Raw genomic sequence first — 54,539 nt, forward strand, 5'->3', positions numbered from 1 at the left:
CGCCGATATCGACCACGAGAACGGCTACACGGAGCTGTCCGGCCACCTCATGGAGGTGGAAATGCGCATCGAGTACGAGGGCGTCACCGCCCGCACGCGCATGGAGATGGAGGACGGCTACCCCCTGATGTCGCTCGTGTCTGTCGAGTCGGAGTGACCGGAAATCGGCGTCTCGACCGCCGAGGAACTGTATTTCACTTTCACTTTCGGGCGATGGTTTAAGGGGGTCCCCGGCGAACCCGGAGGTATGAGTCAGTCGACGTTCGACGACGACGACCTGTTCGGGGAGGCGGCCGACGAGACGCGCGCGGCCGTCGAAGAGCACCTCCGCGCGGCGAAGGCGACGCTCCCGACGGCCGACGCCGTCTGGGACACCGACGCCGACAACGTGCTCGGCGCGCTCAACGGCCTTCGCTCGGCGCTCGACACCGGCGACGCCGTCGAGGAACTCCGACAGGCGAAAAAGCAGTACGTGCTCGGCGAGCGCGCCGGCGCGTTCGATGACGACGACGACCTCGCCGACGAGATCGAGGACCTGCAAGCGCTCGTCGAGACGCTGGAGGAGACCCACGAGCGGGTTGGCGAACTCACGAGCACAGTCCCGCAGCTCCGCGGCGACCTGGAGGACGCACACGAGGAGGGCGTCGACGCCGAGGCGGACGCCGACGACGGGGAAGAGGCCGAGGCGTAACTCGCTCGCGACCGCCCGTCGTTTCTCCGTTTCGTCGCTCCTCCGCCCCGTCGCTCCCCTGCTTCGTCGTCCGCTCGACCCACGAGCGAGGACCGGTCTCGCCTCTCGCCACCGCTCCGACCCATCGTCGTCGCTTCCCCTGGACTCACCGCCTCGCGGTCACCGCCTCGCAGTTATCGATCCCGAGTGACGACCGCGTCAGTCACTTCGACGAGCGCCTCGCTCGCGACCGCCAGCAGCTCCGCTCCGAGGTCGGCGTCGCCGGCGGTTGGGTCGCCGACGACCCCGTTGGGGCTGAACTCGTCGCTGTCGTGTGCGAGGTTGACTCCTCGGACCCACTCGCCCCAGCGCTCGCTCGCGCCCTCGCGTGCGGCCTCGACCCGGTCCTCGCGGACGAGTTCGGGCGCGAGGTGTCGCACCATCGCCGTCTCCAGCGGACCGGCGTGGCCCATTCGACTCGCGTGTTCGCCGACCGCCTCGAACCAGGTGAACGACACCGCGTAGGCGTCGGTGTCGCCGTCGCGAGAGACGCGCCGCGACAGCTCGGCCACCGCCTCGACGTTGCCCCCGTGGCCGTTGACGACGACGACCCGGTCGATCCCGTGGTGCGCGAGGCTCTCGACGGTCTCGCGGACGTACGCGCGGAAGGTGTCCGGCGACACCCATAGCGTCCCGTCGAACGCGCGGTGCTCCTCGGCGACGCCGACGTGGACCGGCGGCGCGACGAGGAGGTCGCCCGCGCGCTCGCGAGCGCCGCCGCCCGTCCCCGCCGCCTCGGTCCATCGCTCGGCGGCCGCGTCGGCGACCGCCTCCGCCGCGAGCGCGTCCGTGCCGAGCGGGGCGTGCGATCCGTGTTGTTCGGTGCTCCCGACCGGGAGCAGCGCGGCGTCGACGGCGGCGTCGCGTACCTCCGTCCACGTCGCGTCCGAGAGCTTCATGGTCCCAGTCGGTTCCCGGGCGACTTGTAGCCGGCTATGCGCTCGTGGTGTCGCCGGCGACGGGGCGTGACGCTTCGAGGTCCCGTCGGCAATACGGGCGGGTCGTGTCCGGGGCCTACTGGAGGATCCCGAGTTCCGTTGGGGTTATGACCGCCGCACCCCAACCCGAGTGCAATGGGACTCCTCGAGGACAAGTCGAACGCGCGGCTGTTCTATCGCTACTTCTCGCGCGTGTACGACACGATCAACCCCTACATCTGGGACGATCGAATGCGCAACCAGGCGCTGGAGTGGTTCGACGCCGACCGCGACGATCGCGTGCTCGACGTGGGTGCGGGCACCGGGTTCGCGACCGAGGGACTGCTCAACCACGTCGACGAGGTGTACGCGCTCGACCAGTCGCGGGGGCAGTTCGAGCAGGCGTTCGCGAAGTTCGGCAAACGCGGAAAGGTCCGCTTCCACATGGGCGACGCCGAACGGCTGCCGTTCAACGACGACGCCTTCGACAAGCTGTGGTCGTCGGGCTCCATCGAGTACTGGCCGAACCCGGTCGCGGCCCTCCGGGAGTTCCGTCGCGTCACGAAGCCCGGCGGCACCGTCCTCGTCGTCGGACCCGACTACCCGAAGACCCGAGTCTTCCAGCGGCTCGCGGACGCGATCATGTTGTTCTACGACGCGGAGGAGGCCGAGGAGATGTTCCGCGAGGCGGGCTTCGAGGACACCCGGCACTTCATCCAACAGCGCCACCGCGGGGCTCCGCGGGCGATCACCTCCGTCGCGACCGTCCCCGCCGACGGCGACGAGGAGGCGAGTCAGAACGAGACGACGACCGACGAGGCGGCCGTGACGGATACCGACGCCGCCGAGGCGTAGCGGACCCCCGTTCTCTGTAGGTTCTGCCCCGTCCGCAGCAGTCGTTCCAGCCACGAGCTCTCCGTTCATGCGGCGCTCGTCCGTAGCACAGCCATTCGGTGGTCGCCGACGAACAGGCTCGCCTCGACGACCGCGCCCGCTCGGACCCGGGGCCGGTTCGTGCCGGCGACCGCGAACGCCGCCGTCTCCCCGGCGGTCCACCTCGGATCGGCGGCGGGATTGAACGGGCCGGTCGGGGCGCTCCGGAAGCCCCGCCGCGAGAAGAACGGTACCGACGGCTGCCGATCGAGCGGTCGGCCGTCGACCGCGACGACGATCCGGATCTCTCGGGCGTCGAGGGCGTCGCCGCCGCGGTGTGTGAACGTCAGCGTGTCGCCGTCGACCGCGAGGTCGATCGACGCGACTGGGGGCGGATCAGTCGGTTCAGCGCTCAACGCCGTCGCTCCAACGACCGCCGAGAGCGCCACCGTGCAGGCGACCAGCAGGGCGACCGCGACGACCGGCGCGGCCCCGCGGTCGGTCGCATCATCGTTGGCGGACGAGGCATCGTCGACGGGCGAGGCGCTGTCGACGGGCGCGGCGCTGGCGACCGTCGAGTCGTTCCGGGGGTCGGCGGGTCGGAGGAGTCCAGCCACGGACCGTCTGGTCCCGGCATCGGTGATAAACCCACGCCGGTCGCCCCGGACCCCGTCGTCACTCCTCGTCGTCGGGCGTCGATCCGTCGGACGACGCCAGCGCGTCCGCGACGGTGTGGGGGGCCGTCGGCGTCACGCTGACCGTCGACACCTCGGTCGAGCCGACCTCGACGACGGTGACGACGAACTGCCCGTCCGGGCCGACCGTCCAGAGGACGCCGTCGTCGCCGGTCGTACCGACGTCGGTGCTCTCGCCGCCCTCGCGGCCGATCTTCACCACGGCGTTCACCGGTTCGCCGGTGGCGGGATCGGTCGCCTCGACTCGGAGGGGACCGCCGGGGAACGTCCGATTCACCGTGAGCGCGATGTCGAGGTTCCGGCTGACCGACTCGTCGGTGTCGACGCCCGCGAGGTCGATCCGCTGGTGCTCCATGAACACGCGCTCGGTGCCGCCGCCGACGAAGGCGGTGAGGCTCCCGTTCGCGTACCGGAGGTCGAACAGGAACGTCCCGCCCGACCCCTGGCCGGCGACGTTGCCGCCGGTGGCGGCGTAGATCTCGGGGTAGCTCCGCGCCGTGACGTTCTGCGCGACCTCCTCGTTGATCCCCTCGCCACGCTCCCGCAGGTCGCCCCGGAACGCTTCCCGGACGTACTCGCCGTCGGTGACCGTCGAGAGAACGATCCCGTCCTCGGTCGCGGCCACGTACACCCTGGTGGAGGCGTCGCGCTCGCCGGCGAGGGCGTCGCCGGTGCGCTCGCGGACCGGCCCGTCGAACGTCCGGAGGTCGTACAACAGCGGGAACACCCGGTTGTCGTCGATCGACACGTCGTCGGACTCGTCGGCCAGTTCACGCAGGACGGCGATCCGTTCCTCCAGGACGGCCGCGGACGCCCGGATACGCGAGAGTTCGATGAGTAACTCACGCGCCGTCAGCTCGCCCGATTCGTAGGCCGCGATGGCGTCGCGCTGTCGCGCGTGGAGGGTGACGACGTCCTTGTCGACCTCGTTCAGCCCGTCGAGGATGCGGATCTGCCGTTCGTCGCTCGTGTTCGCGCGCTCGATCCGGTTTCGCAGGGCGATCGTCTCGATCCGGGCCGCGGAGGCGTTCGTCGCCAGGTCGACGGACGTTCCGGCGTCGACGGTGACCACGTCGATGTCCGAGACGCTCCGCGCGGAGTCGTTGAGCGAGAGCACGCGCAGGTGCCCGCTCGCGTTCGTGTGGTTCGTCGCGGTCACCGACCCGGCGGCGGCCGACGTATCGGAGTCGGCGGGAGCCGAGACGGCGCGGTCGCCGTCGCCTGCGGAGGTGGCACCGCCGCCGACGACGGGAGCGGCACCGCCGCCGACCGCGGCACAGACCAGGAGGACTGCGAGGAGGACGGGGATGGCTCGCATTGGCGATAGTTCCGCGTCCTCCGATAAAAAACCGGCTCACACGCGCGAGCGAGCATCCAGCCGCGCACTCGTCCCGTCGGTTCGTGCTCGGGTCTTGCTTCCGACTCTGCGCTCCGATCGCGCCACAGAGCGGTCACGACCGTCCGAGCGAAATACGGGTGCGCGGCCGGGGTCGTCGCCGTCGCGGCTCGACGGATCGCCACCCGATGGAAAGGGTTTTGCCGGAACGCAAAGAGCCGATCACACAGCATGCGGCACCTCGCCCTCCTCGCCGCGCTGGTGCTTCTCGGCTCGGTCGTGGCCGGGTCGTCGCTGGCGGCGGCCGACGCCTCGCCGGCCGCCCCGTCGCCGACGGCGACCCCCGAGCGACCGGCGCTCGCGGGCGCGGGCGACCCGGCGGCGCTGGCGATCGCAGCGCCCGAGACGAACTTCACCGTCTCGCTCCGCGAGGACGGGAGCGCCCGCTGGACCGTCGAGACGCGCTTCGACCTCGCCGACGAGGACGAGCGGGCGGCGTTCCGCGAATACGCCGACGCCTACGAGGCTGGAACGGCCGAGGACGGACCATCGGTCACTCCCTTCCGCAACGCCGCCCGAGAGGCGTCGGCCGTGGTCGACCGCGAGATGGCGATCGAGCGGGCGAACCGAAGCGCCAGGATAACTAACAGCTCGGGCGTTCTAGTCCTGCAGTTCACGTGGACGGAGTTCCTCGCCGAGGAAGACGACGGTGCGCTCGCGCTCGGGGACGCGTTCCGGACCGCGAACAACGGCACCTGGTTCGGATCGCTGTCCGCCTCCCAGCGGCTCGTCATCGAACCCCCCGAGGGGTACGAGGTGAGCGACGTGTCCAACGGCTTCAGCTACTCCATCAGCGACCGCCGGATCGTCGCCGAGGGACCACAGACGTTCGAGGCGGGCGACATCGGGGTGACGTACGAGCCCGGGGCGACGACCGACGAGGGGATAGACACGTCCCTGCTCGCCGGCGTTATCGTCGCCCTACTGGTGGTCGTCGCGGTGCTGTCGTACCGCCGTAGCGACGGCGCGCTCGCGGACGTCGCCGACGCGTACGCCGCCGACGAGAGCCCGAACGACGCCGCTCGCGGCGCGGAGCCGAGGACGGGAGAGGCGGACGAGCGTGCCAGCGGGGCGGCGACGTCCTCCGATGCCGGCGCGGGAACGGAAGACGGGAGCGTTGATCCGAGGGACTCCGAAGAAGCGGCCGTCGGACCGACCGAGGAGGAACTCGAACTGCTCTCCGACGAGGAGCGCGTCGAACGACTGTTGGAGCGACACGGCGGCCGGATGCGCCAGGCGACCATCGTCAGCGAGACCGCCTGGTCGGATGCGAAGGTGTCGCAGTTGCTCTCGGCGATGGCCGACGAGGGGCGTGTCGAGAAGCTCAGGCTCGGCCGCGAGAACCTCATTTCGCTGGCAGACGATGACGGCGACGAGGACGGCGAGGACGACGCGAACGACGGAGCTGACGGGCGGGAACGACGGAGCTGACGACGCCCGGTCGTGACCGCTCGATCTCGTCGCCGGCGGAACGACGCCGGGCCCGTTGGCGTCGGTTCCGAAACTGTTTACCTCCGACCGCGGCAACTCCCGCGCGATGAAGATCCTCGTCACGGTCAAGGAGGTCGCGGAGCCGGCCGACGACTTCGAGATCGAAGGGACCGACGTGGGCGAGCAGTTCCTCGAGTACGACCTCAACGAGTGGGACGACTACGCCGTCGAGGCGGCGGTCCAGCTCTCGGAGGCGTACGACGACGTCGAGGTCGTCTCGGCCACCATCGGCCCCGAGCGCGCCGAGGAGACGATCCGAATGGCGCTTGCGAAGGGCGTCGATCGCTCGATCCGCGTGTGGGACGACGACGTGGCCGCCGCGGAACTCGACGTGGCCGCGAAGACGCGCCTGTTCGCGGCCGTCGTCGACGAGGAGGAGCCGGACCTCGTGCTCTCGGGCGTCCAGGCGGCCGACGACGGCTTCGGCGCGACGGGCGTCTCGCTGGCCGACGAGATCGGCTTCGACTGGGCGGCCGTCGTCAACGACCTGCAGACCGAAGACGACCTCGAGACCGCGCACGTCCACCGGGAACTGGAGGGCGGTATCGAGGAGCTAACCGACGTGGACCTCCCGGCGGTGCTGACGATCCAGACGGGGCTGAACGAGCCGCGATACGCCAGCCTCCGCGGGATCCGCCAGGCGCAGAGCAAGGAGATCGCCGAGTTCGGGCTCGACGACCTGGGACTCGACGCCGACGCGGTCGCCTCGCCCATCTCGCGCACGGCGATGTACGAGCCGGAGACGGAGTCGGACGCGACGTACTTCGACGGCTCGCCCGAGGAGCAGGCCGAGCGGTTGGCTGACGTGCTCCGCGACAAGGGGGTGGTGTCCGAATGAGCGACGTGCTCGCGGTCGCCGACCACAGGCGCGGCGAACTCCGGGACGTGAGCCTCGAGATCGTCCGTGCGGGGCGCGAGTTGGCTGACGACCTCGGCGGCGACCTCCACGTGGCGGTGATCGCCGGCGACGTGGACGCGTTCGCCGGTCGACTCTCGCTCGAGGGCGTCGACGCGATCCACACCGTCGACGCGGGCGAGGAGTTCAACCACGACCTGTACGCCGGCGCGACGACGGCGCTGTACGAGGAGCTCGCGCCGACGGCCGTCCTCATGCCGAACTCCGTCAACGGCCTCGACTACGCGCCGGCGGTCGCGAACCGCCTCGATCTCCCGCTGGTCAGCGACGCAGTCGGCCTCTCGTACGACGGTGGACTGGAGGCGACCCGCGAGATGTACGGCTCGAAGGTCGAGACGACCGTCGAACTGACCGAGGAGCCGTTCGCGGTCACGGTCCGCGGCGGCGAGTGGGCGGCCGTCGAGGCCGACGCCGACGTGCCCGTCGAGGCGTTCGTGTACGACTTCGACGAATCGGCGTCCGGCGCTCGAGTGCAGGGGTTCGAGGAGGTCGGTGCCGGCGACGTGGACATCGCCGAGGCGGAGTTCCTCGTCTCGATCGGCCGCGGTATCGAGGAGGAGGAGAACCTCGAACTGATCGAAGAACTCGTCGAGGCCACCGGCGCGACGCTGTCCTCCTCGCGACCGATCGTCGACAACGGGTGGCTGCCGAAGAACCGCCAGGTCGGCCAGTCCGGAAAGCAGGTGACGCCGGACGTCTACCTCGCGATCGGCATCTCGGGGGCCGTCCAGCACGTCGCCGGCATGAAGGGCGCGGAGACGATCATCGCGATCAACACCGACCCGAACGCGCCGATCTTCGACATCGCGGACTACGGCGTCGTCGGCGACCTGTTCGACGTCGTCCCGGCCCTGACCGAACAGTTCTCATAGGTCGGCTCCGGCTCCCGCCGGGCGACCGCTTTCGCCCCCGGCCCTCGCTCCCGCATTCGGTACCCTCTTTTCGGCCCGGCCCCGATACGCGGTAGATGGAGTACCTGGAGCGTCGGGTCGCGATGGCGAACGAGCGTCTCACCGAAGTGACGGGGGCGGTCGAACCCGCGACGCTGTCAGACGAGATCGAGCACGTCGCGCTCGCGGGCGGCAAGCGCGTTCGTCCGACCGTAACGCTCCTGTCGTGTGAGGCCGCCGGCGGCGACCCCGAGGAGGCGGTCGACTTCGCCGTCGGCGTCGAACTCGTCCACAACGCCTCCCTCGTCATCGACGACATCATCGACCGTTCGGACGTGCGCCGCGGTACCGCCAGCGCCTGGGCGGAGTTCGGCTACGGCCCCGCGATCATCTCCTCCGACGGGATGCTCGGCGAGGCGTTTCACCTCTTCTCGAGCGACGAACGGGCGATGCAGGTCGTCGCCGAGGCCATGGTCGAGTTGGGCGAAGGCGAGGCGACGGAACTGGTCGCGAAGCCGACGAACGAGGCGGAGTACATGACGCTCGCGCGGCGCAAGACGGGCGCGCTGTTTCGCGCGGCCGCCGAACTCGGCGCGGTCGCCGCCGGTGCCGACGGCTTCACCGTCGAGGCATTCGGCGACTACGCCGAGCGCGTCGGCGTCGCCTTCCAGATCCGCGACGACGTACTCGACGCGACCGCCGACGCCGACGACCTTGGGAAGCCGACCGGCGTCGACGAGGCGGTCGACCGCCCGTCGCTGCTGCAGGTGACGGACCTCACCCCAGAGGAGGCCGACCAACGCGCCCGCGACCAGGCTGACGCCGCGCTGGAGGCGCTGGAGACCGCGGGTATCGGGGAGTCCGACGCCCGCGGATACCTGCGGGACCTGGCGGAGTTCGTGGTCGTGCGGGAGCGGTAGGACGCAGTCCGTCCGCGGATCGTCGCTCCGTGGGGACGGTCAGCGTGGGTCGCGACCGACCGCCGGGCCGTCTCAGCGCCCCTTCGGGTCACGAGACCCGATGGGTCAAACCGTCGTTTGGTCTTCGAGACGATTTATTTCCGATCCGCCACGAGACCCCGACATGGACCGACGGGAGTTCCTCGCGGCCGCAGCGGGCGGAGGCCTCGTGTCGACTGCCGGTTGTTCCGGCGTTTCGGAGGACCCGGGGCCGTTCGACTTCGGAATCACAAACTGGCGGCGGCGGGAGTACACGGCCGAAGTACTGCTCCGGAAGAACGAGGACGTGGAACTGATCGACGGCCGGTTTGACATCGCCGCCAACGAGCCCGACCGCGAGGACCCGCCGGGGATCTACCTCCGGGACGTCACGCGCGTTCGAAACGGGGACGTCATCGACGCTCGAGTGGCTCTCGACGGCGAGCCCTATCGCGGACGCTACGAGGTAACGTGTAACCGAACGGCGGACTTCGAGAACGACTTCTTCCTCCGTATCCGCTCCGGCGACGCGGGCAGGATCGAGTTCTCTGGCAGCGAGTGCGGCGTGTAGGCCGGTCCGGTCGCGACGCCGGCCCGGTCGATCGTCGCTCGGCATTCGGCCACGACCGACGCTCCGTCACCGGGCGGACGCTCCACCACCGGACGACCGGTACGTGCCCAGCCGCAACCCACCGGCACGTTCTCGGAGACCCGCGTGGAACCGACGCCGTGTACGTCGTGGAGGCACCGGTATCCCTGCGCGGTCACACGTACCGTACCGTACCGCGAGCGAGCCAGCCGACGGCTGGCGAGCGAGCGGCCTTTTGATCATCATCAGAATCGCGGAGCGATTCTGATTAGCAGTCGGATTCTTCGAATCCGACCGCATGAACGGGTTTTGGCGGGGGTCGAGCGCGCCTTCGGCGCGCGAGGCCCCGGTGAAAAGCGGTTCGTTAGTAGAACTCTCTCACGAGGTCCATCGCGCCCTCCGGCGCGCCGGAGTCGTCGATGTCGGCCATGCTGGAGTCGAGCCCGTGGGTCTCCTCGTACGGCACCGATTCCTCGTCCTGGTAGAGCACGCCCATGTACTCCTTGTCGGCGTCGAGGACCTTCTCCTTGGCCGCCTCGCGGTCGTGCGGGTCGTAGTCCGTCTCCTGCAGGTCCACGAGGGAGTCGCGGAAGTAGTCGTACGTGTCCACGTCGTTGAAGGTGACGCACGGCGAGAACACGTTGACGAAGCCGAAGCCGTCGTGCTCGATGGCCTTCCGGACGATCTCCTGGTGACGCAGGGCGTCAGAGGAGAACGACTGGGCGATGAACGTCGCGCCCGAGGCGAGCGCGAGCGCGAGGGGGTTGACGGGCGGCTGCTGGGGCCCGTCCGGCGTCGTCGCCGTCTCGAAGTCCTCCCGGCTGGTCGGGGAGGCCTGCCCCTTCGTCAGCCCGTAGATCCGGTTGTCCATCACGACGTAGCTCATGTCGACGTTGCGGCGGACGGCGTGGACGAAGTGGCCCGCGCCGATGGAGTAGCCGTCGCCGTCGCCGCCGGCGACCATGACCTCGAGGTCGGGGTTGGCCATCTTGACGCCCGCACCGACCGGGAGCGCGCGGCCGTGGACGCCGTGGATCGCGTAGCTGTGCATGTACGTGCCGATCTTGCCCGAACAGCCGATGCCGGCGACGACGAAGGTGTTGTCGGGGTCGTTGCCCGTCTCCGCCAGCGCCTTCATCATGCCGTTCATCGTCCCGAAGTCGCCGCACCCGGGACACCACGTGGGCTGCTTGTCGGATTTGAAGTCGGTGAATTTGACCTGGGAACTCATGCTTGCACCTCCTGGCCCTCGCCGGCGGCCAGCGCCTCCGTGATCTCGTTGGCGAGTTCGTCCGCCTTGAACTGCACGCCGTTGTACTTGTTCACTCGCTTCACGCGCTGAAGCGTGTCGTGTTCGAGCACGTCCGCGAACTGTCCGGTCGCGTTACACTCGACCACGACGACCTCCTCGGCGGCCTCGAACTCCTCGGTGAGGTCCGGCCGCGGGAAGAGGTACGGCACCGAGAGGATCCGCACGTCGACGCCGTCCTCCTCGAGGAACTCCAGCGCCTCCACGAGCGTCCCCTCGTTCGACCCCCACGTGACGATCAGGTTGTCCGCGTCGGCGTCGCCGAACTCCCGCGGGGAGAAGTCCTCGCGCTCGCGGGCGGTCTCGACCTTCCGGTTCCGCTTGTCGACCTGCTCGATGCGCATCTCGGTGTCCTCCGTCCGGCGGCCCTGCTCGTCGTGTTCCAGGCCGGTGGACATGTGTGCGCCGCCCTCCGTGCCGGGGAACGCGCGGGGGCTGATGCCGTCGTCTGTGATCTCGTGGGGCTTGAAGCCGCCTGATTCCGTCTGATGCTCGCCGATGGTCTCCTCGTCGACGACCTTACCGCGGTCGATCTCGACGGCGTCCATGTCGAAGGCGTCAGGCTCGAACGTCTGCTCGGTGACCGCCATCGCGAGATCCGAGGCGAGGTACACCGGCGTCTGGTACTTCTCGGCGAGGTTGAACGCCTCGACGGTCTTCCAGAAGCACTCCTCGACCGAGGTGGGCGCGAGGACGAACCGCGGGATCTCGCCGTGCCCGCCGTACAGCATCATGTTGAGGTCGCCCTGCTCCTGCTTGGTCGGCATCCCCGTCGAGGGGCCCGAGCGCATCACGTCACAGATGACCAGCGGCGTCTCCGAGGTGGCGACGAGCCCGAACGTCTCGGTCATCAGGTCGATGCCGGGCCCCGAGGTCGCGGTCATCGAGCGCGCGCCGGCGCGGGCGGCACCGAGCGCGAGGTTGATCGCGGCGAGCTCGTCTTCCGCCTGGACGACGTGGCCGCCGAAGTTCTCGATCCGCCCCTTCAGGTACGTCATCACGTCCGTCGCGGGCGTGATCGGGTAGCCGGCGTAGTACTTGCAGCCGGCGGCGATGGCACCCATGCCGATCGCCTCGTCGCCGTTGAGCAGGACGTAGTCGTTGTCGGTGGTGTCGAGGTCGTAGTCGAGGTCGGCGTCGGCGTAGTGCTCCTGGACGTGCTCCTGACCCAGTCGGGCGGCCTGCTTGTTGTTCTCGACGAGGGCCGTCCCCTTGTCGCTGAACCGCTTCTTCAGCGAGGAATCGAGGTGCTCGATGTCGAAGTCGGCGGCCTCACAGGCCGCCCCCAGCGCGACGACGTTCGCCATGATCGCGCCGCCGGCGTCCTCCGCGAGGCTCTTGAGCGGCACGTCCAGCCCGATCATCCCCTCGGGGATCTCGACGTCCTGCATCGTCGTTCGCTCGCCGTCGTAGATGATGATCGAGCCCTCGTGGAGCTCGTCGAGGTTCTCCTCGATCGTTCGTGGCGTGAGCGCGACGAGGACGTCCAGTCGGTCGACGACCGACCGGACCTTCTCCGTGGAGGTTCGCACCTTGTAGGCGGTGTACCCGCCACGGATCCGGGAGGCGAAGTCCTTCGACGTGAAGACGTGTCGACCCGCCCGGGAGAGCGCCTGCGCGAAGATCTTCCCGGTGGAGTCGATGCCATCGCCGGCCTCCCCGCCGATGGCCCAGTTGAAGTCCGCTGGCATACTGGTCACACCTTCCCACGGTCGGTGGAAAAGCCTTCTGAATGGGGGGAGTACGGCTTTTTCGTCGCCCGTCGGACGCACGGGCGAGAAACAAACAAACGTCCGATCGATCGGCCCACTATCGGCAGTTCCACGGCCGAATGATCGCTTTTACCCGCCGCTGGCGGCGGGCACGCCGGTCGGCCGCCACCGCCACGAGATTGTACGACACGCGTGATATCCGACTTCGACGGGTGACGAGAGGATCGAAGCGGCGAGAAGCGCTCGACCCGACGCCGCGGACGGTCACGGGTCGCCGTCGGTCGCGCCGGAAACGACACCTTCGGGTACCTCGGCGGGCAAGCGTCGGGCATGGACGCCACAGTCGCTGTGCGGTCGGTCGCGGAGGTCGGGCCGGACACGGTCGCGGTGACGCTCGATTCGCCCCCGGAGTTCGACGCGAGGCCCGGCCAGTTCGTTCGGCTCACCGCCCTCGTCGGCGGCGAGGAGACGTCCCGCTTCTACACCGTCTCCTCGCCCGACACCGAGGGAACGTTCGAGACGACCGTCGGACTCGACGGCGGCGACTTCTCGGCGTACCTCGCGTCGCTGGAGTCGGGCGACGAGGTCGATATCTCCGGTCCCTTCGGCGACGACTACTACGAGGGGGAGGCGCGCGCGGTCGTGATCGCTGGCGGTCCCGGCGTGGGTCCCGCCGTCGCCATCGCGGAGTCGGCACTCGACGCCGGCAACGAAGCGGCGGTGGTCTATCGGGACGACGCGCCCGCGCACGTCGAGCGACTCGAGGACGCTCGCGACCGCGGCGCGAGCGTGGTCGTCGCCGACGGCGACATCGCCGACGCGGTCGCGGACGCCGTCACCGGCGCGGACGGGGAGCAGGCGTTCGTGTACGGGTTCGCCGACTTCGTCGACGAGGCGGTCGCGGCGCTGGAGGAGGCGGGGTACGCCGGCGACGCGAAGATCGAGAACTTCGGGTAGCTCGCGCGGGCGACGGTCCCGTCAGACGAGGCTGCCGCCGTCGAACTCGGCGCGCGCGTACTCGACGTCCATCAGATCGAGGATCGTCGGCGCGATGTCGAGCAGGTCGGAGTCGGCGATCGACGCGTCCGGGTCGTCGACGAACAGGGTCGCGTTCTCGAAGCTGTGCATCCCGTTGCGCGGCCCAGTCGAGAAGACGCCGTCGTCGTGGGCCTTGAACTTCGCCTTCAGGTCGAAGCCGTGGTTCGGGATGATCACAAGATCCGGGGCGATGTCGTCGTGCTCGCCGCGGAACGCCTCCTCCTTCTCGACGACGCGCTGGGCGACGGGCGTGCCGTCGGGCCCTTCGAGCGCCTCGATCTCGGCTTTCAGCTCGTCGCGAACGTCGTCGTACTCGTCCTCGGGCACGGACCCGCGGGGCTCGCGCCCCTCGAGGTTGAGGTACAGCCGACCGGGGATGAGCGAGTAGGCGCGTGCGCCGTCCGCGATGTCGCCCAGTTCCTCGTGGTCGTCGTCATCGAAGGACAGCCACCCCTCCTCCTGGAGCCACCGGTTGATGTCGACCTCGTAGTCCTGCACCGTGAAGCCGTGGTCGGAGGCGACGACGAGCGTCACGTCCTCCGGGAGCATCTCGCGGATCTCGCCGACGTAGTCGTCGACCGTCTCGTAGAACTCCATGAACTCCTCGTAGTACTCGCCGTCGCGAGCGTAGTCCTCGAACAGGAAGTGGTTCACCCGGTCGGTCGTCATGAAGACGCCGAAGAACAGGTCCCAGTCGTCCTGTTCGATGTAGTGGGTGAACGCCTCGAAGCGCTTGTCGAGCGTCTCGTGGGAGACCTCCAGGAACTCCGATTTGTCGTCCTTGTGGCCGAGTTTGGCGTTCGTGTCGATCCGGTAGTCGATCGACTCCAGGTAGTCACGGAGGTCGTCGGGGTAGGCCGCCTTGTCGACGCCCGGCGAGAGGAACCCCGAGACCATGCGCTGGACGTTGCGCTGGGGCGGGAACGTCACGGGGACGTTCAGCACGGTCGCGTCGAGGCCCTCGTTCGCGACGCGGTCCCACAGCCGAGTCGCCTGCACGTCCCGCCCCATCGGGACGTACGTGTCGTAGCTGCCGACCTCTCGGTCCTGGAAGCCGTACACCCGCGTCTCGCCGGGGTTGACCCCAGTGGTGAGGGCGGGCCAGCAGGCCGACGACTCCGGCGGTACGATGGAGTCGATGGCCCCGGCCGACCCCTCCTCGGCGAGCGCGGCGAAGTTCGGGAATCGGTCCGGATGCTCTGCCAACAGCGAGTGCGGCACCCCGTCGATGCCGATGAAGGCGACGCGAGGCGTGTCGTCCCCGCGAAGCCGATCGAACAGTCCCATGGCCCTCCTTCCTCGTGGGCAGGTAAAGTAATTCAGGTTCTGACCGGAGCCGACGCGGCTCCGAGATTTCGGCAGGAACTGCCGGGAGTCGTCGCTCCGGTCTCAATCCGCGTCGACCCGGCCTCGAGCGACGGCGTCGCCGACGCGCTCGACGAGTTCGTCCAGTCCCTCCAGCCCCGCGCGCTTGGCGACCGCGTCGTGGACGGACCCCGCGTCGCGGACCGCCTCGGCGGTACACGAGAAGACGACGACCGGAACCTCCGGCGCGACCGTCCGCACCGCTTCCGCCACGTCGACGGCGTCAGTCCCCGGCGGACGGTGGTCGGTGACGACACAGTCGACGCGCTCGTCGACGGCGGACGCCACGCCGTCCGGCGACCGAACGCGCCGAACGGATACCCCCGACCGGCCCCGCGTCAGGTACGTCTCCACGAGCGAGGCGATCCCCTCGTCGCGCTCGACGTGAATAACTCGAAGGTCGTCCCGACCGGTCCCCCCGTCAGCTCCCGATGTCTCTCCGCCCATGCCATGTGATACCATTACCGTACACTCCATGGCTCGACCCGGCGGGATAACTGGTTCCCATCGTTTATCGGCGATCATACACGGGAATAGACAGGTTCGTGTGGTACAACCGGCGAATCCTCGGTGCATCGCCGGCCGCGTCGCCCTCGGACCGCGGTCGCGGCGCGGTCCCGATGAGAATTTGAGTGGTCGGACCCAAGCAACGACCGTGAGCGAGGACCCGACGGAGGGCGCGAGCGACGGCGTGCCGGAGCGACCGCCGGCGCTCGGGCTGCTGGAGACGCTGTCGGTGCGACGCAACGCCGTCGTCGGGGTCGCGGTCGGCGGCGGTCTCGGCGTCGCTGTGTACGTGGTGCGGGCGCTGGAACTTCTCGGTCCGGTCGGCGGCACCCGCGAGTACCCCGTGATCGGTGCCGACGGCTACTTCCTGCTGCTGGCGTTCGTGCTCGCGTCGGCGACGGCGCTGCTCGTGGCGACGCTGTTGACGGTCGCCGCCGCCGTGCGGGCGATCCGCGCGGCCCCGGAGTGAGCGGACCGGCGAGACGGAACGGGACGGCACGGGACGCGGCGATCCTACGTCCGGCTATTCCCGGTCGGCGTCGGGGAACAGCCGGTAGGAGGTTCGTCCCACGGCCACGTCCTTCGGCTCGCCGTCGGGATCGACGCTGGAGACGAGGGTGTCGGTATATCCCATCGACCCGCCCGCGCGCAGCACCTCCGCCTCGACGCGCAGGTCGTCGGTGGCGGGGCGGAGGTACGTGACGTTGAGGTCTGTCGTCGCCAGCGACCCGGTCGTCGGGTCGTCGAACGTCGACCGCAGTGCGAATCCGGAGGCCGTGTCGACCAGCGTGGCGGCGATGCCGCCGTGAACCGAGCCGACCGGAGAGCCGGGGTTGACGAGCTTCTCGTCGTACGGGACGGACATGACGATCCGGCCGCGCTCCAGGTCCTCGACGGTCAGGTCGAGCCACGAGAGGAAGCCGTGGCTCTCGATGAACGCCTGCAGGAGGTCGACGTGGTCCGGAGAGATCGGGCCGGAATCGCGGTCAAGGTCGTCGCTCATGGCGAGGGACGCGCCTGCGGCGCACTTGACGATTCGGTTCCGACTTCGTCGTCCGGGTCGTCCGGGTCGTCCGGGTCGGTCGTGTCGGCTTCCGGTCGGATCGACTCCCGGTCAGGTTGCCGACCGATCGTCGTCGCGATCCGCGTCGCCGGCGTCGGTGTCGCGGTTGGCATCGGTGTCGCGGTCGGCGTCTGAGGTGGAATCGCCGCCACGAGCGCCGGGGGTTCCGGGTTCGGCGACGCCCGCGGCGGCGGCCTCGGCCGGACTCCGATTGCCGCCCTCACCGAAGCCGGCAGAGAGGATCCGGGTGAGCGCCTCCTCGACCTTCTCGTCGACCTCCTCGATGTCGTCGGGGTCGACCTCCATCACGAAGCCGGTGGTGATGTTCGGCGCGGTCGGCATGAACACGACCTCGCGGCCGTCGGCGGTCGTCTGTCCGGTCTTGAACGCCGTCATGCGCATCCCGTTCCACGGCTCCAGTTTCACCGGCGTCTGGAGGTCGTCGGTGCCGGTGAGGGCGGTCTCGACCGCCAGCTTCGAGGCGTTGTAGATGACGCGCAGCCCCGGGACGCGGTTGATCGCGTTGTCGATCACTCCCTCCGCGAGGCGGCCGGACGTCGTCCGCATCAGATAGCCCGCGGAGAACACCAACAGGACGAACACGACCAGCGCGACGAGCACCTCGGCGAAGCCGTACAGCGGCGCGGCGTACTCGTTGAGGGGTGCGAGTCTCGACCCCGGCGCGAACACGCCGCCCTCGGGCGGGGTGATCGTCGGAACGAACGGCAGCGTCGCCAGCAGGTTGTACAGCCAGTTCGCGACGAAGAGGATGACGAGGAGCGGGGTGACGACGACGAGGCCGCTCGCGAAGTCGCGCTTCCACGTGGACATTCGGTGGTCGAGTAGTCGTGGACGCCCCGGGCATATCAGCCCTTCTACACGGGAGGGTCACCCCCGAACTCGGGCTGGGACGCGGCCGGGTGGTCGTCCGTCGAGGGCGACGGACTCGGATGTCGGTGACGCCGGGATCAGACGCCGAGAACCGCCCGCACGGCGAACAGCGCGTTCTCCTTGCGCTCGCGAACGCGCCGGTAGAAGTACGACAGCCACCTGTCGCCGTAGGGGGCGTACTGCCACACCTCGACGCCGTCGGCGGCGAGGCGTCGCTGTTCGTCGTCGCGCACGCCCATGAGCATCTGGACCTCGTAGTCGGCCCCGTGCTCGGCGTGCAGCTCCTCGGCCAGCGAGATCATCGCGGGGTCGTGGCTGCCGACGGCGATGCCGTCGTCGCGCTCCTTGAACAGGAACTCGAGGTCCTCGCGGTACGCCTCGTTCACGTCCGCCTTGTCGGTGTAGGCGATCGACTCGGGCTCGTCGTACGCTCCCTTCACCAGGCGGATCCGCCCCGGCACGTCGACGAGGCGGTCGAGGTCGCCGCGGGTCCGCCGGAGGTTCGCCTGCACGCACAGGCCGACGCCGCCGTCGAACTCCCGCGCCAGCGCCTCGAAGGCGTCGAGCGTCGCGTCGGTGGTGTCGGCGTCCTCCATGTCACACCAGACGAACACGCCGTGCTCGTCGCCGGCGGCGACGACGCGACGGAAGTTCTCGCGGAAGACGTCGTCGCCGATGTCGATGCCCAGTTGGGAGGGCTTCACCGAGACGCAGGCGTCGAGGTCCGTGTCCCCGATGTCGCGTATCAACGAGACGTACGCGTCGGCGTCGGTCTCGGCCTCGGCGCGGTCGTGGTAGTGTTCTCCCAGGAGGTTGAGGATGACGTTCACGCCGTCCTCGTTCGTCCGCCGGACGTGCTCGAACGCCGCGGCGGGGGTCTCCCCGGCGACGAACCGACCGGCGATTGGCGGGATCATGTCTCTGGCAACGCTTGCCGGTCGCCCGTCTTGAGTCTTGATAGATCGTGATCGGGGGACGCGGGCCCGGCGTCTGTCGTCCGTTGTCGGCCGTCCATCGTCGGCTGTCCGCCACCCGCCACCCGTCGTCCGCCGTCTTCCGTCTCCCGTCCCCCGTCTCCCATTCCCCGTCCCCCGTCCGGCCTTCGGCGACGGCGTCGCCGCCGCGGATCCCACGGACTTAACACCGAACGCGGGGGAGTCGTCAGAACATGGCCGGACTCGTGGGGACCGTCGCGGTCGCGCTGTGGGCGATGCTGCCGGCGTACGTGCCGAACAACGCCGCGGTGTTGGCCGGCGGCAGCGCGCCGATCGACGGCGGACGGACGTGGGACGGACGGCGCGTGCTCGGCGACGGGAAGACCTGGCGTGGGACCGCCGTCGGCACAGCCGTCGGCGTCGCGCTCGCGTTCGGACTGAACGCCGTCTCGGCTCCGGCCGGCGCGCTCCTCGGCGTCGCGCTCCCGACGTTCCCGCCGCTCGCGGCCCTGGGGTTAGCGCTCGGCGCGATGCTCGGCGACGTCGGCGCGTCGTTCCTCAAGCGGCGCTCGGGTCGCGAGCGCGGCGCGTCGTTCCCCGTGCTCGACCAGCTCGACTTCGTGGCCGGCGCGCTGGGGCTGGCGCTCGTGCTCGCCTCGGACTGGGTGCTCGCGACGTTCTCCGCGCCGGTGTTGATCGTCGTGGTCGTCGCGACGCCGGCGCTGCATCTCGTGACGAACGGGATCGCCTACCTGCTGGGCCTCAAAAACGAACCCTGGTAGCCGGCGGTCGACTCGGTGACCCGATCGTCGCCGCCGATCTCACCGGCATCTCACCGGCGACCACTACCGACGACTGACGACCGGCGACTGACAATCGACGACTGACGACCGGCAATCGATACCCGTGACGGGCGACGCAGAGAATCGTCCGTGAGAATCAGGGCGACGGGGTTTTGTCCGACGCCCGCGCCGTGACCGACATGAACGAACCGGACGCCGCGGAGGTCGACGACCTCCCCGACGGGGAGCGGGAGGAGGACGACCGGCTCTCCCCCCGCGAGCACGTCCGGACGGTGTTCCCGACGATCGCGTTGGGGTTCATGCTGCTCGCGGCCGCCAGCGTCGCCGGGATCGGCGGCGTCGTCGCGACGGGACTCGGCGGCGAGCCGATCGAACGGCCCGATCGGCTCACCTTCTCTGTCGAGACCGGCGGCAACGACACCGCCATCGTGGTCTCGCATCCCGACGGCGCGGTCCCCTCCGAGGACCGCGTCGTCGTCGTCGACGAGGCCGGCACGCGGGTCCCGTGGAGCGACCTCAGCACGGCCGAGGGCGAGGCGCGGATCACCGGTCGGAGCGCGCTGGCGTGTCCCGCCCAGGGGTCGACCTACCGGGTCGTCTTCGAGGGTCGCGCGGCCGACCACACCGTCGACGCGTACGAGGTGGACGCGCCCATTCCCGCCAGCGTCGTCGAGCGCTGTGAGGCGGCGAACTGAGCAGACGCCGGCCGTCGATCGATCGGCGGCGGCCCCGATCGGGTCGTCCACGGACCGATAGCCTTTCGCGCCGGCGCGCGCCTCCTCCGAGCATGAGCGACAGCAGCGACGGACGCGGCGCGGGACCGGACGAGGGGGAGCAGGCGGCGCTGATCGACGCGCTGCGCGCGGCCGACGCCGTGCTGTTCGGGGAGTTCGAACTCTCACACGGGGGCACCAGCGACTACTACGTGGACAAGTACCGGTTCGAGACCGACCCCGACTGCCTCGGTCGGATCGCCGCCGCCTACGCCGACCGCGTCGGCGACGCGAAACTCGCGGGCGTGGCGCTTGGCGCGGTCCCACTGGTGGCGGCCACGAGCGTCGAGACCGGATCGCCGTACGTCATCGTCCGGAAGGCCGCCAAGGAGTACGGCACCGGCAACCGGATCGAGGGCGAACTGACAGAGGGCGAGGAGGTCGTCGTGCTCGAGGACATTGCCACCACGGGGCAGTCCGCCCTCGACGCCGTCGAGGCGCTCCGCGAGGCGGGCGCGGTCGTGAACCGAGTGCTCGTCGTCGTCGACCGCGAAGAGGGGGCGGCCGACCTGCTCGCCGACCACGACGTGGAACTGGAGTCGCTGCTCACGGCGTCGCGCCTGCTCGCGGACCGCTAGACGGCCGCCGATCCCCCTCAGTCGAGGTCGTCGCCGAGGCGTCGCCGGATCGGCGCGCCGACACGTCGGACGCTCGGCGCGTTCGATTGTGAGACACACTTACACAGGTCTGCGTGTTCGGACCGATCTACGATCCGAAGTGTTCATAGTTGCACGAACGAGCATAGCTGCATGAACAGGGCCGAGAAGGCCGCCCTCCAGTTACAGGCGGTCGCCGTGTTGCGGACGCTGAAGGAGACGCGAACGTACGACGAACTCGCCGAGGTGACCGGCCTGCCCGCGGGCGACCTGAACCGCTACGTCAACGGCCACGTCCTCCCCGGGGCCGAACGCGCCCGGGAGGTCGTCGGTGGGATCGGCCGCGAGACGCTGGCCGACGAACTGGAGGCGCGGATCGGCTTCGACGACGAGGGCTACGTCGACAACTCCGGCGTCGTCTTCGACCAGCCGTTTCTCGACCTGGTCGCGCCGGTGGCGGCCGAGTCGTTCGACTTCGAGACGCCGGACGTGGTCCTCACCGCCGCGACCGATGGAATCACCCTCGGGGCGGCGATGGCGAGCCACTTCGACGCGGGCCTCGCGTACGCGAAGAAGTCGAAAGAGACGGCCGTCGAGGAGTTCATCGAGTCGCGCCAGCGCCTCGCCTCCGGGATCGAGTTGACGTACTACCTCCCCGCGGGAGCGATCGACGCCGGCGAGTCCGTGCTCGTCGTCGACGACCTGATCCGCTCGGGCGAGACCCAGGAGCTCCTGCTCGATATCGCCCTCCAGGCGGACGCCGAAGTCACCGGCGTGTTCGCGCTCATCGCCGTCGGCGACGAGGGAACCGACCGCGCCGCGGAGATCACCGACGCGCCGGTGGGCGCGCTCACGCGGTTCGAGTAGAGCGTCGTCGAGCGAAGCGAGACGACGGAGAGGAACGGGGAGCGAAGCGACCCGTGGATAAGAGCGTCGTCGAGCGAAGCGAGCGCGAGAGGCGGGGCGAACGCCGCGGTCTCACGCGCCGGCTCGGCCGCTGGAGGCCGGCAAAGATCCGACGTGAGCGGAACAACAGATATTCTCGTTCTTGCATATCTATCGGTACGAAAGCCGAACGCTTAAACCAGAAATGCACAACCCTGGGACATGGGGCTGCAACAGCAGTTGGCAGCGTTCTTCGAGTTCGAGGAACTCGGGACGGATCTCCGGACCGAGGTCGTCGCTGGCGTGACGACGTTCCTCACGATGAGCTACATCGTGATCGTCAATCCGAGCATCCTCGCGGTAGCGATCGCGAACGGACCGGGGCCCGATATCGGCCGGTCGATCCCGGAGCTCCAGCAGATGCTCGCGGTCGTGACCCTCATCTCGGCGGCCGTCGCGACGCTGGTGATGGCGCTGTACGCGAAACGGCCGTTCGGACAGGCCCCGGGCCTGGGACTGAACGCCTTCTTCGCGTTCACCGTCGTCCTCGGACTGGGCATCCCGTGGAACACGGCGCTCGCGGCGGTCGTCGTCGAGGGCGTCGTGTTCGTGCTGCTCACCGCCGCAGGTGCGCGCGAATACGTGATCAAACTGTTTCCCCAGCCGGTGAAGCTGGCCGTCGGGGGCGGCATCGGGCTGTTCCTCGCTATCATCGGGCTGGAGGCGATGCGGGTCGTGGCCTCCGACCCGGAGACGTACCTCCAGTTCTCGCCGGTGTTCGCGCAAGACCCCGTGGCGATCCTCTCGGTCGTCGGGCTGTTCCTCACGTTCATGCTGTACGCGCGAGGGGTCCCGGGCAGCATCGTCATCGGCATCCTCGGAACGAGCCTGCTCGGCTGGGCGGCGGCCGCCGCCGGCTACACCGCGTACACGGTTCCCGACGACGCCGGCTACGTGATCGCGGACGCCTCGCTGTCGCCGGCGCTCGACACGCTGACGTACTCGGCGGCGGGCTACGACATCACGCCGCTGGTGGGTGCGTTCATCGGCGGCCTGGCCAACGTCGACGCGTTCGCGTTCGCGCTGATCGTGTTCACGTTCTTCTTCGTCGACTTCTTCGACACCGCCGGCACGCTCGTCGGCGTCTCGCAGGTCGCCGGCTTCCTCGACGAGGACGGCAACCTCCCCGACATCGACCGGCCGCTGATGGCCGACGCGATCGGTACCACGGTCGGCGGGATCCTCGGCACCTCGACGGTGACGACGTACATCGAGTCCGCCGCGGGCGTCGAGGAGGGCGGCCGTTCCGGGATGACCGCCCTCGTCATCGCGGTGCTGTTCCTGCTCTCGCTGGCGGTCGTCCCCCTGGCGGCGGCGGTGCCGATCTGGGCGAGCCACATCGCGCTGGTCGCCGTCGCCGTGTTGATGCTGCGGAACCTCGTCGATATCGACTGGGCGGACTACACCAACGCGGTTCCCGCCGGACTGACGATCCTCGTGATGCCGTTCACCTACTCCATCGCCTACGGCATCGCCGCGGGCATCGTCTCGTACCCGCTCGTGAAGGCCGCCGCCGGCGACACCGACGACATCCGGGCGGGTCATTGGGTGCTCGCGGGCGCGTTCGTGCTGTACTTCTTCGTCCGCACCGGGGGCGTCCTCGGCGGCGCGCTCTGAGGCGCGACGCTTCCCCGCACCCGGGGGTCGATCGCACCCGTCGAGCGTCCGACACGCGACGACGGAGCACAAGAGTTTCCACCCCGCACCGCTCCGTACGGTGTATGGCGACTTCTCTCCCCGTCTCCCGGCGGACGGCCGCGCGGGCGCTGGTCGCGCTCGTCGTGTTGGGGCTGTTCGCCCCCGCGGCCGTCCAGGCCCTCGTCCCGAGCGATACGGGCACGCCCGGGACCGTCGGACTCGAGGCGGGCACCGTCGAGGAGGAGGCGAACGGCTCCACCGTCGTCGCGATCCAGGGGTTCCACTTCCAGGGCCAGGGGAACCAGAAGAAGCCCGCCCGCCTCGTCCAGGTGCGACCGGACGGTTCGACCGACTGGGTGTACGACGGCTCGAACCAGGACGCGTTCTGGTTCTACGACGTGGACCCGCTCGAGAACGGAAACCTGCTCGTCGTCGGCACCAACCCCGACGGCACCACGGTCGCCGAACTCGACCGCGAGACCCGAGAGCCGGTCTGGACCGAGCGGTTCGACTTCACCGACACGCACGACGTGGCGATGCTCCCGAACGGCGACCTGCTGATCGCCAACATGCGCAACTGGAACGAGTCTGCCCAGCGCTCGGACGACCGCATCCTCGTGTACAATCGCTCGACCGACCAGATCGACTGGGAGTGGAAGTTCCGGAACCACTACCCGAACTCGACGGACGGCGGCTTCAGCGAGGACTGGACCCACGTGAACGACGTGGACCGTATCGCGGAGGACCAGTACCTCGTCTCCCCGCGTAACTTCGACCAGGCGATCGTCGTGAACCGATCGACTAACGAGATCGACTACCGCCTCGGTGAGGACGGCGACCACGACACCCTACACGAGCAGCACAACCCCGACTGGCTCGTGAGCGAGGACGGCAACCCGACGATGCTCGTGGCCGACTCCGAGAACGACCGCGTCGTCGAGTACGAGCGCCGCGACGGCGAGTGGGTCGAGGTCTGGGAGGTCGGCACCGGACAGCTCGACTGGCCGCGCGACGCCGACCGCCTCCCCAACGGCAACACGCTCATCACCGACTCGCTCAACCACCGCGTGATCGAGGTGACGCCGCGCGGCGAGATCGTCTGGGAGTACTACGCCACCTGGGGGCCGTACGACGCCGAACGCATCGGCACCGGCGCGGAGTCGAACGGGCCGACGATGGCCGACCAGGGCGTGAGCGGTAGCTACCAGATCTACGGGTCCGCGGGCCTCATCGAAGGGACCGGCGACACGCTGACGTTCGCCGCGGCCGTCCAGAACACCTTCGCCGGGACCGTACTGGCCGATCCCGCCCAGGGCTTCGCGACCACGTGGTCGGGCGTCGTCCCGTGGATCCGCCCGGTGTGGATGGGTTCGTGGGCCTTCGCCGGCGCGGTCGGCGGACTGCTCGTGCTCGTCGGCTGGGGGGTCGCCGAGGCGGTCGCCGCGCGCGACCGGATCAGACGCGGCGTCCGTCGGGCGGTCCGCGAGGTCCGGACACGCCGAGGCGAGAGCTGATCGCGCCGGTCCCGCGGGCGGTCCTGTCGACCGGTCGCGCTCGGCGGTCGCGTCGTTCCATCCCCCGATATCTCCGCTCTGTCCAGTCGTTCCACGACGAACTCCCCGCGCCTCGATCCACGACACATTCCGCAAACACCTTATAGCGACGTGGGTTACTCCGTGACGACGAGTACCCATGCCGAGACCCGAAGTTCTCGAACGCGTGAAGGAGGCCGAAGCCGATGCCGAAGAGATCGTCGCCGAGGCGGAGGCCGACCGCGAGGCGCGGATCTCGGAGGCGCGGTCGGAGGCCGACGAGATCGTCGCCGAGGCCGAAGCCGAGGCCGATCGCATCGAGGAAGAGCGCCTCGAGGAAGCGCGCGAGGAGATCGAGGAGAAGCGTGAGGAAATCATCGCGGCGGGCCGCCGCGAGCGGACAGAACTCGTCGACGAGGCGAGCGACCGGGTAGAGGAGGTCGTCGAGTTCGCGGTCGAACGGTTCGAGGAGGCGGTACATGCTCAGGCCTGAGCGGATGAGCAAGGTGTCGGTCACCGGGGCCGACGCCTACTTGGACGAGGTCGTCGAGACCGTCCACGAGATGAACCTCCTGCACGTCACCGACTACGGTGGCGGCTGGGAGGGGTTCGAGCAGGGCAGTCCCCGGTCGGGCGCGGAGGGCGCGGCCGAGAAACTGGTCACCGTCCGGTCGCTCAAGTCGATCCTCGGCGTCGAGGACGACGACGCGGGGCCGGCCCGCGTGCTCGACGACGACGAACTGGCGGCGGAACTGGAGGAGCTTCGCGAGGACGTCAACGCGCTGGACGACCGGCGCGACGACCTCCGGTCGCGGCTCCGCTCGATCGAAGAGCGTATCGAGGCCGTCGAGCCGTTCGCCGATCTCGGGATCGACCTCGACCTGCTGCAGGGGTACGACTCCGTGCAGGTCGCCGTCGGTCGAGGCGACCGCGAGGCCGTCGAGCGCGCCGTCCTCGACGCCGGCGGGCTGGCCGAGTACGAGGTGTTCGGCGACGACGTGCTGGCCGTGTTCGCGCGTCCCGAGGGCGACGACGCCGACGCGCTCGAGGACGCGCTGGTGAGCGCCGAGTTCGCCGGCCTCGACGTCCCCGACGTCGAGGGCGACAACGTCTCGCCGGAGGTGTACGTCAGCGAACTCGAGAAGGACCGCGAGGAGATCGAACGCGAACTCGACGAGGTCGAGACCGAGATCGAGGCCCATCGCGAGGACGCCGCGGGATTCCTCCTGGCGGCCGAGGAGACGCTGACGGTGGACGTGCAGAAGGCGCAGGCTCCCCTCTCGTTTGCGACGACGCGCAACGCGTTCGTCGCCGAGGGGTGGATCCCGACCGAGCGATACACCGAGTTCAACTCGGCCGTGCAGGACGCCGTCGGCAGCCACGTGGAGGTCGAAGAGCTCGAACGGGCCGCTTTCGGTGCCGACGGTGACGTACAGGTCCGCGAGGACGTCCCGCCGTCCGTCGAGGACACGGGCCCCGAGAACGGGGACGACGCCGACGCCGCAGGCGACGACGATGGCGCGACCGAGCGCCAGCGGGCCGTCGCCGACGGCTCCGGCGGCTCGGTCGTCATGCGAAACGACGACCCGCCCGTGGTGCAGGACAACCCCGGCATCGTCTCGCCGTTCGAGGTGCTCGTTCGGGCGGTCGGTCGCCCGAACTACCGCGAGTTCGACCCGTCGGTGATCCTGTTTCTCACCTTCCCGGCGTTCTTCGGGTTCATGATCGGTGACCTCGGGTACGGGATCCTCTACACGGCAATCGGCTACTTCCTGTACTCGAACTTCGACTCGAAGGCGTTCAAATCGATGGGCGGCGTCACCATCGCGGCCGGTATCTTCACCGCGATCTTCGGCGTCTTCTACGGCGAGTTCTTCGGCTTGCACGTCATCTCGACGTACTTCTGGGAGGGCGCGATCGGCCTCTCCAGCGCCCCGATTCACAAGGGGCTGCAGCCCGCCGACATCTACTGGGCGCAGGCGTGGCTGGTGATATCGACCATCGTCGCGCTGATCCACCTGAACGTCGGCTACGTCTTCGGGTTCCTCGAGGAACTGGAGTTCCACGGGGCGAAGGCGGCGATCACCGAGAAGGGCTCGTGGATCCTGGGCATGAACGGCCTCTGGCTGTTCGTGTTCAGCCGGCTGTACGCCGGCAAGAAGCCCGCGTTCATCTTCACCGTCTTCGACGGGTCCGGTGCGGCGCCTGAGGCGTCCGGCGAGTTCGCCTCTACGGCGTTCGCGCTCGGATTCAACGGCTTCTCGCCCGCCCTCGGCGTCCTCGGGCTCGGACTGTTCCTCCTGGGCGCAGTCCTGCTGGTCGTCGGCGCGCCCGCGGAGATCCTCGAGATCTTCGACGTGCTCGTGAACGTGCTGAGCTACACGCGTATCGCCGCGGTGCTGCTGGCGAAGGCGGGGATGGCGTTCGTCGTCAACCTCCTGTTCTTCGGTGCCTACGAGACCCCCGACGGGGAGTTCCACTTCCTGTTGGAGTACGGCCCGAGCCAAGCGCCCGAGGCGGCGACGATCATGTTCCCGGGGCTGGTCCACGGGAGCATCGCGGCGGTCGTCGGCGGACTGCTCATCTTGGTCGTGGGGCACCTGCTCGTGCTCGCGCTGGGCGTGACCTCCGCGGGTCTCCAGGCCGTGCGCCTCGAGTACTACGAGTTCTTCTCGAAGTTCTTCGACGGCGGCGGCACGGAGTACGAGCCGTTCGGTCACGAACGGCGCTTCACCGCTGAGGAGTGACCCCGCGTTCCCGGGACGGATCCGGGAACGGGGATTCCCTACCGAAGACCGGAACTCGCGTGCGGACGATTCACACGAACAGCGGCGCGTCGCACGCCGGAACGTCGGACTCTCGTCGTTCGTTTTGGGAACCTTTATGCACTCCTCAGGCGCAAACACGCTTGTCCGGAGTTAGGCATCCGCCTACCGAATACCATGCTCGAAACCACACCTGAACTCGCTAACGTTGTACTGCAGGAGAGTAGCCCGGCCATCCCCTCGGCGTCCGCCGCGGCGCTGGCTGTCGGTCTGGCCGCGTTCGGCGCGGGCTATGCCGAGCGAGGCATCGGCTCGGCCGCCGTCGGTGCCGTCGCCGAGGACGAGGACCTGTTCGTCACGGGTCTGATCTTCACGGTCCTGCCCGAGACCCTCGTCATTCTCGCACTAGTCACCATCTTCCTGGTCTAAACCGCCTCCTCCCTTTCACCATGAGTCTGGAGACAGTCGTCGAAGACATCCGTGCCGAGGCGGACGCGCGTGCGGAGGAGATCCGCGAAGAGGGCGAGGAGCACGCAGCGGAGATCGTCTCGGAGGCCGAGGAGGAGGCCGAACGTATCGTCCAGGAACGAGAACAGCAGGTCGAACGGCAGATCGAACAGGAGCGCGAGCAGACGCTGTCGGCGGCGAAGCTCGAGGCGAAACAGCAGCGACTGGAGGCCCGACGAGACGTCCTGGCGGACGTTCGCGAGGACACCGAGGCCGCCATCGCCGACCTCGCAGGCGACGAGCGCGAGGAGCTGACCCGGTCGCTGCTGGACGCGGCAGCGCCCGAGTTCGACGACGACGAGTCGGTTTCCGTTCGCGGTCGCGCCGACGACGAGGAGCTGTTGACCGAAATCCTCGCGGACTACGACGGCTGGTCGTACGCCGGCGAGCGCGAGTGTCTCGGCGGCGTCGTCGTCGAGAGCGAGGAGTCGCGCGTCCGTGTGAACAACACGTTCGACTCGGTGCTCGAGGTGGTCTGGGAGGACAACCTCAAGGAGCTGAGCGACCGACTGTTCGACGATGAGTAAAAGCGCCGGCACGTCCAACCCCGAGTACGTCACCGCCCGCGTTCGATCGCGGCGCGCAGGGCTGTTCGAGGAGGACGACTACCGGAAGCTGGTCAGGATGAGCCCGGCGGAGATCGCCCGGTTCATGGAGGAGTCGTCGGCCTACGAGGAGGAGATCAACGCGCTCGGGTCGCGGTTCTCGGGCGTCGACCTCATCGAGTACTCGCTGAACGCGAGCCTCGCGGAGGACTTCGAGGACATCCTCAGCTGGTGTGAGGGCAAGCTGTACGGCCACGTCGCCCGCTACCTTCGCAAGTTCGACGTGTGGAACGTCAAGACGGTGCTTCGCGGCGTGTACGCCGACACCGAGCGCGAGGCGGTCGCGGACGACCTCATTCGCGCCGGCGAGTTCGACGAGCGACTGCTCGAGCGGCTGCTCGATGCGGGCTCCATCGAAGAGGTCGTCGAGGTGCTCGAGCGGACGGTGTTCGGCGACCCGCTCGCCGACGCCCTCGACGACTACGAGTCGTCGGGCGTGCTCGTGCCGCTGGAGAACGCGGTCGACCGCGCGTACTACGACCTGTTGCGGACCGATGATCTCACCGGCGAGGCGCTCTCGGAGTACCGGGAGTTCCTCGAGGCGGAGATCGACTTCCGTAACGCGATCAACACCCTGCGGCTCGCCCGGTCGGGCACGGACATCAACCCCTCGGAGTACTTCATCGAGGGGGGCGTGTTGTTCTCCGCCGCCGAGCTGTCACAGCTCGCGTCGAACACCGACGAGCTGGTCGAGCGGATCCGCGAGTCGCGCTACGGCGAGCGCCTCTCGGACGCAGTAGCGGAGTTGGAGGACGCAGAGAGCCTCATCGGATTCGAACACGCCCTCGAAGCGGCCCTACTGGAGTACGCGGACTCGCTGGGGCTGGTCCACCCGCTGTCGGTGACGCCGGTGGTGTCGTACGTGCTCGCTAAGGAGCGCGAGGTCGACAACATCCGCGCCATCGCCCGCGGCAAGGAGGCGGGGCTCGGCCCCGAAGAGATCGAACAGGAGTTGGTGATCATATGAGTCAGGAGATCGCCGTCGTCGGCAGCCCCGAGTTCACGACCGGATTCAGGCTGGCCGGCGTCAGGAAGTGCGAGAACGTCCCCGACGACGAGAAGGACGACCGCCTCGACGAGGCCGTCGAGGGGGCGCTCTCGGACGACGACGTGGGTATCATCGTGATGCTCGACGACGACCTCGATCACCTCTCGCGGACGGTCCGCCGGGACGTGGAGGGGAGCGTCGAGCCCGTACTGGTCACGCTCGGCGGCGGTGCCGGGAGCGGCCTGCGCGAACAGATCAAGCGAGCCATCGGGATCGACCTGATGGACGAGGAGGAGTGAACACATGAGTCAGGCAAGCGAAACCGAGACGACCGACGGAACCGGACGCATCAACAGCGTGAGCGGCCCGGTCGTGAAGGCCGTCGACCTCGACGCCCGGATGAACGACGTCGTCTACGTGGGCGACGAAGGGCTGATGGGCGAGGTCATCGAGATCGAAGGCGACATCACGACCATTCAGGTGTACGAGGAGACCTCCGGGGTCGCCCCCGGTGAGCCCGTCGAAAACACGGGCGAACCGCTCTCCGTGGACCTGGGACCGGGAATGCTGGACGCCATCTACGACGGCGTCCAGCGCCCGCTCGACGTGCTCGAAGACAAGATGGACAGCGCGTTCCTCGACCGCGGGGTCGACGCGCCCGGCATCGACCTGGAGAAGGAGTGGGAGTTCACTCCCGAGGTCGAGGCCGGCGATAGTGTCGAGGCAGGCGACATCGTCGGCATCGTTCCCGAGACGGTCACCATCGACCACAAGGTCATGGTGCCGCCGGACTACGAGGGCGGCGTCGTCGAGAGCGCCGAGGAAGGGGAGTTCACGGTCGACGACCCCGTCGTCACGCTGGAGAACGGCGAGGAGATCTCGATGCGCCAGGAGTGGCCGGTTCGCGAGAAGCGGCCGACCGTCGAGAAGCGAACGCCCCGCGAGCCGCTCGTCTCGGGCCAGCGCATCCTCGACGGCCTGTTCCCCATCGCGAAGGGCGGGACGGCCGCCATCCCGGGCCCGTTCGGCTCCGGGAAGACCGTCACCCAGCACAGCCTCGCGAAGTTCGCGGACGCGGACATCGTCATCTACGTCGGCTGCGGCGAGCGCGGCAACGAGATGACCGAGGTGATCGAGGACTTCCCCGAACTGGAGGACCCGAAGAACGGCAACTCCCTGATGGCCCGCACCTCGCTCATCGCGAACACCTCGAACATGCCCGTCGCGGCCCGCGAGTCGTGCGTGTACACCGGCATCACCATCGCCGAGTACTACCGCGACATGGGATACGACGTGGCGCTCATGGCCGACTCCACCTCGCGGTGGGCGGAGGCCATGCGCGAGATCTCCTCCCGGCTGGAGGAGATGCCCGGCGAGGAGGGGTACCCCGCGTACCTCGCCGCCCGCCTGGCGGAGTTCTACGAGCGGGCCGGCTACTTCGAGAACCTCAACGGTAGCGAGGGCTCGGTGTCGGCGATCGGCGCGGTCTCGCCGCCCGGCGGCGACTTCTCCGAGCCGGTCACGCAGAACACGCTGCGCATCGTGAAGACGTTCTGGGCGCTGGACGCCGACCTGGCCGAGCGCCGCCACTTCCCGGCGATCAACTGGAACGAGTCGTACTCGCTGTACCAGGAGCAGCTCGACCCCTGGTTCAAGGAGAACGTCGCCGAGGACTGGCCCGACCGGCGACAGTGGGCCGTCGACGTGCTCGACGAGGAGGGCGAGCTTCAGGAGATCGTCCAGCTCGTCGGGAAGGACGCCCTGCCGGAGGACCAGCGGCTCACCCTCGAGGTGGCGCGCTACCTGCGTGAGGGGTACCTCCAGCAGAACGCCTTCATCGACGTGGACATGTACTGTCCGCCCGAGAAGACGTACGCGATCCTCGAGACCATCCAGACGTTCAACGACGAGGCGTTCGACGCGCTCGACGCGGGCGTCCCCATCGAGGACATCACGAGCATCGACGCCGCGCCCCAGCTCAACCGGATCGCGACCCAGGAGGACTGGGAGGCGTTCGTCGACGAGCTTCAAGAAGACATCATCGAGCAGCTCCGCTCGCTCTACTGAACCATGAAAGAGTACCAAACCATCACGGAAGTCAGCGGCCCGCTGGTGTTCGCCGAGGTCGACGAGCCCATCGGCTACGACGAGATCGTCGAGATCGAGACGCCAAGCGGCGAGACGAAGCGCGGCCAGGTCCTCGAGAGCGAGGACGGGGTCGTCGCGATCCAGGTGTTCGAGGGCACCACCGGCATCGACCGCAACGCCTCGGTCCGCTTCCTTGGCGAGACGCTGAAGATGCCCGTGACCGAGGACCTGCTCGGTCGCGTCCTCGACGGCTCCGGCAACCCGATCGACGGCGGCCCGGAGATCGTCCCCGACGAGCGGCGCGACATCGTCGGCGCGGCGATCAACCCGTACAGTCGGGAGTACCCCGAGGACTTCATCCAGACGGGCGTCTCGGCCATCGACGGGATGAACACGCTCGTGCGCGGCCAGAAGCTCCCGATCTTCTCGGGCTCCGGCCTGCCGCACAACGACCTCGCGCTCCAGATCGCCCGACAGGCGACCGTCCCGGAGGAGGAGGGCGAAAGCGACGAGGACGAGTCGGAGTTCGCGGTGATCTTCGGTGCGATGGGCATCACCCAGGAGGAGGCCAACGAGTTCATGGAGGACTTCGAGCGGACGGGTGCGCTCGAGCGCTCGGTCGTCTTCATGAACCTCGCGGACGACCCCGCCGTCGAGCGGACGGTCACGCCGCGGCTGGCCCTGACGACCGCCGAGTACCTCGCGTTCGACAAGGGGTACCACGTGCTCGTCGTCCTGACGGACATGACCAACTACTGCGAGGCGCTCCGGGAGATCGGTGCCGCCCGCGAGGAGGTGCCCGGCCGGCGTGGCTACCCCGGGTACATGTACACCGACCTGGCGCAGCTGTACGAGCGCGCGGGTCGCCTCAAGGACCGCGACGGCTCCGTCACGCAGATCCCGATCCTCACGATGCCGGGCGACGACGACACCCACCCGATCCCCGACCTGACGGGGTACATCACGGAGGGGCAGATCATGATGGATCGCCCGCTTCACAGCCAGGGCATCCAGCCGCCCGTAAACGTCCTCCCCAGCCTCTCGCGGCTGATGGACGACGGTATCGGCGAGGGGCTCACCCGCGCCGACCACGGTGACGTGTCCGACCAGATGTACGCGGCGTACGCGGAGGGCGAGGACCTGCGCGACCTCGTGAACATCGTCGGTCGCGAGGCGCTCTCCGAGCGCGACAACAAGTACCTCGACTTCGCCGACGCCTTCGAGGAGGAGTTCGTCGAACAGGGCTTCGACACCAACCGCACGATCGACGAGACGATCGAACTCGGCTGGGACCTGCTGTCGACGCTGCCGAAGACGGAGCTCAACCGCGTCGACGAGGACCTCATCGAGGAGCACTACCGCGAGGACGCCTCCGCCGCCGACGCCGAGGAAGTCTCGGCGGACTGAACGCCCGACCCGCGGGCCCGATTTTTTCGCAGACGACGGCGCGGACGACGCACGATCGGGACGGCGCGAGCCTCGACGGGTGCGTCGGCCGATCGTCCGCTATCGGTCGCGCCCGATCGTCACACGCGCACGCCGACTAACAAGGATTAACACCCTCGCCGCGCAACCGTCAGGCAAGACTATGGCGGAGGACGTCAAGCCGACCCGGAAGAACCTCATGGAGATCGAGGACCGTATCGACCTCTCCGAGCGGGGGCACGACACGCTCGAACAGAAGCGAGACGGCCTCATCATGGAGTTCATGGACATTCTCGATCAGGCGCAGGACGTCCGCGACCAGCTCGAGACGGACTACGACGACGCGCAGGACAAGATCAACAAGGCGCGCGCGATGGAGGGCGACGTGGCCGTCCGCGGCGCGGCGGCGGCGCTGAAGGAGCACCCCGAGATCACGACCCAGTCGAAGAACATCATGGGCGTGGTCGTGCCGCAGATCGAGTCCTCGAAGGTGCGGAAGAACCTCGACGAGCGCGGCTACGGCGTGCTCGGATCCTCGGCGCGCATCGACGAGGCGGCCGACGCATACGAGGAGCTGCTGGAGTCGATCATCCTCGCCGCGGAGGTCGAGACGGCGATGAAGAAGATGCTCGAGGAGATCGAGACCACCAAGCGCCGCGTCAACGCCCTGGAGTTCAAGCTCCTGCCCGAACTCAACGAGAACAAAGAGTACATCGAACAGAAGCTCGAGGAGCAGGAGCGCGAGGAGATCTTCCGCCTCAAGAAGATCAAGGCGAAGAAGGAGGAGGAAGAGAAGGAAGAAGAGCGCGAGGCCGCCGCGAAGGCCGAGGCCGAGGCGCTCGAGGCCGGCGTCGCCGAGAGCGACGACTGATCGGGTCGGATCGGGTCGTCGCGTGCGCGGTTCGGTCGGTCAGCCCCACCCGTTTTATCTCCTCTCGCTCGCGACGCGACGTATGGTCTGTCCCGACTGTGAGGCCGCCGACCCGGTCGCGTTCGCGGTTCCCTCCGAACTCCGCGACCACGCGCCGGCGACCGCGACGGTCGCGAGCATCTGTCCGAACTGTCTCTCGGTCGCGAGCGCGTCCGAGACGGCGACCGACGGGGACCCCGAGTTCTCCCGAGTCCACGAGTCGTTCCCCGCCGGTGACGCCGGGGTGGCGTTCGCGCTGTTGATCGGCACGCTCCCGTCGATCGCGTTGCGAAAGTCGTCCGCGCGCGCCCTCCGCGAGGCCGCAGAGCGCGATGGCGCGGACGTGTCGCTGGCGTTCGACCGACTGATCGCGGCCGTCCACGACGCCGAGGTGGTGCCGACGTTCGACCTCGAACGGCGCGTGCGACAACTGAACTCGCTGCTGGGGTCCTGACGAGAGCGACGCGAGGCGGAACCGGGTGAAGACGGGGACTCAGCGGGGCCGGAGGTCGGCCGTCGAGTTTACGGAAAATTCGAGGCGAAAGCCTCGCCCTTCAGGGCGGGGATGAAGCCGACCAACAGTATTCAACCGCTGGCGGTGGCATAGACGGGGGTTCCAACGTAGTCTTTAATCCGTCCGATCGTGATAGTATAGATAGATGGCGAAGAGTACCCGTCATGCGAAATACGAACTCTACTACCACATAGTGTTCGTGCCGAAATATCGTCGTTCGCACCTGACGGGGAAGACGAAGGAACGTCTCGAAGCCATCTTCGCGGAAATCTGTGAAGACAAGGGCCTCGAACTGGCCGACTCCGAGGTCATGCCCGACCACGTACACCTGTTCATCGGAAGTCCACCCAAGAACGCCCCGTCACTCATCGTCAACTGGATCAAGGGGATTTCGGCGCGAAAGTACAATCAGCGGTACGACGACCGCGTGAAGTGGACTCGTTCGTACTACGTCGGTACGGCGGGAAGCGCAACGAAGGGCGCTGTCGAACAGTACATCGCTGAACAAGAGGGTGACGACGAATGAAGCGCGTCAACACCTTCGAGGTCGTCCCCCAGACCGAGAACGACAAAGAGTGCCTCCTACGGCTACTCGACGCCTCCGCCTCTCTGTGGAACGAACTCACCTATGAACGCCGTCAGAACTACTTCGGTGACGGCGACGTGTGGGACACTTCCGAGTACCGTGGACAGTACAACGGTGTCGTCGGAAGCGCGACTGTTCAACAGGTCACGCGCAAGAACAGCGAAGCGTGGCGCTCGTTCTTTGCCCTCACGGAGAACAGCGAGGACGCCAACCCTCCGTCGTACTGGGGCAACGGGGAGGACGGACGCGAACTCCGCACCTACATCCGCAACAACCAGTACACAATTGAGTGGGGCAAGCGTAGCCGTCTCGAAATTCCTGTAGGGCAAGAACTGAAAGACGAATACGGACTCGGCTACCATGAACGACTTCGCCTCGAAGTCCGAGGCAACCCGAATTGGGACGGCAAACAGGGTCGTCTGGAACTTGAGTACGACGAGGTGAGCGACACGTTCAGGGCTTTCCAACCAGTCACCGTACCTGATTCTCGACTGGATTCACCACTGGCTTCGGAAGAAGCCGCCCTCGACGTTGGCGCGAACAATCTCGTCGCCTGCTCCACGACTACTGGAAACCAGTACCTCTACGACGGACGGGAGTTGTTCGGACGGTTCCGCGAGACAACAGACGAGATCGCCCGGCTACAGTCGACACTCCGAGAGGGACGCTACAGTTCCAAGCGGATTCGGCAGCTGTACCGGCAGCGGACGAAGTGCCGTGACCACGCACAGAACGCGCTGGTGCGCGACCTCGTTGAACGGCTGTACGACGAAGGCGTTGCGACGGTGTACGTGGGTGATTTGACCGACGTGTTGGAAACGTACTGGTCGGTCAGGGTGAACGAGAAGACGCACAACTTCTGGGCGTTCAAGAAGTTCATCCACCGCCTCGCGTGCGTCTGTGAGGAGTACGGCATCAGTCTCGAAGTTGAGTCGGAAGCGTGGACGAGTCAGACATGTCCCGAATGTGGTGACCACGAGGAGACGGTTCGCCACGAGGATACGCTGACGTGTCCGTGTGGCTTCGAAGGTCACGCCGACCTCACGGCATCAGAGACGTTCCTTCAAGAAAATAGCGATACGGAAGTCAGGCCGATGGCACGGCCCGTGCGATTCGAGTGGGACGACCACAACTGGTCGGGGAAATCACACCCTCACGACAGTCCCAAAGAAGTGCGCACAAACCCGCAAGTTGCCTCCGTGGGTCGGTAGCCGAACCCCCAACGGAGGAATCCTCGCGTTTTAGCGCGGGGAGGATGTCAAACGCCGGTCGAGTAGCGGAGGATGCCGGCGACGCCGCCGAAGGCGTCCATGAGCTGTTCGCCCTTCTCGAAGTCGGTGGAGATGAACTTCGTGTCGGTGCCGCGCTGTTCGGCGATGTTCATGAGGTGCTCGACGGCGTCCTCGCGCTCGCCGGCCTCGCTGGCTGGGACCGTCTCGCCGCACTCGGTACACTCGTGATCGGGCGTGGAGTGTCGGCGTTCGACGATCTCGCGTTCCTCGTGCCCGTTGGGACACTCGTAGGGGATCACGTCGTGGTGGAGGTCCTCCGAGACGAGGAGCCGGTCGACCGAACCCATCACGAGGTTTCGGCGGGTCTGCTCGAAGCCGTAGGTGGCCTCCTCGCCGGTGTGGAGCTTCTCGAAAAACTCCTCCATCTCGCGTTTGTCCTTGAGCACTTCCTGGTTGGCGAGCACCTCGTCGGCGGCGTCGACGAGGTCGTGCAGGCCGGACTCGTCGGTGTAGGCAACGTCGAACTTCCCGAGGACGAGGTCTTGGAGCTCGTGGTGGAGGTAGTCGCCGTCGAGGAACTCGTCTTTCGTGGGCGAGGGACCGCCCACGAGGATGCCCTCGAGCTCGTGGCGCTTGTCGACCATCAGGTCGTTGGCCATCCCCGCGACCTCCTGGTAGAAGTTGTCGATAGCCTCCAGGCGGAGTCGAGCGAAGCGTTGGGCGGACTGGCCACCCTTCCGCTGCTTGCCGGGAACCAGCGAGGAGGCCGACTTGACCGCCTCGACGCGCTTGCCCTTGAGCCAGCCGACGTTCGCCTCGCGGCGGTCGAGGACGATGAGCCCGAACAGGCCCTTGTCGGACATCATGTCCTCGAGCGGCCCGGTCAGGAAGTTCGAATCGCAGTGGTAGCGGAACGACTGGATCGGCTCGGGCGGCGACTCCAGCACCTTGGTCACCATCTCGGTTTGCCCGCCGCCGGAGTCGACCGCGCCCGAGAAGATCACGATGCCGTTGTCCGGTGGGTAGGTGTCGTAGTAGCGCAGGCGGTCCTTGATGCTGGTGAGCGCGTCCTGCACGGCCGTTCGGGTCTGTTTGGACTTGATGTTGGACGCCTCGCTGTGCTCCTGGGTGACGTGTGCGACCACGTCGGAGACCTGCTTGTCCTCGGGGATGTAGATCGTGACGAGTTGGGTTCCCGACCCCTCGAAGTCGTCGAGTTCGTCGAGGACCTTCCGGAACTCGTACTTCCGTCTGTCCTCGTTGGGTTGCCCCTCTTCGGCGTCGCTGCTCATTACGGGTAGATCGCCGGGCGCGGTGTAAGTACCTGTTGAATAGTGCGGTACCACGCCGCACGCGACTGCTCCCGACGGATGAGTCGGCGATCGGTGTCGGTTCTCTCCCGACCTCCATCCCCTCCCGACCGCCAATCTCCTCCCGACGGCCGGCCGACCGCGCGTCGGGACCCACATTTATCACGAGGGGCCGCCGTACCCACGGTAGATGCCGACGATCTACGCCGTCGCGAGCGTGAAAGGGGGGGTCGGAAAGACGGCGACCGCCGCCAACCTCGCGGCCACGCTCGCGGCCGCAGGGTACGACACGGTCGCGGTCGACGCCGACCTGGGATCGGCCAGCCTGGCCCCGACGCTCGGGGTCGATCCGGGGGAGACGACGCTGCACGACGTGCTCGCGGGGGAGGGCGACCCCGCGGAGGCCACCCGCGAGGGCCCCCACGGGCTGGCGGTGCTCCCCGGCGGGACGACCCTGGAGGACTTCCGGAAGGCCGAGCCGACCGAACTCGTCGACGTGATCGAGGCGATCACCGAGGCGGAGTACGTCGTCGTCGACACCGGTGCGGGGCTCACCCACGAGACCGCCCTACCGTTGTCGGTCGCCGACGCGGTCCTGCTCGTGTCGACGCCGACGCGCGACGGCCTCGCGAACACCCGAAAGACGCAGGATCTCACCGAACGCCTCGGCGGGAGCGTCGCCGGCATCGCGCTCAACCGCGCCGACGGCGACGAGGACACCGGCGACGTGGACGTGCCCGTGCTCGGCTCGATCCCCGAGGACCCCGCGGTCGCGGACGCGCAGGCCGCCGGCGAGCCGCTGTCGATTCACGCGCCCGACGGCGAGGCGGCCGCGGCCTACCGGTCGCTCGCGTCGTCGCTCACCGGGAGCCCGATCCGCCCGCCGATGGACGCCGAGGACGCCGAGGACGCCAAGGACGCCGAGGACGACGGGCCCGGGTTCGACGAGGCCGAGGAGGCCGAGGAAGGCGACGAGGAACCCGACGAGCACCGGGACACCGGAGCGAGCGAGCCGCCGACTGCCGCACTCGACCTCGACCCGGCCGGATCCGAGGCGGCCGCCGGGGAACCGACCGATCCCATCGCCCCGGATGACACCGACCCCGAGGCCGAGGTCGACGACGCGGTCATCATCGACGACGACGACGGGCAGGAAGACGAGGCCGCGGCGGCCGCCCGACGGATGGTACTCGGCGAGGAGTACGTCCCCGTCGAGGACGCCGAATCGGGCGAGGCCGCGGAGATCGGCGACGACGTGATCCCGTTTGCTCAAGAGAGCAAGGAGCGGACCGACATCGCGAAACAGGGAAGCGACGGCGAGTCCGACGAGGACGAGGACGCTGACGACGACAACGGCGGGATCTTCGGCCGCCTGTTCCGGTAGCGCGGCCGGCGGGGACGCGGGCTCCGTGGATGTTGTTGTCGGCCCGACGGAACCGAGGGTTTCTTGCGTTCGGCACGACCCCTCCAGCGTATGAGCGAAGCAGGAAACGACTCCGTGCCGCTGTGGTGGATACTCGTCTTCATCGTCCTCGCGCTGGGCCTGGGGGCCGCGGCCGTCCTCTCGGTCGGCGGGAGCCTCGTCACGCCCGCGTTCATCGCGCCCGTGACGGATCTGCCGTCTGCGGTCTGAGTCCGGTCGACGGGGAGCGCAAAGAGCGACTTCTTCGGACGAGTCCGGCGTCGACCGCGGCGTCGACGACCGCCGGCTACATCGACTCGGGGGCCTCGATCCCGAGCACGTCGAGCGCGTTAGCGACGGCGTTGCGCGCGGCGACGACGAGCGCCAGACGTGCCTCGCGGGTGGCCGGGTCGTCGGCCGTGAGCACCGGGCACTCCCGGTAGAAGGCGTTGAACGTCTCGGCGAACTCCCGAGTGTAGGTCGCGACGCGATGGGGCTCGAGGTCGTCGGCGGCCTCCTCGATCACGGCGGGAAGCCGCGCGATCACGTGCACGAGGTCGCGCTCCTCGGGCGTCGACAGCGTCGCGGGGTCGACGGCGGCGTCGCCGGCGATCGCCCCCTCCGCGAGGGGCTCCTCGTCGCGGGCCTCGTCGACGATGCCGCAGCAGCGCGCGTGGACGTACTGGACGTAGGGAGCGGACTGCGCCTCGAAGTCAAGCGCGCGATCCCACTCGAAGGTGATCGCCTTCGCGGGCTGTTTGCTCACGATGTCGTATCGGACCGCGCCGACGCCGACCTGGCGGGCGATGCGGTCGACGTCCGCCTCGGCGAGTTCGTCGTCGCGGATGCGGTCGTCCATGCGCGACTCCACCTCCTCGCGGGCGCGGTCGATCGCCTCGTCCAGCAGGTCGTCGAGGTCGATTCCGGTCCCGGCGCGGGTACTCATTCCCTCGCCACCGGGGAGGTTCACCCACGAGTAGAACAGCTGTTCGAGCTGGTCGGTGTCGTGGTCCAGTAACTCCAGGGCGTGGCGGAGCTGGTCGAACGCGAGCTTGTGGTCCTCGCCGATGACGGTGACCGCGCGGTCGTAGTTCTCGAACTTCCACTCGTGGTGGGCGAGGTCGCGGGTCGTGTACAGCGTCGTGCCGTCCGAGCGCAGGAACACGAGCTTCTTGTCGATACCGAACGCAGACAGGTCCAGTTGCCAGGCGTCCTCCTCGTACACCGACTCGTCGAGGTCCTGCAGGCGCTCGACCAGGTCGTCCGCGGAGCCGTCGCGCATGAACCGCGTCTCCTTGACGAACTCGTCGAACTCCGCGGGCAGGCGCGCCAGCGTCCCGCGCATCCCCGCGAGCACGGCGTCGACGACCTCGCTCACGCGCTCGTAGGTGTCCTCGTCGCCCGCCTCCAGCCCCTGCATGATCGACTGGATCTCGGCCTCGGCGGTCTCGACCGCCGCCTCGGGACCCTCCTCCAGGAAGGCGTTGCCCTTGCGGTAGTAGCGCACGAGGTCGTAGTCGGGCTTGTCGCGCTCGACGTCGGGGAGGTCGCTCTCGTCGAACGTCTCGTAGGCCCACGTGAACACGGCCATCTGCCGGCCGGCGTCGTTGACGTAGTAGTGGCGGTCCACGTCGTAGCCGGCGTAGTCGATGGCGTTGGCGACGGCGTCGCCGACGATCGGGTTGCGCGCGCGCCCCACGTGGATCGGTCCGGTCGGGTTCGCGGACGTGTGCTCGACGACGACGGACTCGTCTTTCGGGGGAAGCCGGCCGAACTCGTCGTCGCCGGCGGCCGCGACCGTGTCCGCGAGGTAGGCGTCGTTCGCGAGGAAGTTCACGTACGGGCCGCTGGTCTCGACGCGCTCGAGGTACTCAGTCGCCTCCGCGTCGACCGCGTCGGCGACCTCGGCGGCGACCTGCGGCGGCGGCGCGCCCGCCTCCCCCGCCAACCGAAAGGCGACGCTGGAGGCGAGCGTCGCGTCGACGCCGTCGGGCGGGTCCTCGATGCCGAGGTCGTCGGTCGGGTAGCCGAGGTCGGCGAGCGCGTCCGTCAGCGCCGACGCCGCGGCCGACCGGAACTGTCTGAACATGCGCGGGGCTTCCCCCGCCGCCGATAAATGGGTTTCCGAACCGCGCCGGCGACGCCGTCGAACGGCCGCGACGCGGATCGGCGAACCCGCTCCGGTTCGCCGGCCGAATCCCCCAGCGCCGGTCGCCGACACCGACGCCTTTTGGTGGATCGCCTCCACAGATACGGTACGGGTTCCGAAGGCGGGATACTGGATCTCAGTTTCGTTACGCATATCGTATCCGATACGCTTTTGCGTCGCGCTCCCCGAGAACGGACAATGAGTTCCACGACGACGACCGTCGGCCACGACGAGGTGGCCGCGCTGAAGACGGTCGCGCTCTGCGGCGGCCTCGGCGAGCCCGTGAAGGTCTCGTGTTCGACGCTCGGTGAGCGCCTCGACGCGTCCAGTCAGACCGCCTCCAGACGGCTCCAGCGACTGGAGTCGGCCGGCCTGCTCGACCGCGACGTGGTCGGAGACGGGCAGTGGGTGACGGTGACCGACGCCGGCGAGCGCCGCTTACGCGGGGAGTACGCCGACTACCGCCGCCTGTTCGAGGGCGAGGCCGGCCTCTCGCTGTCGGGGACGGTAACCTCCGGGATGGGCGAGGGCCGCCACTACATCCAGCTGTCGGGCTACCACGAGCAGTTCATCGAGCGGTTGGGATACGAACCCTTCCCGGGGACGCTGAACGTCGATCTGTCGGAGGCGGCGGTGCGCGCCCGCGCCGGACTCGACTCCGTCGACGGCGTCCCCATCGACGGCTGGGAGGACGACGAGCGGACGTTCGGCCCGGCGACGTGTTACGCGGCGGAGGTCCGCGTCGACGACGGGTCGTTCACGCCGGCGCACGTCATCGTCCCGGAACGGACGCACCACGACGAGGACCAACTGGAGGTAATCGCGCCCGCGAAGCTCCGCGATGAACTGGGGATCGACGACGGCGACGAGGTTCGCGTGCGCGTCACCGACGCCGAGCGCGCCGACGCCGGGGAGGCCGCAGATCACGCCGCGGCCGCCGACGCCGGGGGGTCCGCGTGAGCCGGCAGGCCGGGCGGCTCGACCGAGCGCTCGCGGCGTTCCGGACGGGCGAGCCCGTGTTGGTCCACGACTTCGACGACCGCGAGGGTGAAACCGACCTCGTGTACCCGGCGGGCTCCGTCGGGCCGGAGGACGTGGCGCGGATGCGCAACGACGCGGGCGGCCTGATCTGCGTGGCCGTCTCCGACGCCGTCGCCGACGCCGCCGGCCTCCCGTTCCTCGAGGACCAGATCGACCACCTGGCGGCCGCGAGCCACGACCTCGCGTACGACGACAGGTCGTCGTTCTCGCTGCCGGTGAACCACCGCGACACCTTCACCGGGATCACCGACGACGACCGCGCGCTGACGATCACGGAACTGGCGTCGATGGCCTCGGCCGTCGAGGCCGGCGTCGACTACGGTCCCGAGGAGTTCGCCGCCGAGTTCCGCGCGCCCGGCCACGTCCACGTGCTCCGGGGCGCGCCCGACGGGCTCTCGGATCGGCTCGGACACACCGAGTTGGGGCTCGCGATGGCCGCCGAGACCGGACAGCCGCCCGCTGTCGTCGTCTGTGAGATGCTCGACGACGAGACCGGGCGGGCGCTGTCGCCGACGGCCGCACGGGAGTACGCCGAGCGCCACGGCTTCCCGTACGTCGAGGGCGAGGAACTGGTCGAGGCGCTTGGGTAGAACGAGGCCGGAATCGCGTCAGAAGCCTCCGCCGCCGGCGACCGGACCCGTGCGTACCGCCGACCGCACCGACCTCGTTTTTATCCGTCGCCGAACGGGTGAGTTACTCCATGAGTCGGTTGACCGGTCGGACGGAACGCACGAACTCCGGGAGACGAGCCCGATGAGCTACCTCCTGTGGACCGTGGCGGCGATGATATCGTACGCGTTCTCGTTCCTCTTCATCAAGATCGCGATGAACGACCTCCCGGCGTTCACCGTCATGCCGATCGCGGTCGTCACGCTGGCGATCGGATCGACGATCGTGGCGGCGTTGTTCGGCGAGTGGTCGACCGTGTCGGTGACGAGTCGGTCCGTTCAGTTCTCGCTTGCGGCAGGGATCTGTCTGGCCGGCGCTGTCATCGGGTACTTCCGGGCGCTCTCGACGGGCCCGGTGAGCGTCGTGGTTCCGGTGTTCGGGCTGTTCCTCGTCGTGGGCGCGCTCCTCGGGATCGTCGTTCTGGGCGAACCGGTCACGGCCAGGAAGGCCCTCGGGATCGTGCTCGCTGGTGCCGCCGTCGTTCTCTTAGCGTCGTGAGGTGGCGGTATCGTCCCCGCCGACGCCCCAATCGGGCACTCTCGCCGGCGACCGCGAGCGAGTACGCCGATCGGCACGATTTCACGTCCGTGGTGGGTGAGGAACGAGCCGAAGCGTCGCGGGAGACCCTGGGGTCACGGCACCACGCCCCCGGTTCTCACACCCCCGAAACGGTCTTGCCGCCGACCGACAACGACGTGACTGTGCCGACTGATCCCGCGGTCCGCCCCGTCTGCGCCGGCGACCTCCGCGGGGTGCAGGAGACGCTCGCGCGGTCCTGGCGGCGCGGCTACGACGACGTCCTCGACGGCGACGCGCTGGTCGAGGCGACGACGGATCCGACGGAGTTCTACCCCGAGGAGCGGTTCGAGCGCAAGCGCGCGGACGGGGAGTTGCTGTTCCTCGTGGCTGTCGTCGACGACGGCATCGCCGGGGTCTGCAACGTCGCGTGGGGGGAGTCGAACACGCACGCGTTCGTCCCCGATGACGCCGCACAGCACCGCGCGGTCTACGTCGCCCCCGACTACTGGGGCGAGGGGGTCGGGAAGGCGCTCGTCCGGCGGGGGAGCGACGCACTCGAGGACGGGACGCCGGAGTACGTCGAGTGCCTGGCCGCGAACGAACGCGGGCGTCGGTTCTACGAGTCGCTCGGGTTCGAGCGCTACGACGGAGGTACCGTCGACCTGTTCGACGGGACGCACCCGACAGACCGGTTCTCGCGGTAGCGACGGGGTCGGCCCGAGGACCTCGCCGCGGTCCTCTCGAGGCCGCTTCGCGGCCTCGCTCTAATCGTCCGCGGGGGCGACACCACCCGGCGTCTCGGTCGGCGTCGTCGCCCGCCCGGCCAGCGCCATCCCGACGAGCGCCAGCACGGACAGCGGCCCGAAGAAGTAGTACGGGACGAACGCCCACGACGACTCGAAGCCGAGCGCGGCCGCCATGAAGACCGCGCCGGCGTGCCACGGGAACAGCGGTCCCGTCGGAGTGCCGGCGGCCTCGACGGCCCGCGAGAGGTCCCGCGAGTCGAGCCCGTAGTCGTCGTACAGCTCTCGAAGGCTCACGCCGGGTACGACGATGCTCATGTACTGCTGGGCGGTGAACGCGTTCGTGAGCAGCGCGGAGGCACCGGTACCGATGACGAGGGAGTTCCGGGACCACACCGCGTCGGCGAGGCGGTCGGTCACCACCGCGAGCACGTCGGTGCCCTCGAGCAGGCCGCCGAGCGCCAGCGCCGCGACGACGACGGCGATGGTCCATCCCGAGCCCGCGAGGCCGCCGGTCGACAGCAGGCCATTGACCAGTTCGCTCCCCGTCTCGGGGGCGGTACCGTTCAGGAAGGCGTCCCAGGCCGCGGTGAACGAGCGACCCTGCGCGAGCACGGTCGTCCCCGCGCCCGCGAACACGCCCGCCACCAGCGACGGGAGCGCCGGGTACCCACGGGTCGCGAGCCCGAACGTGACGAGCAGGGGAAGGAACACCAGCGGGCCGAGCGCGTACGTCGACGCGAGCGGTTCGGTGATGGCGGCGGTGTCGCCGCCGGAACCGCTCACCGCGTACGCGCCGAGGACGGCGTAGCCGACGACCGAAACGCCGAGCGCGACGGCGGTGCCGAGGCGCATGGCGGTGATGTGGTCGTACAGGTCGGTGTTCGTGACGGCGGCCGCGAGGTTGGTGGTGTCCGACAGCGGGCTCTGCTTGTCCCCGGCGTACGCCCCCGAGACGATCGCGCCGGCGGTCATCGGCGCTGACACGCCAAGCCCCGAGCCGATACCGATGAACGCGACGCCGAGCGTCCCGACGGTGGTCCACGACGAGCCGATCGCGAAGGCGACGACGGCGGCGAGCACGGCCGTCACCGGGAGGAACACCTGCGGTGACAGCAGCCCCAGGCCGTAGTACATCAGCCCCGGGATCGTGCCGGCGCTGGTCCACGTCGCGATCAGCCCGTAGATGACGAACAGGATTAGTATCGCCTGCATCCCCATCCGCAGGCCGCCCTCGGCGGCGTCGTACACGCCGTCCCAGTCGTAGCCGAGCCGGTAGCGCGCGAACAGCCCGGCGAACGCGATGCTCCACAGCAGCGGTCCGTGCGGGGCCAGTCCGAGCAGCCCCGAGCCGACGGCCAACGAGGCGACGACGACCGCCAGCGGCACGACCGCTTCGCCGAGCGTCGGCCGCCGCGCGTCGCCGCGCTCCCCGTCGGTGCGTGGCGTCTGTGTCTCCATCACCGACAAATAATTCTTCAAAGTAATTAAACAGCACGTTTTTATTATTCATGGTTGTGCATGGGGGGTCGTCGCCCGCCGATCCCGGGGGCACGGGCTCCGCGAACGCGGCGGGAGCGGAGCGAACGAGAAACTGGGTCCGGAGCCAGTCGCCCCGTCGTTTCTGTGGTATTTATTGTCCGGCAAATCCTGCGACCGCGTATGGCTGGCTTCGCGGAGATGGACGTCGACACTATCTGGCAGAACGGCGAGTACGTCGACTGGGAGGACGCGACGACCCACGTCCTCACACACGGACTGCACTACGGCACGGGCGTCTTCGAGGGCGTGCGCGCGTACGACACCGAGGAGGGGACGGCCGTGTTCCGCTGGGAGGAGCACCTCGACCGCTTCTTCGAGTCGACCAAGCCGTACGACATGGAGATCCCGTACTCCCGGGAGGAGCTGACGGAGGCGACGATGGAGGTCATCCGCCGCAACGACCTCGAGTCGGCGTACGTCCGCCCCATCGCCTACTACGGCTACCATCAACTCGGCGTCTCGCCGGGCGACTGTCCCACCGACGTGGCGATCGCGGCGTGGCCGTGGGGCACGTATCTCGGCGAGGACGCCCTGGAGAACGGCATCAAGGCGATGGTCTCCTCTTGGCGCAAGCACGCTTCGAGCCAGATCCCGACGAACGCCAAGACGACGGGGCTGTACGTCAACTCCCTGCTCGCGGGCGAGGAGGCCCGCCGTAACGGCTACGAGGAGGCCATCGTCCTCAACAAGGAGGGCAACGTCGCCGAGGGCCCCGGCGAGAACATCTTCCTCGTGCGCGACGGCGAGATCCACACCCCCGGGCTGAGCGAATCGATCCTCGACGGCATCACCCGCAACACGGTGATCGAACTGGCCCGCGAGCGCGGCTACACCGTCCACGACAACGTGAGCATCTCGCGGGGCGAACTCAACACCGCCGACGAGCTGTTCTTCACCGGCTCCGCGGCGGAGGTCACGCCGATCCGGCAGGTGGACAACGTCGAGATCGGCACCGGATCGCGCGGGCCGGTCACCGAGGAGTTGCAGACCGCGTTCTTCGACCTCGTGGAGCGTCGCACCGACGACCACGAGGAGTGGTTCACGTACGTCTAGGCCGACGGGTCAGTCCGTTCCGGTCGTTCGTCGTCGCCCGAACGGGCGGCCCCGAACCGGACGGACTCTTACCGGTCCAACTCCTCGTCCACGCACTCGCGGATCGGACCGACGAGTTCGTCGGCGACGGAGTACGGATCCGTCTCGCGCGCGACCACGCGGTCGGCGAGGGCGTCGATGCCGCCGGCGTCGGCGATCATACGCTCCAGCTGGGCGGCCGTATCGCCGCGGACGAGCTGTCGGATCTCCTCGGCGTACCGCGTGCGCGCCTTGTCGTCGATCCGTCCCGTCTCCTGGAGCCACGCCGCGTGCGCGTCGAGGGTGTCGATCAGCTCGTCGACCCCCTCACCGCTGGTGGCGACCGTCTCGATCACCTCCGGGTCCCACGCGTCCTCTTCGGGGTCGTCGAGGGCGACCTCGCGCATCTCCTCGTCGTCGACGGGACCGTGGTGTCCCGTGTTCAGCCCCGCAGCGGGGTTCTCGCGCATGTGGATCATCTCCTCCAGCTCGGCGACGGTCCGTTCCGCGCCGTCCATGTCGGCCTTGTTGACGACGAACACGTCGCCGATCTCGAGGATGCCGGCCTTCAGCATCTGCACGTCGTCGCCGGAGCCGGGCTGGACGAGCACGCAGACGGTGTCGGCCGTGCGGACGATGTCCACCTCGTTCTGTCCGGCCCCGACCGTCTCGATGATCACCGTGTCCTTGCCGAAGGCGTCGAGCGCCTTCACGGCGTCCGAGGTCGCCGTCGACAGTCCGCCGAGGGTCCCTCTCGCGCTCATCGATCGGAAGAACACGTCCATGTCGCCGACGTTCGAGGCCATCCGGATCCGGTCGCCCAGCACCGCCCCGCCGGTGTACGGCGAGGAGGGGTCGACCCCGATGACCCCGACGGTGTCGCCGCGGTCCCGGTACGTCCTCGCCAGTTTGTCCACCAGCGTCGACTTGCCCGCGCCCGGGCTGCCAGTCACGCCGATCACGTCGGCCTCGCCGGTGTGGGCGTGGAGCTGCGAGACGATGTCGCGGTACCCCGGCGAGCGGTTCTCGATCTTGGAGATGACGCGGGCCAGCGCCCGGTGTTTGCCGTTCAACAGCTCCTCGACGAGCTTCGACCGACTCGACTCTGCGGCCGTCATCACTCGCGCTCGGGCGCGTTCTCGCGGACGAACTCGATCGTCTCTTCCATCGGGGTCCCGGGGCCGAACACCGCGTCGACGCCCATCTCGACGAGCTCGTCGCGGTCGTCATCGGGAATGATCCCGCCCACGAGGATCAGCGTGTCGTCGAAGGCGTCGTAGCTCTCGAGTCCCTCGACTATCTTCGGGACGAGCGTGTTGTGCGCGCCCGAGAGGATGGAGATCCCGAGGACGTCCACGTCCTCTTGGACGGCAGCCTGTACGATCTCGTCGGGGGCGCGGTGGAGGCCGGAGTAGATTACCTCGAAGCCGGCGTCACGGAACGCCCGCGAGATGACGTGTGCGCCGCGGTCGTGGCCGTCGAGCCCGACCTTGGCGATGAGACAGCGGATCGTCCGTTCCTCCTCACGCTCCTGTGTACTCATGCACCACGCTTCGTCGCCGCCGGTGTTGACTTTAACGGACGCCTCTGAAGCGTTCCCCGCGCGGGTCGGTGCCGGGTGTGCGGTCTCGACTACGGTAACTCGACGTCCACGGCGTACCACCCGAACGCGGCCACGTCCACCCCGGTCAAGGGAACGGGGACCATACCCACGATCAGGTCCTCGGGGCCGTCGTCGCTCTCGCGGGTGATGTCTCGGTGGGCGACCTCGTCCGGGCCGTCGGAGCCGAACACCTCGCGTTCGGTCGCCGTCGGGAACGCCTCCGACACCGGCCGCCCGACGCCGTCGGACCCGAACAGTCCCTCGTAGGCTGAGTTCACCTCCGCGAGCACCGGGTCGCCGCCGTCACCGGACTCCACGTACACCGCCGGGGCTCTGATCCCCTCGAAGAAGTACTGAAGCCGGTCGCGTTCGACGCGGAGGTCGGACTCCCGCTGGAGGCGCGCGAGCGCCTCCGCCGCGTGGGAGGCGACGATCTCGACGAACTCGGCGTCGCGCTCGTCGAAGGCCCCTTCGTGGTCGCTCGTCACCTGGAGGACGCCGTGGTCGCCGACGGGAACGCTCACGACCGAGCGGGTCTCGATGTCGCGGGCGCGGTCGGGGTCGGCCCGGTAGTCGTCGACGATCTGCGTCTCCTCGGTCTGGTACGTTCGTCCGATGACTCCCTCGTCGGTGCCCAACGTCGCGTCGAAGTCCTCGGGGAAGGTGTGGCCGTACGGGTAGAACTCGTCGCCGTCGCGCATCGCGAGGACCACTTCTCCGTGTCCGAGGGCTTCCGTCACCGCATCGACGACGGTCTCGCTCACGCCCTCGACGGTCTCGCAGCCGGTCAGCTCGCGGGTGTACGTGTTGAGCGCCGAGAGCTTCGCGTTCGCCTCTGCGAGTCGGTCCCGCTCGCGCGAGCGCTCGATCCGGTCGAGCACCTGTCGGCCGAGCACGCTCGTCCCGCCGTCGCGGGCGACGACGGCGTCGACCGGGGCCGACGGCGCGGTGTCGCCGTACACGACGATCGGCATCGTCGGGTCCGTCTCCGCCAGCGCCGCTGCCTCGCAGCCTTCCCCCTCACAGCAGATCACGCAGTCGATCGTCGGGCCGAGTTCGCGCAGGAACTCGACGACTGTCTCCCCGCCGCGAACGATCGTCTCGCAGTCGATCTCCGCCTCCAATTCGTCCGCGATCCGGTCCCCGTCGGCCGACGCGTCCGGTGTGGCGAGAAGGATACGCGGGCGTCGGACGTCCGGCATACGATTCACCTCAACCGGTCTGACCTCTTAACTCATTCGTCGCCGGCGGTGATGGATCCTCACCACCGGCGGAATCGGCATCCGAGCCGAACTCGCAGCCGGTTACGCGCCGTCGCCGACGTGTTCGTTCAGGAACTCCTCGATCGCTCGGTACGCCTCGATCCGGTTTTCCAACTTCGAGAAGCCGTGCCCCTCGTCCTCGAAGATCAGCGACCGCGTGGGCACGTGCTCGCCGGCCTCCTCGACGATCTGTTCGGCCTCGCCGACCGGCACCCTGGGGTCGTTCGCGCCGTGCAACACGAACAGCGGCGCGTCGATCTCGTCGACGTGGTTGATCGGCGAGATCGACTCGAGGAACTCCCGGTCGTCCTCGAGGCTGCCGTACTCGGCCTCCCGCAGTTCGCGCCGCCAGTCGCCCGTGTTCTCGAGGAACGTGACGAAGCTCGCGATGCCGACGATGTCAACGCCGGCGGCCCAGAGGTCGGGGTACTCCGTCAGCGCCGACAGCACCATGAACCCCCCGTAGCTCCCGCCCATCGCGACGATCCGGTCGGGGTCGACGACCGGGTGGTCGTGGAGCCACTCCACGGCCGCCTCGACGTCTGCGACCGAGTCCATCCGCCGTTCGACGTCGTCGAGGTGGGAGTACGCCTTTCCGTACCCCGAGGACCCGCGGACGTTCGGCTCGAACACGGCGTAGCCGGCGTTGAGGAGGTACTGCTTGACCGCGTTGAAGGACGGGCGACGCTGGCTCTCGGGGCCGCCGTGGATGTCGACGACGACGGGCGTGTCGCGCTCGCCGGCGTCGTCCGGCGTCGAGAAGAACGCCGGGATGTCCCGGCCGTCGAAGGTGGGATAGTGGACGAGTTCGGGCTCGACGAACGTCTCGGCGGGAATGCCTGCAGTCGCCGCGTACGTCCACCGCTGGACCTCGCCGGACTTCACGTCCGCCACGTAACAGTTCGTGTTCACCGTGCTCCCGGTGACGGTGATCGCCAGTCGGTCGGCGTCGGGACCGAACGAGAGCCCGCCGGCGACGCACCTCGGCAGGTCGGGCTCGGCGAACTCGTCGATCCGGTCGGGGGCCGTGAACTCGCCGACCGTGATCCGGGTGTACCCTTCGACGTTTCGGGAGTAGGCGACCCGGTTGGTGTCCTCGTCGACGACCACCCCGTCGACGTTCCAGTCGCCGCCGTCGGCGACGACGGTGAGATCGCCCAGCGTCTCGCCCGCGCCGTCGCCTGCGCGGTCGCCGGTGGCGTCGTCCGCGCCGCCACCGTCGCCGGCGACACCGCCGTCAGCGCCTGCTTCGTCCCCGAGGGCGATCCGCTCCAGGCGGAGCGTGTCGGAGGCGTGGTCGGTGCAGACGTACACGGCGTCGCCCGCCGGCCCCCACTCGGGGCTGGAGAAGCGGGCCTCCGCGGAGTGGGGCGTGAGGGTGGTCAGCTCCCCCGAGTCGACGTCGAGCACGTGGAGGTCGTGGTCGAAGCTCGCGTGCGCCTCGTGGACGAGCAGACGGGAGTCGTCGGGCGACCAGCCCGCCACCGAGAGCCAGCCGTCGCCCTCGTACACCAGTTCCGCCTCCTCGCCGGTCTCCTCGCGACCCTGGACGTACACGTCGAAGACGGCCTCGTCGCGGCGGTTCGAGGCGAACGCGAACCGCTCGCCGTCGTGTGACCAGCCGCCCCAACGGTGTTTCGCCTCGGGCATCCCGGTCCACTCGGTGACGACGCCCGCGTCGGGATCCAGGCGGTACAGCTGTGCGCGCTCGTTGCCGCCCTCGTCCATGCCGAAGGCGAGTTCGCGACGCTCGGGCGACCAGTCGACGAAGGTGACGCGCTCCTCGTAGAAGGTGTGCTGCTCGGGCCACGCCCCCGGCTCCGTGAGGCTCCACACCTGCGGGGTCCCGGTGGTGTCCATCAGGAACGCGAGCGTGCCGTCGGGCGCGAACGCGCCACCGTGCGCCGAGCGAACGTTGAGGTACCGCTCGATGTCGTACGTCGGGTTGCTCATGACCGATTGGTCTCCGCGACGCGTCGAAAGCGTTCGGGTCGGCGAGGGTGTCGACGACGCTGTGAGTCGCCGCCGGCTATCGCCTCCCTTTTTGTTCCCGCCCGGGTAGCTCGGAGTACATGCGCGTCGCGGTCGTCTCGATGGACACGGTGGGAACGCGGGACGCGCCCGCCACCCGCCGGACGCGACGCGTCGCCCGCGGACTCGCCGACCGCGGCCACAACGTCCATTGGCTGTGTGCGCGGTGGTGGGGCGGAGAGATTCCACGGTTCGAGCACGAGGGGATCGAGTATCACGCCGTCACCGACGACCCCGGCCCGGGGCGGTTCCGCTCGAAGCTCCCGTTCCTCCTCCGACGCGTCGACCCCGACGTGATCCACGCTGTCTCGGTCCCGCCCGGCCACGCCACCACGGCGCGAACGACCGCGCGGGTGTTGCGCGTCCCCGTCGTCGTCGACTGGTGGGAGCGCGACCCCGAGCGCGGGTCCGGTCGGCAGTACCGTAAGGCGGCGACCGGAGCCGACCGCGTGACCGTCCCCTCGGAGACGGTGCGCACCGCCGTCCGCGAGCACGGCGCGAGCGACGTGAACGTCCGAGTGATCCCCGAGAGCATCGACTTCGATCTCGTCCGCGAATCAGGGGTCGACGACCGATTCGACGTGGTCTGGGCCCGCGACCTCGACGGCGACGCCAACGTCGGAGAGTTCCTCCTCGCGCTGGCGGAGCTTCGCGACCGCGACTGGAACGCCGCCGTCGTCGGCGACGGCCCCGCCCGCGACGACGCCGAGCGGACGGCCGCAGACCTCCGGATCGACGACCGCGTCCACTTCCTCGGCGACCTCTCCGACGAGGAGCTGGTGCCGGTGTTGAAGGGCGCGCACGTGTTCGCTCAGACGGCGACCTACGAGCCGTTCGCGACTGAACTCCTGTGGGCGCTGGCCTGTGGCTGTGTCGGCATCGTGGAGTACCAGGCGGGGTCGTCGGCCCACGAGGTCGTCGAGGGCCTCGACCGCGGCCGGCTGGTGACGAACCCCCAGGAGTTGGCCGACGAAATCGTCGCCTGCGGCGGCCTGTCTGAGTGGGAGATCAACGAGGGGTTCGCGGGGTTCGACCACGCCGAGGTGCTCGAGGAGTGGGTCGAGTGTTACGAGGCCGTCGTCGACGACTACGGCTGGCTCTGAACCTCCTTTAGGGGGGTCCTCCTCGCTCACTCCGTTCGCTCGCTCGCCGAACCCCCCTAAAACCCGTTCATGTCGTTGGATTCCGGAGGAATCCGACTACTGACGGGAAATCTTCGATTTCCCGTAATGTCAAAAATGCCGCTCGCTCGCCAGCCGAAGGCTGGCTCACTCACGGAACTACCGTTAACGACTTCCGCACCGCAGCTGTGGTCTCTCTACGATCTCACCGATAACTGCGTCGCCTACGCCTGGCGTCCGTCCCGCTCCGGTCCCCCGCCACGGATTCGATCGACGGATATAGGTTCGGGACACGCCTAGCCGCGAGCATGGAAGACGACACGCTCAGCCGCCGGAGCTTCATCCGGGGGGCGGCGGGCGCGACCGCCGCCGCGGGCGCGGTCGCCGCGGGCTCTGGAACCGCAGCCGCTCAGGCGACGGCCGACGGCTCCGGCACCGTCGAGGTCGGTGCCGGCAGCGACGGCCTGCTGTTCGCGCCCGGGACCGAGGAAACGCTCTACGTGACGCCCGGAACGACGGTCACCTTCGAGTGGGTCTCCGGCGGCCACAACGTCGCCGTCAACAGCCAGCCCGACGGCGCGTCCTGGGAGGGTCACACCCCGATCGAGGACGAGGGATTCTCGACGGAGTTCACCTTCGAGACCGTCGGCGTCTACGAGTACGTCTGTGAGCCCCACGCCTCCGTCGGGATGGAGGGAACTCTCGAGGTCGTCGAGGAACTGCCCACGCCTGAGCCGACGCCTGCGGGGCCGCCCGGAGTGCCCGATTCCGCAAAGAGCCTCGGCGTCGCCTCCTTCATCGCGATGGTCGCGACGCTTGGCCTCGCGTTCTTCTTCACGAAGTACGGCGGCGACTACGAACCGCCCGAGCAGTAGTCGCCGACGCCTCCGGTTTTTCGACGGTCGAATATCGGCCGTCGCGTTCGGCTTTCTCGCCCGATCGGTCCAGGGGTCCCGCGATCCGTCCAGGGGTCCCGCGATCCGTCCATTCCTCATGGCCACCGTCTGCTCGAGATCGTATACCTATCGTGCAGCAATTTTGACGGCAGTCTGCACGTAGTGACGGAACCTCGACAGATTCATTGCCGTCACCGAGAACGGACCGGTGCGGTACCGCGAGACGGGGGATGTCAGAGGCGCACGACGGCCGGCGGTCGAACCGCGTTCGAACCGGACGGCGATCCGGGCGGAGGCGCTGGGTCGCCGGGCCGTTTTCGGCGTCGAATCGCCGATCGACCGGCCGTTACAGCGAGTAGTCGTGAGAGCCGTCCTCGCTCGCGAGGAACGCCGCCAACAGGTCGATCGTCGCGCGCACGTCGTCGCCGTGGGCGGTCTCGGTGACCGTGTGGAGGTATCGCGTCGGGATCGAGATCGCGCCGACGGGCTTCGCGCCGTTGGCCGTCTGGAAGGCGGCGGTGTCGGTGCCGCCCGAGGGCAGCACCTCCATCTGGTGGTCGATCCCCTCGGCCTCGGCCACGTCGCGCAGGCGACGGGTCACCTTCGGGTTCGTGATCACGGAGCCGTCCTTCAGCTTCACCGCCGTCCCCTCGCCCAGTCGGGTCACCTGCTTGTCCTCGGCGACGCCGGCCGTGTCGGAGGCGATGGTCACGTCCAGCGCGATCGCGAGGTCCGGGTCCACGTCGACGCCGAGCGCCTCCGCCCCGCGCAGGCCGACCTCCTCCTGCACGGTCGCACAGAAGTGGACCGTCGCGTGCGGGTCATCCAGTTCGCGGGCCGCCTCGAGCATCGCGAACAGGCACACGCGGTCGTCGAGCGCCTTGCCCGTGACCGTCTCGCCCATCTCGACGGTGGTCTGCTCCATCGTCACGAGGTCGCCCACGTCGACGAGGTCCACGACGGCGTCCCCGTCCATCCCCAGGTCGATCACCACGTCCTCGACGGCGTCGTCCGTCTC

The 54,539-nt window shown here is 68.7% G+C and carries 55 protein-coding genes (2 of these 55 cut by a window edge); 37 read left to right on the top strand and 18 right to left on the bottom strand.

What is annotated here, in order from left to right; translation table 11 throughout:
- Both Hbl1158_RS04970 and Hbl1158_RS04975 read left to right on the top strand, forming a co-directional pair.
- Positions 1-157, top strand: the 3' end of a protein-coding gene (locus Hbl1158_RS04970) for a dihydroneopterin aldolase family protein (RefSeq protein WP_234298950.1). It extends 188 nt beyond the left edge of the window; 157 of the gene's 345 nt are visible here — the last part of the coding sequence; its start codon lies beyond the left edge, outside the window; it ends in the stop codon at positions 155-157.
- 90 nt (positions 158-247) lie between these two features.
- Positions 248-691, top strand: coding sequence for a DUF5790 family protein (locus Hbl1158_RS04975; RefSeq protein ID WP_234298951.1), 444 nt, complete (start codon positions 248-250; stop codon positions 689-691).
- A gap of 173 nt (positions 692-864) precedes the next feature.
- Here the strand turns inward: Hbl1158_RS04975 and Hbl1158_RS04980 are convergent, their stop codons facing one another.
- A complete protein-coding gene (locus Hbl1158_RS04980; RefSeq protein WP_234298952.1) occupies positions 865-1,629 on the bottom strand; it encodes a creatininase family protein in 765 nt (254 codons plus the stop codon).
- A gap of 174 nt (positions 1,630-1,803) precedes the next feature.
- Between Hbl1158_RS04980 and Hbl1158_RS04985 the strand changes: the two genes are divergently transcribed.
- Positions 1,804-2,502, top strand: a complete 699-nt coding sequence (locus Hbl1158_RS04985; protein WP_234298953.1) for a methyltransferase domain-containing protein — start codon at positions 1,804-1,806, stop codon at positions 2,500-2,502.
- 65 nt (positions 2,503-2,567) lie between these two features.
- Here Hbl1158_RS04985 and Hbl1158_RS04990 read toward each other — a convergent pair whose 3' ends face one another.
- Entirely contained in the window at positions 2,568-3,137 is a 570-nt protein-coding gene (locus Hbl1158_RS04990; RefSeq protein ID WP_234298954.1) for a type IV pilin N-terminal domain-containing protein, read from the bottom strand.
- 58 nt (positions 3,138-3,195) lie between these two features.
- Positions 3,196-4,533, bottom strand: a complete 1,338-nt coding sequence (locus Hbl1158_RS04995; protein ID WP_234298955.1) for a hypothetical protein — start codon at positions 4,531-4,533, stop codon at positions 3,196-3,198.
- A gap of 249 nt (positions 4,534-4,782) precedes the next feature.
- Between Hbl1158_RS04995 and Hbl1158_RS05000 the strand changes: the two genes are divergently transcribed.
- The 5 genes from Hbl1158_RS05000 (at position 4,783) to Hbl1158_RS05020 (ending at position 9,417) form a co-directional block, all read left to right on the top strand.
- Positions 4,783-6,042, top strand: a complete 1,260-nt coding sequence (locus tag Hbl1158_RS05000) for a hypothetical protein (RefSeq protein WP_234298956.1) — start codon at positions 4,783-4,785, stop codon at positions 6,040-6,042.
- A 106-nt stretch (positions 6,043-6,148) separates the two neighbouring features.
- A complete protein-coding gene (locus tag Hbl1158_RS05005) occupies positions 6,149-6,940 on the top strand; it encodes an electron transfer flavoprotein subunit beta/FixA family protein (RefSeq protein ID WP_234298957.1) in 792 nt (263 codons plus the stop codon).
- The gene (locus Hbl1158_RS05010; protein WP_234298958.1) at positions 6,937-7,890 is read left to right on the top strand and encodes an electron transfer flavoprotein subunit alpha/FixB family protein; all 954 of its coding nucleotides are present in this window, start codon (positions 6,937-6,939) and stop codon (positions 7,888-7,890) included. Before Hbl1158_RS05005 ends, Hbl1158_RS05010 begins: the two co-directional genes overlap by 4 nt.
- A gap of 95 nt (positions 7,891-7,985) precedes the next feature.
- Positions 7,986-8,828, top strand: a complete 843-nt coding sequence (locus tag Hbl1158_RS05015) for a polyprenyl synthetase family protein (protein WP_234298959.1) — start codon at positions 7,986-7,988, stop codon at positions 8,826-8,828.
- 163 nt (positions 8,829-8,991) lie between these two features.
- Positions 8,992-9,417 carry a hypothetical protein gene (locus Hbl1158_RS05020; RefSeq protein ID WP_234298960.1) on the top strand — a complete coding sequence of 142 codons (426 nt, stop codon included), beginning with the start codon at positions 8,992-8,994 and terminating at the stop codon, positions 9,415-9,417.
- Between the two features lie 382 nt (positions 9,418-9,799).
- Here the strand turns inward: Hbl1158_RS05020 and Hbl1158_RS05025 are convergent, their stop codons facing one another.
- The gene (locus Hbl1158_RS05025; RefSeq protein WP_234298961.1) at positions 9,800-10,666 is read right to left on the bottom strand and encodes a 2-oxoacid:ferredoxin oxidoreductase subunit beta; all 867 of its coding nucleotides are present in this window, start codon (positions 10,664-10,666) and stop codon (positions 9,800-9,802) included.
- On the bottom strand, positions 10,663-12,435 hold the full coding sequence (locus Hbl1158_RS05030; RefSeq protein ID WP_234298962.1) for a 2-oxoacid:acceptor oxidoreductase subunit alpha: 1,773 nt from the start codon (positions 12,433-12,435) through the stop codon (positions 10,663-10,665). The genes Hbl1158_RS05025 and Hbl1158_RS05030 overlap by 4 nt, the downstream gene beginning before the upstream one ends.
- A 351-nt stretch (positions 12,436-12,786) precedes the next feature.
- Between Hbl1158_RS05030 and Hbl1158_RS05035 the strand changes: the two genes are divergently transcribed.
- Positions 12,787-13,413 (top strand): FAD-dependent oxidoreductase, encoded by a 627-nt coding sequence (locus Hbl1158_RS05035; protein ID WP_234298963.1) that lies wholly within the window; start codon positions 12,787-12,789, stop codon positions 13,411-13,413.
- A gap of 21 nt (positions 13,414-13,434) precedes the next feature.
- Here Hbl1158_RS05035 and Hbl1158_RS05040 read toward each other — a convergent pair whose 3' ends face one another.
- Together Hbl1158_RS05040 and Hbl1158_RS05045 are read right to left on the bottom strand one after the other, a co-directional pair.
- Entirely contained in the window at positions 13,435-14,781 is a 1,347-nt protein-coding gene (locus Hbl1158_RS05040) for an alkaline phosphatase family protein (RefSeq protein WP_234298964.1), read from the bottom strand.
- A 102-nt stretch (positions 14,782-14,883) separates the two neighbouring features.
- Positions 14,884-15,321 (bottom strand): hypothetical protein, encoded by a 438-nt coding sequence (locus Hbl1158_RS05045; protein WP_234298965.1) that lies wholly within the window; start codon positions 15,319-15,321, stop codon positions 14,884-14,886.
- A gap of 193 nt (positions 15,322-15,514) precedes the next feature.
- Here Hbl1158_RS05045 and Hbl1158_RS05050 point away from each other — a divergent pair, with 193 nt between their 5' ends.
- Positions 15,515-15,835: a hypothetical protein gene (locus Hbl1158_RS05050; protein ID WP_234298966.1), complete on the top strand. Its 321-nt coding sequence runs from the start codon at positions 15,515-15,517 to the stop codon at positions 15,833-15,835.
- Between the two features lie 54 nt (positions 15,836-15,889).
- Here the strand turns inward: Hbl1158_RS05050 and Hbl1158_RS05055 are convergent, their stop codons facing one another.
- The 3 genes from Hbl1158_RS05055 to Hbl1158_RS05065 all read right to left on the bottom strand — a co-directional run bounded on the left by Hbl1158_RS05055 (position 15,890) and on the right by Hbl1158_RS05065 (position 18,237).
- Complete coding sequence (locus Hbl1158_RS05055; RefSeq protein ID WP_234298967.1) at positions 15,890-16,369, bottom strand: PaaI family thioesterase; 480 nt, start codon at positions 16,367-16,369, stop codon at positions 15,890-15,892.
- Between the two features lie 111 nt (positions 16,370-16,480).
- The gene (locus Hbl1158_RS05060) at positions 16,481-17,260 is read right to left on the bottom strand and encodes a DUF502 domain-containing protein (RefSeq protein ID WP_234298968.1); all 780 of its coding nucleotides are present in this window, start codon (positions 17,258-17,260) and stop codon (positions 16,481-16,483) included.
- Between the two features lie 137 nt (positions 17,261-17,397).
- Complete coding sequence (locus tag Hbl1158_RS05065) at positions 17,398-18,237, bottom strand: proline dehydrogenase family protein (RefSeq protein WP_234298969.1); 840 nt, start codon at positions 18,235-18,237, stop codon at positions 17,398-17,400.
- A 251-nt stretch (positions 18,238-18,488) separates the two neighbouring features.
- Here Hbl1158_RS05065 and Hbl1158_RS05070 point away from each other — a divergent pair, with 251 nt between their 5' ends.
- The 18 genes from Hbl1158_RS05070 to Hbl1158_RS05155 all read left to right on the top strand — a co-directional run bounded on the left by Hbl1158_RS05070 (position 18,489) and on the right by Hbl1158_RS05155 (position 36,141).
- Positions 18,489-19,037: a CDP-2,3-bis-(O-geranylgeranyl)-sn-glycerol synthase gene (locus Hbl1158_RS05070; RefSeq protein ID WP_234298970.1), complete on the top strand. Its 549-nt coding sequence runs from the start codon at positions 18,489-18,491 to the stop codon at positions 19,035-19,037.
- 200 nt (positions 19,038-19,237) lie between these two features.
- Positions 19,238-19,753 (top strand): hypothetical protein, encoded by a 516-nt coding sequence (locus tag Hbl1158_RS05075; RefSeq protein ID WP_234298971.1) that lies wholly within the window; start codon positions 19,238-19,240, stop codon positions 19,751-19,753.
- 92 nt (positions 19,754-19,845) lie between these two features.
- Entirely contained in the window at positions 19,846-20,409 is a 564-nt protein-coding gene (gene pyrE, locus Hbl1158_RS05080; protein WP_234298972.1) for an orotate phosphoribosyltransferase, read from the top strand.
- Between the two features lie 171 nt (positions 20,410-20,580).
- Positions 20,581-21,294, top strand: coding sequence for a phosphoribosyltransferase family protein (locus Hbl1158_RS05085; RefSeq protein ID WP_234298973.1), 714 nt, complete (start codon positions 20,581-20,583; stop codon positions 21,292-21,294).
- Between the two features lie 240 nt (positions 21,295-21,534).
- On the top strand, positions 21,535-22,989 hold the full coding sequence (locus Hbl1158_RS05090; RefSeq protein ID WP_234298974.1) for an NCS2 family permease: 1,455 nt from the start codon (positions 21,535-21,537) through the stop codon (positions 22,987-22,989).
- A 104-nt stretch (positions 22,990-23,093) separates the two neighbouring features.
- On the top strand, positions 23,094-24,524 hold the full coding sequence (locus Hbl1158_RS05095; protein WP_234298975.1) for an aryl-sulfate sulfotransferase: 1,431 nt from the start codon (positions 23,094-23,096) through the stop codon (positions 24,522-24,524).
- Positions 24,525-24,702: 178 nt separating this feature from the next.
- Positions 24,703-25,035, top strand: coding sequence for an ATP synthase archaeal subunit H (gene ahaH, locus Hbl1158_RS05100; RefSeq protein ID WP_234298976.1), 333 nt, complete (start codon positions 24,703-24,705; stop codon positions 25,033-25,035).
- The gene (locus tag Hbl1158_RS05105; protein ID WP_234298977.1) at positions 25,022-27,289 is read left to right on the top strand and encodes a V-type ATP synthase subunit I; all 2,268 of its coding nucleotides are present in this window, start codon (positions 25,022-25,024) and stop codon (positions 27,287-27,289) included. Before ahaH ends, Hbl1158_RS05105 begins: the two co-directional genes overlap by 14 nt.
- Positions 27,290-27,484: 195 nt before the next feature.
- Complete coding sequence (locus Hbl1158_RS05110; RefSeq protein ID WP_234298978.1) at positions 27,485-27,736, top strand: hypothetical protein; 252 nt, start codon at positions 27,485-27,487, stop codon at positions 27,734-27,736.
- 20 nt (positions 27,737-27,756) lie between these two features.
- Entirely contained in the window at positions 27,757-28,341 is a 585-nt protein-coding gene (locus tag Hbl1158_RS05115) for a V-type ATP synthase subunit E (protein WP_234298979.1), read from the top strand.
- Positions 28,334-29,386, top strand: coding sequence for a V-type ATP synthase subunit C (locus tag Hbl1158_RS05120; protein ID WP_234298980.1), 1,053 nt, complete (start codon positions 28,334-28,336; stop codon positions 29,384-29,386). Before Hbl1158_RS05115 ends, Hbl1158_RS05120 begins: the two co-directional genes overlap by 8 nt.
- Entirely contained in the window at positions 29,383-29,706 is a 324-nt protein-coding gene (locus Hbl1158_RS05125) for a V-type ATP synthase subunit F (RefSeq protein ID WP_234298981.1), read from the top strand. Before Hbl1158_RS05120 ends, Hbl1158_RS05125 begins: the two co-directional genes overlap by 4 nt.
- A gap of 4 nt (positions 29,707-29,710) precedes the next feature.
- Positions 29,711-31,474: an ATP synthase subunit A gene (locus Hbl1158_RS05130; protein ID WP_234298982.1), complete on the top strand. Its 1,764-nt coding sequence runs from the start codon at positions 29,711-29,713 to the stop codon at positions 31,472-31,474.
- 3 nt (positions 31,475-31,477) lie between these two features.
- The gene (locus tag Hbl1158_RS05135) at positions 31,478-32,902 is read left to right on the top strand and encodes an ATP synthase subunit B (protein ID WP_234298983.1); all 1,425 of its coding nucleotides are present in this window, start codon (positions 31,478-31,480) and stop codon (positions 32,900-32,902) included.
- Positions 32,903-33,083: 181 nt separating this feature from the next.
- A complete protein-coding gene (locus Hbl1158_RS05140) occupies positions 33,084-33,791 on the top strand; it encodes a V-type ATP synthase subunit D (protein WP_234298984.1) in 708 nt (235 codons plus the stop codon).
- Between the two features lie 82 nt (positions 33,792-33,873).
- A complete protein-coding gene (locus Hbl1158_RS05145) occupies positions 33,874-34,284 on the top strand; it encodes a DUF6276 family protein (RefSeq protein WP_234298985.1) in 411 nt (136 codons plus the stop codon).
- A 205-nt stretch (positions 34,285-34,489) separates the two neighbouring features.
- The gene (gene tnpA, locus Hbl1158_RS05150) at positions 34,490-34,870 is read left to right on the top strand and encodes an IS200/IS605 family transposase (protein WP_234298986.1); all 381 of its coding nucleotides are present in this window, start codon (positions 34,490-34,492) and stop codon (positions 34,868-34,870) included.
- A complete protein-coding gene (locus tag Hbl1158_RS05155; RefSeq protein WP_234298987.1) occupies positions 34,867-36,141 on the top strand; it encodes a transposase in 1,275 nt (424 codons plus the stop codon). The genes tnpA and Hbl1158_RS05155 overlap by 4 nt, the downstream gene beginning before the upstream one ends.
- Positions 36,142-36,188: 47 nt before the next feature.
- On the opposite strand, the gene prf1 is transcribed toward Hbl1158_RS05155, so the two are convergent.
- Positions 36,189-37,454 carry a peptide chain release factor aRF-1 gene (gene prf1, locus Hbl1158_RS05160; RefSeq protein WP_234298988.1) on the bottom strand — a complete coding sequence of 422 codons (1,266 nt, stop codon included), beginning with the start codon at positions 37,452-37,454 and terminating at the stop codon, positions 36,189-36,191.
- Positions 37,455-37,662: 208 nt separating this feature from the next.
- Between prf1 and Hbl1158_RS05165 the strand changes: the two genes are divergently transcribed.
- A complete protein-coding gene (locus Hbl1158_RS05165; RefSeq protein ID WP_234298989.1) occupies positions 37,663-38,856 on the top strand; it encodes a MinD/ParA family protein in 1,194 nt (397 codons plus the stop codon).
- A 90-nt stretch (positions 38,857-38,946) separates the two neighbouring features.
- Positions 38,947-39,105 carry a hypothetical protein gene (locus Hbl1158_RS05170; protein ID WP_234298990.1) on the top strand — a complete coding sequence of 53 codons (159 nt, stop codon included), beginning with the start codon at positions 38,947-38,949 and terminating at the stop codon, positions 39,103-39,105.
- A gap of 76 nt (positions 39,106-39,181) precedes the next feature.
- Here the strand turns inward: Hbl1158_RS05170 and argS are convergent, their stop codons facing one another.
- On the bottom strand, positions 39,182-40,963 hold the full coding sequence (argS, locus tag Hbl1158_RS05175) for an arginine--tRNA ligase (RefSeq protein WP_234298991.1): 1,782 nt from the start codon (positions 40,961-40,963) through the stop codon (positions 39,182-39,184).
- Positions 40,964-41,221: 258 nt separating this feature from the next.
- Here argS and Hbl1158_RS05180 point away from each other — a divergent pair, with 258 nt between their 5' ends.
- The 4 genes from Hbl1158_RS05180 (at position 41,222) to Hbl1158_RS05195 (ending at position 43,956) form a co-directional block, all read left to right on the top strand.
- Entirely contained in the window at positions 41,222-41,983 is a 762-nt protein-coding gene (locus Hbl1158_RS05180; protein WP_234298992.1) for a DUF120 domain-containing protein, read from the top strand.
- Positions 41,980-42,654, top strand: a complete 675-nt coding sequence (gene ribB / locus Hbl1158_RS05185) for a 3,4-dihydroxy-2-butanone-4-phosphate synthase (RefSeq protein WP_234298993.1) — start codon at positions 41,980-41,982, stop codon at positions 42,652-42,654. The genes Hbl1158_RS05180 and ribB overlap by 4 nt, the downstream gene beginning before the upstream one ends.
- Positions 42,655-42,817: 163 nt before the next feature.
- The gene (locus tag Hbl1158_RS05190) at positions 42,818-43,231 is read left to right on the top strand and encodes an EamA family transporter (protein WP_234298994.1); all 414 of its coding nucleotides are present in this window, start codon (positions 42,818-42,820) and stop codon (positions 43,229-43,231) included.
- 203 nt (positions 43,232-43,434) lie between these two features.
- A complete protein-coding gene (locus tag Hbl1158_RS05195) occupies positions 43,435-43,956 on the top strand; it encodes a GNAT family N-acetyltransferase (RefSeq protein WP_234298995.1) in 522 nt (173 codons plus the stop codon).
- Between the two features lie 60 nt (positions 43,957-44,016).
- Here the strand turns inward: Hbl1158_RS05195 and Hbl1158_RS05200 are convergent, their stop codons facing one another.
- Positions 44,017-45,456, bottom strand: coding sequence for a Na+/H+ antiporter NhaC family protein (locus tag Hbl1158_RS05200; protein ID WP_234298996.1), 1,440 nt, complete (start codon positions 45,454-45,456; stop codon positions 44,017-44,019).
- A gap of 201 nt (positions 45,457-45,657) precedes the next feature.
- Here Hbl1158_RS05200 and Hbl1158_RS05205 point away from each other — a divergent pair, with 201 nt between their 5' ends.
- On the top strand, positions 45,658-46,590 hold the full coding sequence (locus Hbl1158_RS05205; protein ID WP_234298998.1) for a branched-chain amino acid transaminase: 933 nt from the start codon (positions 45,658-45,660) through the stop codon (positions 46,588-46,590).
- 68 nt (positions 46,591-46,658) lie between these two features.
- On the opposite strand, the gene meaB is transcribed toward Hbl1158_RS05205, so the two are convergent.
- From meaB to Hbl1158_RS05225, 4 genes are all read right to left on the bottom strand, one after another.
- Complete coding sequence (meaB, locus tag Hbl1158_RS05210) at positions 46,659-47,726, bottom strand: methylmalonyl Co-A mutase-associated GTPase MeaB (protein WP_234299000.1); 1,068 nt, start codon at positions 47,724-47,726, stop codon at positions 46,659-46,661.
- Entirely contained in the window at positions 47,726-48,151 is a 426-nt protein-coding gene (locus Hbl1158_RS05215; RefSeq protein ID WP_234299001.1) for a cobalamin B12-binding domain-containing protein, read from the bottom strand. The genes meaB and Hbl1158_RS05215 overlap by 1 nt, the downstream gene beginning before the upstream one ends.
- A gap of 89 nt (positions 48,152-48,240) precedes the next feature.
- A complete protein-coding gene (locus Hbl1158_RS05220; protein WP_234299002.1) occupies positions 48,241-49,413 on the bottom strand; it encodes a GAF domain-containing protein in 1,173 nt (390 codons plus the stop codon).
- 102 nt (positions 49,414-49,515) lie between these two features.
- Positions 49,516-51,426, bottom strand: coding sequence for a S9 family peptidase (locus Hbl1158_RS05225; protein ID WP_234299003.1), 1,911 nt, complete (start codon positions 51,424-51,426; stop codon positions 49,516-49,518).
- Positions 51,427-51,545: 119 nt separating this feature from the next.
- On the opposite strand from Hbl1158_RS05225, the gene Hbl1158_RS05230 reads away from it, so the two are divergent.
- Positions 51,546-52,607 carry a glycosyltransferase family 4 protein gene (locus Hbl1158_RS05230; protein WP_234299004.1) on the top strand — a complete coding sequence of 354 codons (1,062 nt, stop codon included), beginning with the start codon at positions 51,546-51,548 and terminating at the stop codon, positions 52,605-52,607.
- Between the two features lie 326 nt (positions 52,608-52,933).
- Positions 52,934-53,500: a plastocyanin/azurin family copper-binding protein gene (locus Hbl1158_RS05235; RefSeq protein ID WP_234299005.1), complete on the top strand. Its 567-nt coding sequence runs from the start codon at positions 52,934-52,936 to the stop codon at positions 53,498-53,500.
- 367 nt (positions 53,501-53,867) lie between these two features.
- Here the strand turns inward: Hbl1158_RS05235 and Hbl1158_RS05240 are convergent, their stop codons facing one another.
- Positions 53,868-54,539 carry the 3' portion of a M42 family metallopeptidase gene (locus Hbl1158_RS05240; RefSeq protein WP_234299006.1) on the bottom strand. Its footprint extends 381 nt past the window's final position, so 672 of the gene's 1,053 nt are visible here — the last part of the coding sequence; the start codon falls outside the window, past its right edge; the stop codon is at positions 53,868-53,870.

It is taken from the genome of Halobaculum sp. CBA1158 (assembly GCF_021431925.1).
Lineage (GTDB): Archaea > Halobacteriota > Halobacteria > Halobacteriales > Haloferacaceae > Halobaculum.

What these genes read in the sequence shown, in the direction of transcription:
- tnpA (WP_234298986.1), top strand. Translation starts at nt 34,490, where the DNA reads ATGGCGAAGAGTACCCGTCATGCGAAATACGAACTCTACTACCACATA.
- Hbl1158_RS05005 (WP_234298957.1), top strand. Translation starts at nt 6,149, where the DNA reads ATGAAGATCCTCGTCACGGTCAAGGAGGTCGCGGAGCCGGCCGACGAC.
- Hbl1158_RS05000 (WP_234298956.1), top strand. Translation starts at nt 4,783, where the DNA reads ATGCGGCACCTCGCCCTCCTCGCCGCGCTGGTGCTTCTCGGCTCGGTC.
- Hbl1158_RS05180 (WP_234298992.1), top strand. Translation starts at nt 41,222, where the DNA reads ATGAGTTCCACGACGACGACCGTCGGCCACGACGAGGTGGCCGCGCTG.
- ahaH (WP_234298976.1), top strand. Translation starts at nt 24,703, where the DNA reads ATGCCGAGACCCGAAGTTCTCGAACGCGTGAAGGAGGCCGAAGCCGAT.
- Hbl1158_RS05060 (WP_234298968.1), bottom strand. Translation starts at nt 17,260, where the DNA reads ATGTCCACGTGGAAGCGCGACTTCGCGAGCGGCCTCGTCGTCGTCACC.
- Hbl1158_RS05105 (WP_234298977.1), top strand. Translation starts at nt 25,022, where the DNA reads ATGCTCAGGCCTGAGCGGATGAGCAAGGTGTCGGTCACCGGGGCCGAC.
- Hbl1158_RS05075 (WP_234298971.1), top strand. Translation starts at nt 19,238, where the DNA reads ATGAACGAACCGGACGCCGCGGAGGTCGACGACCTCCCCGACGGGGAG.
- Hbl1158_RS05030 (WP_234298962.1), bottom strand. Translation starts at nt 12,435, where the DNA reads ATGCCAGCGGACTTCAACTGGGCCATCGGCGGGGAGGCCGGCGATGGC.
- prf1 (WP_234298988.1), bottom strand. Translation starts at nt 37,454, where the DNA reads ATGAGCAGCGACGCCGAAGAGGGGCAACCCAACGAGGACAGACGGAAG.
- meaB (WP_234299000.1), bottom strand. Translation starts at nt 47,726, where the DNA reads ATGACGGCCGCAGAGTCGAGTCGGTCGAAGCTCGTCGAGGAGCTGTTG.
- Hbl1158_RS05035 (WP_234298963.1), top strand. Translation starts at nt 12,787, where the DNA reads ATGGACGCCACAGTCGCTGTGCGGTCGGTCGCGGAGGTCGGGCCGGAC.
- Hbl1158_RS05205 (WP_234298998.1), top strand. Translation starts at nt 45,658, where the DNA reads ATGGCTGGCTTCGCGGAGATGGACGTCGACACTATCTGGCAGAACGGC.
- Hbl1158_RS05025 (WP_234298961.1), bottom strand. Translation starts at nt 10,666, where the DNA reads ATGAGTTCCCAGGTCAAATTCACCGACTTCAAATCCGACAAGCAGCCC.
- Hbl1158_RS05065 (WP_234298969.1), bottom strand. Translation starts at nt 18,237, where the DNA reads ATGATCCCGCCAATCGCCGGTCGGTTCGTCGCCGGGGAGACCCCCGCC.
- Hbl1158_RS05220 (WP_234299002.1), bottom strand. Translation starts at nt 49,413, where the DNA reads ATGCCGGACGTCCGACGCCCGCGTATCCTTCTCGCCACACCGGACGCG.
- Hbl1158_RS05125 (WP_234298981.1), top strand. Translation starts at nt 29,383, where the DNA reads ATGAGTCAGGAGATCGCCGTCGTCGGCAGCCCCGAGTTCACGACCGGA.
- Hbl1158_RS05165 (WP_234298989.1), top strand. Translation starts at nt 37,663, where the DNA reads ATGCCGACGATCTACGCCGTCGCGAGCGTGAAAGGGGGGGTCGGAAAG.
- Hbl1158_RS05135 (WP_234298983.1), top strand. Translation starts at nt 31,478, where the DNA reads ATGAAAGAGTACCAAACCATCACGGAAGTCAGCGGCCCGCTGGTGTTC.
- Hbl1158_RS05215 (WP_234299001.1), bottom strand. Translation starts at nt 48,151, where the DNA reads ATGAGTACACAGGAGCGTGAGGAGGAACGGACGATCCGCTGTCTCATC.
- Hbl1158_RS05020 (WP_234298960.1), top strand. Translation starts at nt 8,992, where the DNA reads ATGGACCGACGGGAGTTCCTCGCGGCCGCAGCGGGCGGAGGCCTCGTG.
- Hbl1158_RS05115 (WP_234298979.1), top strand. Translation starts at nt 27,757, where the DNA reads ATGAGTCTGGAGACAGTCGTCGAAGACATCCGTGCCGAGGCGGACGCG.
- Hbl1158_RS05190 (WP_234298994.1), top strand. Translation starts at nt 42,818, where the DNA reads ATGAGCTACCTCCTGTGGACCGTGGCGGCGATGATATCGTACGCGTTC.
- Hbl1158_RS05045 (WP_234298965.1), bottom strand. Translation starts at nt 15,321, where the DNA reads ATGGTATCACATGGCATGGGCGGAGAGACATCGGGAGCTGACGGGGGG.
- Hbl1158_RS05230 (WP_234299004.1), top strand. Translation starts at nt 51,546, where the DNA reads ATGCGCGTCGCGGTCGTCTCGATGGACACGGTGGGAACGCGGGACGCG.
- Hbl1158_RS05145 (WP_234298985.1), top strand. Translation starts at nt 33,874, where the DNA reads ATGGTCTGTCCCGACTGTGAGGCCGCCGACCCGGTCGCGTTCGCGGTT.
- Hbl1158_RS04980 (WP_234298952.1), bottom strand. Translation starts at nt 1,629, where the DNA reads ATGAAGCTCTCGGACGCGACGTGGACGGAGGTACGCGACGCCGCCGTC.
- Hbl1158_RS05070 (WP_234298970.1), top strand. Translation starts at nt 18,489, where the DNA reads ATGGCCGGACTCGTGGGGACCGTCGCGGTCGCGCTGTGGGCGATGCTG.
- Hbl1158_RS04985 (WP_234298953.1), top strand. Translation starts at nt 1,804, where the DNA reads ATGGGACTCCTCGAGGACAAGTCGAACGCGCGGCTGTTCTATCGCTAC.
- Hbl1158_RS05120 (WP_234298980.1), top strand. Translation starts at nt 28,334, where the DNA reads ATGAGTAAAAGCGCCGGCACGTCCAACCCCGAGTACGTCACCGCCCGC.
- Hbl1158_RS05055 (WP_234298967.1), bottom strand. Translation starts at nt 16,369, where the DNA reads ATGAGCGACGACCTTGACCGCGATTCCGGCCCGATCTCTCCGGACCAC.
- Hbl1158_RS05110 (WP_234298978.1), top strand. Translation starts at nt 27,485, where the DNA reads ATGCTCGAAACCACACCTGAACTCGCTAACGTTGTACTGCAGGAGAGT.
- Hbl1158_RS05085 (WP_234298973.1), top strand. Translation starts at nt 20,581, where the DNA reads ATGAACAGGGCCGAGAAGGCCGCCCTCCAGTTACAGGCGGTCGCCGTG.
- Hbl1158_RS05140 (WP_234298984.1), top strand. Translation starts at nt 33,084, where the DNA reads ATGGCGGAGGACGTCAAGCCGACCCGGAAGAACCTCATGGAGATCGAG.
- Hbl1158_RS05155 (WP_234298987.1), top strand. Translation starts at nt 34,867, where the DNA reads ATGAAGCGCGTCAACACCTTCGAGGTCGTCCCCCAGACCGAGAACGAC.
- Hbl1158_RS04995 (WP_234298955.1), bottom strand. Translation starts at nt 4,533, where the DNA reads ATGCGAGCCATCCCCGTCCTCCTCGCAGTCCTCCTGGTCTGTGCCGCG.
- Hbl1158_RS05040 (WP_234298964.1), bottom strand. Translation starts at nt 14,781, where the DNA reads ATGGGACTGTTCGATCGGCTTCGCGGGGACGACACGCCTCGCGTCGCC.
- argS (WP_234298991.1), bottom strand. Translation starts at nt 40,963, where the DNA reads ATGTTCAGACAGTTCCGGTCGGCCGCGGCGTCGGCGCTGACGGACGCG.
- Hbl1158_RS05010 (WP_234298958.1), top strand. Translation starts at nt 6,937, where the DNA reads ATGAGCGACGTGCTCGCGGTCGCCGACCACAGGCGCGGCGAACTCCGG.
- Hbl1158_RS04975 (WP_234298951.1), top strand. Translation starts at nt 248, where the DNA reads ATGAGTCAGTCGACGTTCGACGACGACGACCTGTTCGGGGAGGCGGCC.
- pyrE (WP_234298972.1), top strand. Translation starts at nt 19,846, where the DNA reads ATGAGCGACAGCAGCGACGGACGCGGCGCGGGACCGGACGAGGGGGAG.
- Hbl1158_RS05095 (WP_234298975.1), top strand. Translation starts at nt 23,094, where the DNA reads ATGGCGACTTCTCTCCCCGTCTCCCGGCGGACGGCCGCGCGGGCGCTG.
- Hbl1158_RS05225 (WP_234299003.1), bottom strand. Translation starts at nt 51,426, where the DNA reads ATGAGCAACCCGACGTACGACATCGAGCGGTACCTCAACGTTCGCTCG.
- Hbl1158_RS05170 (WP_234298990.1), top strand. Translation starts at nt 38,947, where the DNA reads ATGAGCGAAGCAGGAAACGACTCCGTGCCGCTGTGGTGGATACTCGTC.
- Hbl1158_RS05090 (WP_234298974.1), top strand. Translation starts at nt 21,535, where the DNA reads ATGGGGCTGCAACAGCAGTTGGCAGCGTTCTTCGAGTTCGAGGAACTC.
- Hbl1158_RS05015 (WP_234298959.1), top strand. Translation starts at nt 7,986, where the DNA reads ATGGAGTACCTGGAGCGTCGGGTCGCGATGGCGAACGAGCGTCTCACC.
- Hbl1158_RS05130 (WP_234298982.1), top strand. Translation starts at nt 29,711, where the DNA reads ATGAGTCAGGCAAGCGAAACCGAGACGACCGACGGAACCGGACGCATC.
- Hbl1158_RS05235 (WP_234299005.1), top strand. Translation starts at nt 52,934, where the DNA reads ATGGAAGACGACACGCTCAGCCGCCGGAGCTTCATCCGGGGGGCGGCG.
- Hbl1158_RS05200 (WP_234298996.1), bottom strand. Translation starts at nt 45,456, where the DNA reads ATGGAGACACAGACGCCACGCACCGACGGGGAGCGCGGCGACGCGCGG.